This window comes from Rhodopseudomonas sp. BR0G17 (assembly GCF_010907025.1).
Classification (GTDB): domain Bacteria; phylum Pseudomonadota; class Alphaproteobacteria; order Rhizobiales; family Xanthobacteraceae; genus Rhodopseudomonas; species Rhodopseudomonas palustris_H.
Map to the genome: position 1 here is coordinate 112248 of NZ_QUML01000008.1, position 54267 is coordinate 166514.

The window sequence follows — 54267 nt, forward strand, 5'->3', positions numbered from 1 at the left end:
TGCTGCAATCGCCCAAGGGCTTCAAAGTGGCGGCCGAAGCCAGCAACGCCAAGGAAAGCACCACGGTGCTGGTGCCGGGCACCGAGAACATCGCCAGCGCCAGCACGCGGATCACGGCGCAGACGCTGTTCAAGCAGACCGACCAATCGCCCGAGGCGTTTCGCGAGGCGAGCCAGAAGAGAGCTGCGGCGGAGTGCCCCGGCGCGCGCTTCGAGCAGCTGCGGCACGGCAATGAAAACCTGTATCCGATGGTGATGTGGAGCGAGAGCTGCCCGCAGGCCAAGGAGGCCGGCAAGCCGGCGCTGACCTGGTGGAAGGCGGTGCAGGGGCGCGAGAACTTCTATGCGCTGCAGATGACCGCGGCCGCCGAGCCGGATGCCAAGCAGCGCAAGTTGTGGACTCGGTTCTTCGAAGTGACGCGGGTCTGCGACAGCCGCGTTCCCGGCCAGCGCTGTACGACCAAATAATCGGGCGGGCGGCCGGCCGATCGGTGCCGGCTTTGATGCCGGACATGGCGGGGTCATCATCGGCGGCCTATAAGGTCGTCACCGGGGCAAGGACGCGTGCATCGACATGACTGTACCGTGGCATCTCGTTGCGCTGGCTTTCGCCGTCTGCCTCGTCGTTGCGGCACCCGGGTTCCGGCGCGTCTATTACTTCGTCAGCCTGTGCTATGCCGGCGCGATCGCGGCGCAGAGCGTGGTGTTCGCGCTGCTATTCGCCACCACCATCTCCGGCTGGGTGATGCTGCAGCTGTTGCTGCTGCTGGTGTACGGCGTCCGGCTCGGCGCGTTCCTGGCGGTGCGCGAGCGCAATCCCGCTTATGCGGCCGAACTCTCCCGCGCCGAGCGCCGCACCGCCGAGCTGAAGCTGTGGCATCAGATCGCGATCTGGCTCGGCGTCAGCCTGCTGTTCACGCTGCTGTTCCTGCCCGCGTTGCTGACGCTGTCGCTGCAGGCGCAGGGCGTGTGGCCGGTGTCGACGCCGCTCGGCGTGATGATCATGGCGGTGGGGCTGTGGGTCGAGAGCCTCGCCGACTGGCAGAAGTATCGCTACAAGGCCGAGCATCCGGCGCATTATTGCGACACCGGGCTGTACCGCGTGGTGCGTTGCCCGAACTATCTCGGCGAGATGGTGTTCTGGTTCGGCGTCTGGTTCTCCGGCCTGTCGGCCTATGGCTCCGGCGCGGCCTGGGCGCTGTCGCTACTCGGGATGCTGTACATTCTGGCGCTGATGACGGCCGCATCCGCTGGGCTCGAGCGCAAGCAGGACGAACGCTACGGCGATCGGCCGGACTATCAGGAGTACGTTCAGACCGTGCCGATCCTGTTTCCGTGGGTGCCGCTCTACACCTTGCGCAAGCTGCTGATCCGGTTTCGCTGAACTTGGCCGGACGCACAAAAAAGCCCCGCGCGAGCGGGGCTTTTCGTGAGCGATGCGAGGCCGATCAGAACCGGCGGAAGCAGCGGCCGTGACGCCAGGCGTAGCCGGGAGGGCAGGCGCGGGGCGCGACGACGCGCGGCGGCACCACGACCGGACGGCCATAGCCGGGACGCGCATACATCGGACGGCAGCGGCCCATCGGACCACGCGCCCAGCCCGGACCGCAACCCTGCGCGACCTGGATCACGTCGCCGGACGCGGGCGAGCCCAGCGGCGCCAGCGGCATCGCATTGGCTGCGCCGGCTCCCACCAGCGTCGCGGCGAACAAGGCTGCGGCAAAGATCTTCTTCATTTGTCAGTTCTTCCCTTCACTGGCCGATCAGCGGCTCTGTGACCCTCGCGGCCGCTTCGATCCGAAGGCGGCCCGCGTGTTATTCGTCCCCAGATTTCGTTTAGCCGATTCGGTCTGAACACGGCATGAATGCAGCCGCACCCGTCTGCACGCTGGCGGACACAGCGATGCGGCGAACGGTTGTCGTCGTTCGCCGCATCTGCTCACGGTGAAGTCGCGAGCGAGCTGTTAGTTGGCGTTGCCGCTGCTCGGAGCGGCGCGGGGAGCGGGGGCTGCGCCGGTGGTGACGCCGTTCTGCGCGTTCGGATCGGCGCCGCGAGGCGTCACGTCGCGGACGCCGGGCGGCACCGGCGGCGCGTTGTGCGCATCGGTCTGGCCCGGGGGCGGTGGTGAGGCCTGGGTCGCGACCGAGGGATTGTTCGGATCGGTCGATGGTCCGCTCATGCCATAGAACACGGCGGCGAACACCAGCACGATCGCGACGGCGAACAGCGCGAGCCGGCCGGACGTCACCGGGCCTTCGCGCATCTCCGGGTCGGCCTGCAACTGCGCATCGAGCTGCGACGGCGTGCGGGGATCGTCGGGCGCCGTCTCGCGCCGGTAGGGATCGTCAGGATTGCGTTGCGCCATGGAGTCCTCCTTTCGGCTTCCTCCACCAATCCATCGCCTAACCTTCCGTTCCCGCGCCGCCCTTGGTTCCCCGGCCGAATCACGATCACCACGGATGGAACGTGTTGCGGTGCACCGGACATGATCGTTCGCCGAGCCACGACGTGGCGGCACTTCATGCAAGCGGGATGCGGCTTTTGAGACATCAAAATGCGAACAGGCGGAATGCCTTGAACGCGCGGCTTTTTGTGGTGCGCGAGGCGGAAAAACCAGCTTAGACTGTTTCGAAACAGAGACCGCTTCAGCGGCCGAATGGCCCTTGCGGTCCAATGCCTTTCGCGAGGGCCGGATGGGAATCGACCAGGGACCGATCAGTCTCGATCAGAAATACACGCAGCACTCAGGACACGTCTTCCTCACCGGCATCCAGGCGCTGGTGCGGCTGCCGATGGCGCAGGTCCGGCGCGACCGCGCGGCCGGCCTCAACACCGCCGGCTTCGTCACCGGCTATCGTGGCTCGCCGCTCGGCGGCTACGATCAGCAGCTCGTCGCCGCGCGCCATCATCTCGAACAGTACAACGTCAAATTCCAGCCGGGCGTGAATGAAGACCTCGCCGCGACCGCGATCTGGGGCACGCAGCAGCTCAATTTGTCGCCGGGCGCGAAGTACGATGGCGTCACCGGCATCTGGTACGGCAAGGGCCCGGGCGTTGATCGCTGCGGCGACGTGTTCCGCCACGCCAACGCCGCTGGCTCGGCCAAGCACGGCGGCGTGCTGTGTCTCGCCGGCGACGATCATGGCGCCAAGTCTTCGACCGTGCCGCATCAGTCCGACCACGCCTTCATCGCCGCCTTGATGCCGTATCTGTATCCGTCGTCGATCCACGAGATGATCGAGATGGGTCTGCTCGGCATCGCGATGTCGCGCTACTCCGGTTGCTGGGTCGGCATGAAGGTGATCACCGAGACGGTAGAGACCACCGCGGAGATCAATCTCGCCGACGAGATGAAGCCGTTCGTGATTCCGACCGACTTCGAGATGCCGCCGGGCGGACTCAATCTGCGCTGGCCGGACGATCGTTATGACCAGGACCGCCGGCTGCAGGACTACAAGGGCTTCGCCGCGATCGCGTTCGCCCGCGCCAACAAGGTCAACCGCATCACCATGGATTCGCCGAACGCGCGGTTCGGCATCATGGCGTCGGGCAAGAGCTATGAGGACGTGCGCCAGGCGCTGCGCGAGCTCGGTGTCGACGAGCAGGTCGCCGCCCGGATCGGCCTGCGGCTGTACAAGATCGGGATGCCGTGGCCGCTGGAGCCGGAAGGCGTGCAGGAATTCGCGCGCGGGCTCGAAGAGATCTTCGTCGTCGAAGAGCGGCGCGAGATCGTCGAGAACCAGGTCAAGCAGCTGCTGTTCGGGATGCGCGAGCGGCCGCGCGTGATCGGCAAGATGGACGACCGCAACCATCGCTTCCTGCCGTTTGCCGAGGAGCTGAGCGTCGCCAAGGTGGCGACCTCGATGGTCGACCGGCTGCTGGCGATGGAGATCGATCCGACGATCGCCGAGATGCTGCGCGCCAAGGCCGACTGGTTCCATGGCCGCGACGCCTCGCAGGTGCAGGCGGTGGTGCCGATCGCGCGCACGCCGTATTTCTGCTCGGGCTGTCCGCACAACACCTCGACCAAGGTGCCGGAAGGCAGCCGCGCGCTCGCCGGCATCGGCTGTCACTTCATGTCGCTGTGGATGGATCGCTCGACCGAGACCTTCACTCATATGGGCGGTGAGGGCGTGCCGTGGGTCGGCATCGCGCCGTTCACCGACGAGAAGCACATCTTCGCCAATATCGGCGACGGCACCTACTTCCATTCCGGCAGCCTCGCGATCCGGCAGTCGATCGCATCGAAGGCGAACATCACCTACAAGATCCTCTACAACGATGCGGTGGCGATGACCGGCGGTCAGCGTCACGACGGCGATCTGTCGCCGCAGCAGATCACCTACCAGCTGCATTCCGAAGGCATCCGCGAGATCTATCTGGTCTCAGAAAATCCCGAGGCCTATCCGGCCGACAGCATCGCGCCGGGCGTGCATCTGCGCCACCGCGACGAGCTCGACGCGGTGATGAAGGAGTGCCGCGAGATCAAGGGCGCGTCCGCGATCGTGTTCGTGCAGACCTGCGCGGCCGAGAAGCGCCGCCGCCGCAAGCGCGGCCTGATGGAAGATCCGGCGCGCCGGGTGATGATCAACGCCGCGGTATGCGAAGGCTGCGGCGATTGCTCGGTGCAGTCGAACTGCATCTCGGTCGAGCCGCTCGAGACCGAACTCGGCCGCAAGCGCGCCATCAACCAGTCGACCTGCAACAAGGACTATTCCTGCCTCAAGGGGTTCTGCCCGTCCTTCATCACCATCGACGGCGGCAAGCTGCGCAAGCGCGCGGCGGTCGATCTTGGCGACCTGGGCGCGTTGCCTGAGCCGGCGACCCGGCCGGGGCTGGATAAGCCGTATAACCTCGCGGTCGGCGGCGTCGGCGGCACCGGCGTGCTGACGATCGGCGCGCTGCTCGGCATGGCGGCGCATATCGAAGGCAAGGCGTCGATGATCCTCGACATGTCGGGCCTGGCGCAGAAGGGCGGCGCGGTGCTCAGCCACGTCCGGCTGTCGGACAAGCCGGAGGACGTCACCTGTTCGCGGATCGTCACCGGCACCGCGGACGTGCTGATCGTCGCCGACGAGGTGATGGCGATCTCCAAGGAGACGCTGTCGCTGTGCGAAGCCGGCCGCACCCACGGCGTCGTCAACACCCATCTGATCCCGATCGCCGATTTCATCCGTAACCGCGACTTCGATTTCCAGACCCGCAAGGTCAACAGCGTGCTCGAAGCGGCGCTGCGCAAGGACTCGGCGTTCCTGGATTTCACCAAGGCGGCCGAGACGCTGCTCGGCGACTCGATCGCCACCAACATGATGATGATGGGTTTTGCCTATCAGCAGGGTCTGCTGCCGCTGTCGGCGACTGCGATCGAGCAGGCGATCGAACTCAACGGCGTGTCGATCAAGATGAACACCCAGGCATTCCGGCTCGGCCGGCTCGCCGCCGCCGATCCGGCACGGCTGGCCTCGCTGCTGCACGGCGCCGATCATGCCACGGCCGGCAAGACTCAGGGCGAGATGTCGCTGGACGAGATCATCGCGCATCGCAGCGCGCTGCTCACCTCGTATCAGGGCAAGCGGCTCGCCAAGCGCTACGCCGATCTGGTGGCCAAGGTGCGCAGCGCTGCGGAGGCCGGCGGCTACGGCGAGGCGCTGCCGCGTGCGGTGGCGCTGAACTACGCCAAGCTGCTCGCCTACAAGGACGAGTACGAAGTGGCGCGGCTGCTGACCGAGTCGGGCTTCGAACAGCAGATCCGCGACCAGTTCGAAGGCGACTACAAGATCAGCTTCAACCTCGCGCCGCCGATCCTGCCCGGCATCGATCTCACCGGCCGGCCGAAGAAGCGGCAGTTCGGCGAGGCGATGCGCCCGGTGTTCCGGACGATGGCGAAATTCAGCTTCCTGCGCGGCACGCCGCTCGATCCGTTCGGCTATCATCCCGAGCGCAAGCTGGAGCGAAAACTGATCGCCGACTACGAGGCGGATGTCGCCAGCGTGCTGCAGCATCTGTCGCCGGCGACGATCGACACCGCGGTCGAGCTGCTCGCGATGCCGGACCGGATTCGCGGCTACGGCCCGATCAAGCAGAAGTCGGTGGACGACACCGCGCCGCGGTTCGCCGAACTCCGCGCCAATCTGCGCGACCCGCAACCCGCGCCGCCGCGGCAGATGGCGGCGGAGTAGGTCGTTCGCAGTTTATCCGCGTCATTGCGAGGAGCGCAGCGACGAAGCAATCCAGCAGCCCAGTTCATGGAGCCCCTGGATTGCTTCGCTTCGCTCGCAATGACGGAGAGGTCTTTCCCTCTGGCTCATTGTGACGACGTGATCTCAAGACATTCCGCGACGTGGTAATTGTCCCCGCGCGCGAACACGCTTGCCAAGGTCGCTTGGAGCGGTCACAAAAACCGTCCGACCAAACGCCAGCGGAGAACTGCGTTGACAATAAGAGGCAAGGCTTACATTGCCGGCATCTACGAACATCCCACGCGCCACGCGCCCGATAAATCCATCGCCCAGCTCCACGCCGAAGTCGCCAAAGGTGCGCTCGACGACGCCGGCCTGACCAAGGCCGACATCGACGGCTACTTCTGCGCCGGCGACGCGCCCGGCGGCGTGATGGCGATGGTCGATTATCTCGGCCTCAAGGTTCGCCATTTCGATTCGACCGACACCGGCGGCTGCTCCTATCTGGTGCATCTCGGCCATGCCGCGGAAGCGATCGCCGCCGGCCGCTGCTCGGTCGCGCTGATCACGCTGGCCGGCAAGCCGCGGACCGGCGCGCTGCCGCCGCGCCCGGTCGGCGCCGAAGGTGACTTCGAACTGGCCTATGGCGCCACCACGCACAACGTCTATGCGATGTGCGCCGCGCGTCACATGCATCAGTACGGCACCACGTCCGAACAGCTCGCCTGGATCAAAGTCGCGGCCTCGCATCATGCGCAGTACAACGAGCACGCGATGCTCCGCGACGTCGTCACCGTCGAGGACGTGCTGAACTCGCCGCTGATCGCAGATCCGCTGCACCGGATGGATTGCTGCGTCGTCACCGACGGCGGCGGTGCGCTGATCGTCACCACCGAGGAGATCGCGCGCAGTCTGAAGAAGCCACTGGTGCGGATGATCGGCGCCGGCGAGGCGATCAAGGGGCCGCGCGGTGGCCACAACCTCGATCTGACCTATTCGGCCGGCGTGTGGTCCGCGCCGCCGGCGTTCGAGATGGCCGGCGTCACGCCGAAGGACATCAAGTACGCTTCGATCTACGACAGCTTCACCATCACGGTGCTGATGCAGCTCGAAGACCTCGGCTTCTGCGAAAAGGGGCAGGGCGGCAAGTTCGTCGCCGACGGCAACCTGATCTCGGGCGTTGGCAAGCTGCCGTTCAATACCGATGGCGGTGGTCTGTGCAGCAACCACCCGGTCAATCGCGGCGGCATGACCAAGCTGCTCGAAGCGGTGCGGCAGCTCCGCGGTGAGGCGCATCCCAAGGTGCAGGTGCCGAACTGCGACCTCGCGATCGCTCATGGCACCGGCGGCATGCTCGGCATCCGCCACGCCGCCTCGACCTGCATTCTGGAGCGCGTGTGATGAACAGCCCCGTGAAATATCCCGCGCCTCAGGGCAACGCCGAAACCAAGCCGTTCTGGGATGCGGCGACCGAAGGCAAGCTGCTGATCAAGCGGTGCACCGCTTGCGGCGAAGCGCATTACTTCCCGCGCGCGCTGTGCCCGTTCTGCTTCTCCGACCAGACGGTGTGGGAAGAGAGCAAGGGCGAGGGTGAGATCTACAGCTACAGCCTGATGCGCAAATCGCCGACCGGTCCTTACGCGATCGGCTACGTCACGCTGAAGGAAGGTCCGTCGGTGCTGACCAACTTCGTCGACTGCGATTTCGCATCGTTGAAGATCGGCACCAAGGTCAAAGTGGTGTTCAAGCCCAGCGACGGCGGCGCATCGCTGCCGTTCTTTACGGTGGCCTAGCCGCGTCATTGCGAGCGAAGCGAAGCAATCCAGCGCCGCGTATGGCGCATGTGGATTGCTTCGTCGCTTCGCTCCTCGCAATGACGGGGGAGGCCGGGTTTTTCGTCAAAGAGATAAAACAAAGGAGAAGCCGATGTCGGCCCGCTATGACGAACTGATGGCGCTGAAGAGTGTCGGCCAGAAATACGCCTACACCGACCGCGACGTGATGCTGTACGCCTATGGCATCGGCATGGGCGCCGATCCGATGGACGAGAAGGAACTCGCCTTCGTCAACGAGGCGACCTACACCGAACGTCCGTTGAAGGTTGTGCCGACATTTGCGTCGGTCGCGGCCTGGGGCGCAGGGCCGGGCGAGATGAATCTCAACCGGCTGCTGGTGGTCGACGGCGAGCGCGACATCACCTTCCACCGGCCGATGCCGGTGGCGGCCAACATCACCGCCGATTCCAGCGTCGTCGAAGTGTACGACAAGGGCAAGGACAAGGGCGTGGTGATCCGTCACCAGACCATCCTGCGCGACGAGACCGGCGAGGCCCTGGCGACGCTGCTGGCGTCGCGCTTCGCCCGCGGCGACGGCGGCTTCGGCGGCCCGGCGCTGGAGCAGCCCGAGCCGCACAAGATGCCGGACCGTGCGCCCGATCGCAGCGTCGACATCTCGACCCGGCCGGACCAGGCGCTGATCTACCGGCTGTGCGGCGACCGCAATCCGCTGCATTCCGATCCCGAGTTTGCGCAGAAGGCCGGTTTCCCGCGCCCGATCCTGCACGGCATGTGCACCTACGGCCTGACCTGCCGCGGCGTGCTGCAGACCTACGCCGATTACGACGCGTCGGCGTTCCGGCAGCATGCGGTGCGGTTCTCCTCGCCGGTGTATCCGGGCGAGACCGTCACCATGGACATGTGGAAGGATGGCAACGTGATCTCGTTCGAAGCGCGGGTGAAGGCGCGCAACGTCACGGTGATCAAGAGCGGCCGGACGGTGCTGGGCTGAGTGGAGAACGACGCTTATTTCGAGTGATGCGTCATGCCCGGACTTGATCCGGGCATCCATCGCTTCGAACAAGATGGATTGCCGGGTCGAGCCCGGCAATGACGACAACAGACGCGGTCAGCGCGCAGGCAACAACGGGAGGACGCGATGGGATTGCTCGACGGCAAGGTGGCGTTGATCACCGGGGCGGGCGGCGGGCTGGGTGAGGCCTACGCCAAGCTGTTTGCGCGCGAAGGCGCCGCGGTGGTGGTCAACGATCTCGGCGGACCGCGCGACGGCTCAGGCTCCGACGCCGGCATGGCGCAGCAGGTGGTCGATGCCATCAAGGCTGCGGGCGGCCGCGCCGTCGCCAACACCGCCGACATCTCGACGATGGCCGGCGGGCAATCGGTGTTCGACGACGCCATCAAGCATTTCGGCCGCGCCGACATCCTGGTCAACAACGCCGGCATCCTGCTCGACCAGACCTTCGCCAAGGTCTCGGAGGCGAACTGGGACAAGGTGATGAAGGTGCACCTCAAGGGCACGTTCTGCGTCACCCAGCCGGTGTTCAAATGGATGAAGGACAATGGCGGCGGCGTCATCGTCAACACCTCGTCGACCTCGGGCCTGCTCGGCAATTTCGGCCAGAGCAACTATGGCGCCGCGAAGGGCGGCATCTGGGGCCTCTCCAACGTGCTGGCGATCGAGGGCCGCAAATACAACATCCGGATCTGGACGCTGGCGCCGGGCGCGTTGACCCGGATGACAGAGGACCTGCCGCGCTATCGCGAGAACCCGGGCGCGGCGCTGACGCCGGAAGGGATCGCTCCGGCGGTGCTGTACATGGTCTCCGGCCTGTCCGGCGACCAGACCGGCAAGGTGCTCGGCGTCTCCGGCCCGCGCGGGGTGCGCGAGATGAAGCTGATGGAGATGGAAGGCTGGAAGCCGCCGCACGACGCCTGGTCGGCGGAGGACATTGTGACCCACGCCGGCGAGATTTTCTTTTCGGAAGAGGCTATCAAGGCGGCCGGGCGCCCGCGCTGAACGGGCGCCGTGCGGCGCCGCCCGGGGAACACCCGGCGGCGAGCGCCGGTGCTGGGCAGCTCGACTTGCCGGCATCGGTGAAACCCATCGAAAGGCCCACTTCATGAAGCTCACCCCGGAAGCCGCAGGCACCTTCGCCATCGCGCCGACCCCGTTCCACGACGATGGCAAGATCGACGACGTTTCGATCGACCGTCTGACCGATTTCTACGCGGAGGTCGGCTGTGAGGGCGTCACCGTGCTCGGCATTCTTGGTGAGGCGCCGAAGCTCGATGCGGCCGAGGCCGAGGCGGTGGCGACCCGCTTCATCAAGCGCGCCAAGTCGATGCAGACGATCGTCGGCGTCTCGGCGCCGGGCTTCGCCGCGATGCGCCGGCTGGCGCGGCTGTCGATGGATGCGGGCGCGGCCGGCGTCATGATCGCGCCGCCGCCGTCGCTGCGCACCGACGAGCAGATCACCACCTATTTCCGCCAGGCCACCGAGGCGATCGGCGATGACGTGCCCTGGGTGCTGCAGGATTATCCGCTGACGCTGTCGGTGGTGATGACCCCCAAGGTGATCCGGCAGATCGTGATGGACAGCGCGTCCTGCGTGATGCTGAAGCACGAGGACTGGCCGGGGCTCGAGAAGATCACCACGCTGCGCGGCTTCCAGAAGGACGGATCGCTGCGCCCGCTGTCGATCCTGTGCGGCAATGGCGGCCTGTTCCTGGATTTCGAGATGGAACGCGGCGCCGACGGCGCGATGACCGGCTACTGCTTCCCGGACATGCTGGTGGACGTCGTCAAGCTGTCGAAGGCCGGGCAGCGCGATCTCGCTCATAACCTGTTCGACGCGCATCTGCCGCTGATCCGCTACGAGCATCAGCAGGGCGTCGGCCTGTCGGTTCGCAAATACGTGCTGAAGAAGCGCGGGCTGTTGTCGTCGAGCGCGCAGCGCAAGCCGGGCGCGAGCCTGACCGACACGGCACGCGAAGAAGTCGATTATCTGCTGTCGCGGCTGGCGCGGGTCGACAAACGCGCCGATCTCGAACCGCGCAGCAAAGCTGCGGAGTAACACCATGACCACCGAAGCTGCCGCGCGTCCCGCATCGACCATCGTGCTGTTGCGTCAGGCCGCGGCCGGCTTCGACGTGTTCATGATGGTCCGGAATTATCAGGTCGAGTTTGCCTCCGGGGCACTGGTGTTCCCCGGCGGCAGCGTCGATGCCGGCGACCGCGACATCGTCGGGCGGCCGGAGCTGTATGCCGGCGTCGACGGATCGGTCGGCCCGGCGCTGGAATTCCGGATCGCAGCGATCCGCGAGACCTTTGAGGAAAGCGGCATCCTGCTGGCGCGGCCGCGCGGCAGCGACGCGCTGGTCGCCGCCAGCCGCGCCGCCGAGATCGAGGCGGCGCATCGCAAGGCGCTGTGTGACGGCAGCATCGCGTTTGCGCAGATCATCGCCGACAACGAGCTGGTGCTGGCGCTCGATCTGCTGGTGCCTTACGCGCACTGGATCACGCCGGAGAAGCTGCCGAAGCGGTTCGACACCTGGTTCTTCCTCGCCGAGGCGCCGCCCGAACAGCTCGGTATGCACGACGGCGGGGAGACCACCGATTCGATCTGGCTGTCGCCGCGCGAGGCGCTGGACGGTGGCGACAGCGGCCGCTTCACGCTGCCGTTTCCGACCACCCGCAATCTGATCCGGCTCGGCCAGCAGCAGAGCGTCGCCGCAGCGCTCGATCACGCACGTGCACAGAGCATCGTGACCGTGCTGCCGATCATGACCAAGGACGGCGACAAGCGTTTGCTGCGGATTCCGGCCGAAGCCGGTTACGACGGCGAGCTGTTCGAATTCTCCGGCGCGTAGTTCGCAGCCGCGGCATCGCAATGCAGCGCGTCGCGCATTGCATTGCGAGATAATAACTGCGTCTGCATCTCGTCCGCATTCTGGTTGACGCTCTCTCGACTGCGCGCAACACTTCCGCCCGGCCCGGCAAGAGGCCGTGTAGGGAGCGAATGCATGAGGAAGCCTGCTGACGCGGTGCGGACTGCGCACCGACCTGTCCAACATCCAGCGATACGATTAGCTGCGAAGCGTCTCGGCGCCGCGGCGCTGATGGCCGCGCTGCTGTCGCCGGCAATCGCCGTCGCGCAAGACGCCAAAGGCTCCGCCGCGCATATCCGCGCGGTGACAGGTGCAGTCGACAGCGCGGCGATCGTCGCCAACGCCAAGGCCACCAAGGACTGGCCGAGCTACGGTCTCGACTACGCCGAGACCCGCTTCAGCAAGCTCGACCAGATCAACGCCGACAACGTCAAACAACTCGGCCTGCAATGGAGCTACAGCCTCGGCTCCGAGCGCGGCGTCGAAGCGACGCCGGTGGTGGTCGACGGCATCATGTACGTCACGGCGTCGTGGAGCGTCGTGCATGCGATCGACACCCGCACCGGCAAGAAGCTTTGGACCTTCGACCCCAAGGTCGATCACTCCAAGGGCTATCGCGGCTGCTGCGACGTCGTGAACCGCGGTGTCGCGCTGTACAAGGGCAAGGTGTTCGTCGGTGCCTATGACGGCCGGCTGATCGCGCTCGATGCCGCGACCGGCAACAAGGCGTGGGAGATCGACACGCTGATCGACCACGAGCATTCCTACACCATCACCGGCGCGCCGCGGGTGTTCAACGGCAAGGTGGTGATCGGCAATGGCGGCGCCGAATACGGCGCGCGCGGTTACGTCACCGCCTATGATGCCGAGACCGGCAAGCAGGCGTGGCGCTGGTTCACGGTGCCGGGCGATCCGAGCAAGCCGTTCGAAGACGAATCGATGGAGAAGGCCGCCAAGACCTGGGACCCGGCCGGGAAATGGTGGGAGAATGGCGGCGGCGGTACGGCGTGGGACACCATCACGTTCGATCCCGATCTCAACCTGATCTATGTCGGCACCGGCAACGGCTCGCCGTGGAATCGCAACCTGCGCAGCCCGGCCGGCGGCGACAATCTGTATCTGGCGTCGATCGTCGCGCTGAATGCCGACACCGGCAAATACGTCTGGCACTATCAGGAGACGCCCGGCGACAACTGGGACTACACCTCGACCCAGCCGATGATCCTCGCGGACATTCCGATCGACGGCAAGCCGCGCAAGGTGATCCTGCACGCGCCGAAGAATGGCTTCTTCTTCGTGATCGACCGCACCAACGGTCAGTTCATCTCGGCGAAGAACTTCGTCGATGTGAATTGGGCGACCGGCTACGATTCCAATGGCCGTCCGATCGAAGTGCCGGAAGCGCGTTCGGCGGACAAATCGTTCGACGCGATCCCGGGGCCATATGGCGCGCACAACTGGCACCCGATGTCGTTCAATCCGCAAACCGGTCTGGTGTACCTGCCGGCGCAGGGCGTGCCGGTCAATCTCACCGGCGAGAAGGCGCTGACCCAGAACAAGATGGAGCCGTTCAAGTTCGGCTCGACCACGGGTTGGAATGTCGGCTTCACGCTGAACGCGGTGCCGCCGAAGAACCTGCCGTTCGGCCGGCTGGTGGCGTGGGATCCGGTGCAGCAGAAGGAAGCCTGGCGCGCCGAGTACGTCTCGCCGTGGAATGGCGGCACGCTGACCACAGCGGGCAACCTCGTATTCCAGGGCACGGCTGACGGCCGCTTCGTGGCCTACAACGCCAGGACCGGCGAGAAGCTGTGGGAGAGCCCGCTCGGCACCGGCGCAGTGGCGGCGCCTGCGACCTACATGGTCGACGGCGTGCAATACGTCTCGATCGCGGTCGGCTGGGGCGGCGTGTTCGGCATCAGCGCCCGTGCCACCGAGACCGAAGCGCCGGGCACGGTGTACACCTTCGCGGTCGGCGGCAAGGCCAAGATGCCGGAATTCGCCAAGTATCAGATGGGCAATCTGCTCACCGGCATCGAGTACGATCCGAAGGACGTCGCGGAGGGGACGGCGATCTATGTCGCCGCTTGCGCGACCTGCCATGGCGTGCCCGGCGTCGACCGCGGCGGCAACGTCAAGAACCTCGGCTATTCAACGACCGAGCGGATCTCTCACCTCAAGGACATCGTGTTCAAGGGGCCGTTCCGCGACAAGGGCATGCCGGACTTCACCGGCAAGCTGACCGAAGCCGACGTGGTGAAGATCCAGGCCTTCATCCAAGGCACCGCGGACGCGATCCGGCCGAAGAAATAGCCGTCGACACATTGCTGCCGCCCGGCTGATCCCGGGCGGCGATCGCTTCCACCACAACCTAAAAGACCCCGGCAGCCCAGCGCTGCCCGGGGCTGCTTCGGCGATTGTTGACGGCGCACCGACGCTGTACTGTCGGCGGCGCAAGTGCGGGAGGAGGACGCCCGCACAGGGAGCGCCGGTCTCGTCAGCATGCCAAACGCTGTTTCATCGTTCATCCAGAGCGTGAGGACACGCACGCTCTCGATCGGACAGATGACGTTCGGCAGCTTCCTGTTGCTGCTGACGATCATCGCGGCCACCTCGATTGGCAGCGTGGTGGCGATCCGGCATATCGACCGCACCTTCGGCGAGTTGCAGCGGCTGCAGAGCGTCGGCGATCTCGCCGAAGAGATCGAGCGGCGGATGAGCGATCTGCGCTTCGCCGCGCGCCAGGCGGTGACCGAACCCGGGGCGCAGCCGGCCAGCAAGGTGTTCACCGCCGCATCGGCACTCACCGAACTTCTGAAGAAGACCCGCCTGGAGTTGGCGCCGGATCAGCAGGAGATGCTCGACGGCGTCACCGAGCGGCTGACCAATTATCGTGACGGGCTGCAGCGCATCACCGAGCTGATGCAGCGCCGCGGCGAGCTGGTGGGGAAGATCCCGGCGCTGCGCGAGGCGTTCGAGGCGACGATCGCCGGCCTGTCCGATCGCAAGCTCGCCGGCGAACTGCATTCGGCCCAGATCAAGGTCGGGGCCGCGCTGCTGTCGCGCGACCTGATGGGTGCCAGCGACGCGGCCCGGCGGATGCGCGCGCTGCCGATCGGCGATGCGACGGCGGCCCGTTCGGTGCGCGACTACGCCGAACTGATCGCGGCGACCGCGGCGGTGGAGCAGGAGATCGCCGATCTCGACCGCGACGTGCTCGGCACCGAGGGCCGGCTGATCGGCAAGGTCACCGAACTGCTGCGCGATGCCGCCGCGCGTCGCGGACGGGTGCTGTCGCGCGATCTCGCCCGCACGCTGGCCGAAGATAAATGGCAGAGCATCGTGCTCGGCATCGCCGGCGTGCTGCTCGGCTGGATGGCGGCGGCCTTCGTGGTCCGCCGCACCGTCGGACCGCTGACCGCGATCACCCGGGCGATCCGTTCGCTGGCGGCGGGACAGCAATTCACCGCGATCCCGGCGACCGACGTGAAGAACGAAATCGGCGACATCGCCCGCGCCGCCGAAGTGTTCCGTCGCACCCTGGTCGAGGCCGACAACGCCCGCGAAGCCGCGGTGCGGGCGCTCGCCGAGCAGCGGCTCGCCGAAGAGAGCTATCGCAAGCTGTTCGAAGGCTCGATCGACGGCATCTATGTGACGACGCCCGACGGTGCGCTGCTCAACGCCAATCCGGCGTTGGCGCGGATGATGGGCTATGACAGCCCGGCCGAACTGATCCGCGCCACCGCCGACGTCACCACCACGATCTACATCGATCCGGCCAAGCGCGAGCAATATCGCGAGCTGATGCAGCGCGATGGCATGGTGCGCGAATTCGAGTATCAGGCACGCAAACGCAACGGCGACGAGCTGTGGCTGTCGGACAGCGCCGGTGCGGTTCGGGACGAGGCCGGCAACGTCATCCGCTATGAAGGCGCGGTGCGCGATATCACCGATCAGAAGCGCGCCGAGCAGGCGGTCGCCGAAAGCCGGCTGCTGCTGCAGCAGGTCATCGACACCGTTCCGGCGGTGATCAACGTCAAGGATACCGAGCTGCGCTACGTGCTGATGAACCGCTATATGGCGGGTGTGTTCGGCATCCACCCGCGCGACGCGATCGGCCACACCACCGCGGAGCTGATGTCACGGTTCGGCTCGCACAAGACCGACGCCAACGATAAGCGCGTGCTGGAGACCGGCGAGGGGCTCGGCTTTTACGAGGAGGAGTATCGCGACGCCACCGGCGCGGTGCGGCAATGGCTGGTCAACAAGATGCCGCTGAAGGACGCCGAAGGTCAGATCGAGCGGATCGTCACGGTGGCGCTGGATATCGGCGAGCGCAAGCGCGGCGAACTTGAAATGCGCCAGGCCAAGGATGCGGCCGAGGCGGCGCTGCGCAACCTGCGCGAGACCCAGCAGTCGCTGATCGAAGCCGAAAAGCTCGCCGCGCTCGGCCGGCTGGTCGCCGGCGTCGCGCACGAGGTCAACAATCCGGTCGGCATCAGCCTGACGGTGGCCTCGGCACTGGAGCGCAAGGCCGCGGTGTTCGCCACCGAGGTGGCGCGCGGCGAGCTGAAGCGGTCGCGCCTCAACGAGTTTCTGGAGACGACGCGCGATGCCTCGTCGCAGCTGGTCGCCAATCTCAACCGCGCCGCCGAGCTGATCCAGTCGTTCAAGCAGGTCGCGGCCGACCGCAACTATTCGGACCAGCGCCTGTTCGATCTCGGCGATCTCACCGAGCAGGTGGTGATGAGCCTGCGGCCGGGGCTGCGCAAACACAATCTGACGCTGAACGTCGAGTGCCAGCCCGGGCTGATGATGAATTCCTATCCGGGCCCTTATGGCCAGGTGCTGACCAACCTGTTCCTGAATTCGGTGGCGCACGCGTTTCCAAACGGTCGTGCCGGCACGGTCGAGATCCAGGTGCGGGCGGCGGGCAACGATCACGTCGTGGTGGCGTATTCCGACGACGGCTGCGGCATGAGCCTCGATGTCCGCCGCCGCGCGTTCGATCCGTTCTTCACCACGCGGCGCGACCAGGGCGGCACCGGCCTCGGCCTGCACATCGTCTACAACATCATCACCAACCGGCTCGGCGGCCGGCTCGAACTCGACTCCGAGCCGGGCAACGGCACCCGCATCCTGATGACGCTGCCGCGGACCGCGCCGCAGGAGCGCGCCGAGCTGTCGGCGGCGTCGGCCTCATAGGGAAGGGCGCGGACGACCGCCGCGGCGGCGTCAGTCGGCGGGCGCGAGCCAGCGCAGCGTGGCGCGAAACAGCTGGCTGGATTTGCCGACCAGCGCGGTGCCGGTCATCACCGCGGATTTTCCGTCCGACGTGCCGGTGACGCCGACGCCGACCGGCTCCTTCTGGCCGCCGAACAGCGGATTGGCGTCGGGGCTCGGGGTGTGCTGGGTGACGGTGACCTCACCCTTGAAGCTGTCGCCCGAGACCACGTAGCTGCCGACGTAATACAGATAAGCGTCGCCGCCGAGGATCTTGCCGTCGCGAAACAGCGCCACGCCGCTGCCCTTGCCGGAGCGGCCGTCGAGCAGATCAACGTGGAGCGAATACAGCCCGTTTTTCATCACGTTCCCCGCTGCGCCCACAACTGATCGGACGCACCGTCCCGTTATGCCAAAGCGGGTGAACGGGCGTCAACGTGACAGGATATCCGGGGCCCGCCGGCGCCGCCGGCGAGCCTCCTCGCGGATGGAGCCCTCGGCTCGGGGCGCCGAGGGCAGGGGCGATGATCAGGCCGCCCGGACGGTGTTGAGGAACTTGGAGACTTCGGTCTTCAGCCGGTTGCTGTCGGCGGACAGCGACTGGGCCGCGGTCAGCACCTGCGACGAGGCCGAGCCGGTCTCGCTGGCACCGCGCTGCACGTCGGTGATGTTCGATGACACCTGGTGCGTCCCTTGCGCCGCCTGCTGGACGTTGCGGGAAATCTCCAGGGTGGCTGCGCCTTGCTCTTCCACCGCCGAGGCGATGGTGGAGGAGATTTCAGACAGCTTCTCGATGGTCGCGCTGATGTCCCTGATCGCGTTCACCGACTCGTTGGTGGCGCCCTGGATGCTGGAGATCTGCTGACTGATATCGCCGGTGGCCTTTGCGGTCTGCTCGGCCAGGGCTTTGACTTCCGACGCCACCACGGCGAAGCCGCGTCCGGCCTCGCCGGCACGCGCCGCTTCGATCGTGGCGTTGAGCGCGAGCAGGTTGGTCTGGCCGGCGATGGTGTTGATCAGTTCGACGACGTCGCCGATCCGCGCGGCCGCCTTCGACAGTTCGCTGACGCGGTCGTTGGTGAGGTGCGCCTGGCTGACGGCGTCGTTGGCGATCCGCGCCGAGTCCTGCACCTGGCGGCTGATCTCGTTGACCGAGGACGACAGCTCCTCGGTGGCGGAGGCCACCGACTGCACATTGGTCGAGGCTTCTTCCGAGGCCGCGGCCACCATCGTGGTGAGCTCCTGGGCGCGCTCGGCGGTGCTCGTCAGCGTCGTTGCGGACGCTTCGAGTTCGGTCGAGGCCGACGACACGGTATCGACGATTTCGCCGACCGCGGATTCGAATCCGTCGGCGAGCTGGATCATCTCCTGCTTGCGCCGCTGCGCCGCGATCTGCTCTTGCCGGGCCTGGGATTCGGCTTCCTCGCGCGCCTTTTGTTCGGCATTCTTGCTGATCACCACCACGGTCTTGGCGATGTCGCCGACTTCGTCGCCGCGAGTCGCGCCGGGAATCTCGGTATTGAGCTGGCCGTCGGCAATGCGGCCGAGCGCGCCATTCAGCCGGGTCAGCGGGCGGGCGACGCCGACGAAGGTGAAGATCACCGAGCCGATCAGCGCCAGCATCACGATGATCGCGACCGCGAAGCTGACCCGGTTCGCCTGCACCAGCACCGCATCGGCCTCTTCCTTGGCGGTGCGATAATTCTTGCTGGATTCGTCCACCGCCGCCCGCATCAGTTCAGCCGACCGGTTGGCGATCCCGAGCGCTGCGGCGGCGATCTCGAGCTTGCCGGATTCTAATTTCAGAGCGCTCGCCGTCAGTTCGTTGAACGATTTGCCCGCGTCGGCGAGCTGATCGATCTCGTCGCTCAGTGATTTGTCGGTGACGACGCTGCGCAGCCGGCCCAGCGTATCGTTCAGCTCGTTGCCCCGCGTATCGATCGCCTTTTTTTGGCTGTCCTCGCCGGTGACGCTGAAGCGCCAGGTCGCTGCGCGGATCGCGTTGAAGTGCGAATCCGCTTCGTAGAGGATCCGTTCGGCTTCGAGGCGATTGGCGACGGTCGCGGGCGCGGTCCGGATCGCATCGAGCGCGGTACGCCATTCGCCGCCCAGCGCGTTGCGCTTGCCCGTAATGTCGAAGATCTGTCTGATCGTCTTGACCAGCTCCGTTCCCTGCTTCTCGTAGTCCTTGTTGAGCGCGGCGATCTGCAGCAGGCGATCCTTGTTCTCCTGCTTCACCGTGCGCTGGGCGGCGTTGTCGATTTCCTTCGCCATCCGTGCCGTCATGTCCGTCAGCGACGCGATCGGCTTGTCGAGATCGCCCGGAGCCTTCGCCAGCCGGATATCGCGGACGGCGAGCTGCATGCGGCGCAGCGCGATATTGGCTTCGAGGGTGTGCTCGTTGATGTATTGCTGCCCGTCGGCAAGCGCATTGGCAGCCTCGATCTTGCGCTCGGCGACGAACTGATTAGCGAGCATGCCGCCGGCGAGGATGACGCCGAGAAGGCCTGCAGCACCGAGCTTGTTACCAATGCGATCGAACTTCATCGTGACACTACCTAATTCGTGGTTGCGTCCGCAAACTGATCGCGGGGCGATTATCAAATGGTGAAAATAGGTTCCAGTAGAACTACCAACGTCGATCTGGAGCGTGATGCCATGCGGCGGCGCGCGATGCGGCGATGAGTTGAACGCCACCGTTTCCTGCTCGCTCCGCGAACATCGCGTACGCCTTGTGGATGAAGGGCATAGCGTTGCTTGGGGGGAGAGGCACGGCCGGGCTGATCCCGTCGGTTTTCGCTCATACCAAGGTCGCGTCGCGGGAAGGCGCCAGGGTGTAGCGCGCAAAATCGAATGGCAGCGCGCGCAAGATCAAGTGGCATCGGTTTTGGGATATGAGAACCCGCGGACGTAGCCGGGAGCGTCTTCCTGACGGGCCGGGTAATACCGCGTGGGGCGACAGCCGCACCGGTCGCATCGCATCTTCGCCCCGATCTGGTCGACGGTCATGGAGTCCAGGCCGCGCACCGTCTTCCGCAGCAGGTTGAAGGGCAGCCAGACATAGCCCTTGCAACACTCTCCGCAGATGTGGTGGTAGCCCTCGGCTTCGAGCTGGGTGACGGTTCTGGAATCGGCGGCCATGGCCCCGATCCAAGCCGGGCCGGCTCGGATTGTCCATAGCCGCCGTCGCTGTTCCAAGCCGCTTCACGGGCTCTTCAAAGCCTCTTCCAGCCGCCCGCAGGCGATCTCGAAATAAGCCTCGTCGACCTCGATCCCGACGTACGGCAGACCCCGCTGCAGGCAGGCGACGCCGACCGTGCCGGAGCCCATGAACGGGTCGAGGATTGGCCCCTCCATTACGCCCATCAACCCCAGCATCAGGTCGACCGGTTTGCCGGCGACGTGGTGCTTGATCCTCGGCACCGACATCCGGAAGACGCCGGGCGCGACCGGACCGACCGGTGGCCGGGCGCCGTTGGTGCCCCAGAGCGCGTACTCGGCCTGCACCCTGTAGCGGCCCTTCTGCGGCCGTGAGCCCTCCGTCTTGTCCCAGGGCACAAACCCCCGCCACACCCAGCCGGCGCACTGCACGGCGTCGCTGGTGACGGGAAGCTGCCTCCAATCCGAGAAGCAGACCAGCATCGCCCCCGGCCTGGTCAAGGCACGTGCCCGGCCCATCCAGAGGGTCGACCAAGCCAGGAACGAGCGCTGATCGCGCGTGTCTCCCTGAAACTCCGGGTATTTGGCCGGACCGGTCAGGTACTTCTCATTGGTGGACTTGGCGAGGTCCCTGACGTTCCCGCCGCTCGAATACGGCGGATCTGTCAGAACGTCTCCGACCGGCCCGAGGGTCGGCATGATTTCGAGGGCGTCTCCGAGATAGACGGTTGCCGGGCCGATCCGGCGTAGCTTGACGAACATTCGGCCTCTCCTGAGGTCGGACGCTCGCGGCGCTCTGGTGGGGGCTCTGTCGGCCTCAGAATGTTGATGCTGCCGCAGCGGCGGCACTTGATCTCGACGGGCGCGGCGATTGCTCCGCCGGCCGCGCGGAATAGCAGCGCCCGGCATTGGGCGCAGCGAATGGGCTCCATCTTCCGTTAATCCGAATCGTGCCACGTCGCCGCCGCTCGCCAGAGCTGGGGCGGGGTGGCGGCAATTCGCTAGCGTCGCTCCGCGGGACAGGTCGCCAAACTCGACCCGCGGCCGGGTAATTCCGGACCCCGTCATCCTTTCACCCAGCCACCTGACACCCGATCCGCCCGACACCGCGGCTTGCCAAGCCGATCGCACGGGCCGCGCCTTCCGAGAGGTCGAGCACGCGGCCTCGGATGAACGGCCCCCGGTCGTTGATGGTCACCACCACGTTCCGGCCGCCATAGGTCACGCGCAGGCGGGTGCCGAACGGCAGACAGCGATGGGCCGCCGTCATGGCGTGTCGATTGAAGCGCTGGCCGGATGCGGTGCGCGATCCAGACTCGCTGCCGTACCAGGACGCGAGGCCGTCACAGCGTCGATCGCATGCAGCGGCCGGCGCTGGGGTGATCAGCAGCCAGCCGGCCGCCAGAAACAGCCCGGCCGCGATGGCCCAAAGCACCGTCGCGCCGCCCAAGATCAGATTGCCGACACGGCACCGCCCCATGATTTCCCCCGTTACCCGACGTTGCCCGTTGACGGCACGCCGGCTTCGCCGCCGGAGCTGCCGCTCGATCCGCTGCCGCCGCCGCCGGAGCTGCTCTCCTTGCCCTCAGCAGGCGCCTTGACGGTGATGGTCGACAGCACCGGCTGGCCCTTCGCCCAGGTCGTGGCGATCGACTCCGACAGCCACGTGCCATCGATGCCGTCGCCGAAATCGCTGGCGATCACCTTGGCGCCGGCCGACCAGGTCGGGTCGTAAGGCCAAATGAAATGGCCGCCGCCGGTCAGCATGTTGAGCTTGCGGCTGTGCGCCTCCGCGGCGCGCTTGGCTTCGTCCTCGCTGGCCCTCGGATGCAGCAGCGTGTGGGTCGGGCCTTTGGACCCCGTCGAGTAGCGGATCGACTTCCGCTTGCCGCTCTTCGGGTCGTGGTACGACGCCTCGACCTTGCCATGGCGAGGTCGCGGCTCACCCTTGATGCGCCAGCCCGAGCAGCCGATCCGCATGATCTTGATCGGCGGCAGCTCGCCGCCGTCAGCGCCCTTGCCGGAGCCGCGCTTGGTCACCGCCAGCTTCTGCCCGCCGGGCTTGGCGATGCCGCCGGCCTCGGCCGCGATGCGGTTGGCGAAGTCGATCGGGCTCGCCTCCCAGCGCAGCGCATAGGGCAGCTTCACCTTCGCCAACTCGGGGTCGATCACCAGGGAAAGCTTGGCGGCCTTGGCGGTATCTTCGAGGATCTGGCCGAGGGTGGAATCGTGCCAGTGCTTCATGCCGCCCGCTTTGAACTCGCCCGACATGCTCGCCGCCCGCGCGGTGATCTTGATCGTCTCCGGCCCTTGCTCGCAGCCGGTTTCCCACCCGTTGACCTTGAAGGCGCCGATCATCGGGATGCCGGTTTCCTTGTAACCGGCGAAGACGATCAGCAGATCGTCCTCCTCAGGAATCGGGATCTGGCGCCAGCTGTCGTCCAGCTCGATCTCGAACTCGTCGTCCTCGTCGCCCGCATTGTCGGTGTAGGTCGCGCTGATGAAGTAAGGAAGCATCCCCTCCATCAGATTGACCGAGCCTTTCATGATCTTCAGGACGGGCGTCACGACTCGCCCCAGATGCGTTTGACCACCGGCCGCTTGGACTCGTTGGAGGGCCGCGGCGGCAGCTTGATCTTGGTTCCGAGCGGCAGCGTTATGCCAAGCGCCGCCAGCCCAGGATTGAGATTTAGTACGCTCTCCACGGCGCCGCCGCGCTCGGTCCCGAGCTCTGCCTTGCAGATCTTGTCCAGTCGCTCGCCATCTCGCCGGACCGTGTAGGTTCGATCGACCGAGGTCATGAATAGCCCTTCAAATCGATCGTAAAGGCGATCTTCTTTCCGCCGTAGCTTTCGAGGTCGCTGATCCGCTCGATGGTCACGGCACCGAGGAAAAAACCGATGAAGCCGCGGCCCATCCGCAGCATCGGCAGCGGGCGGCCCAGCCGTTGGCTGACCCGCATCGCCTCGTAGTCCGGCAGACCGCCGAGCTGATCTGGGAAGAGCACGCCGCGGATGGTCATCTCCGGCCGCGCAAAGCCCTGCATCTGCGCGCCGTCGACCATGCCGAACCTCGGCACGTCGACCCAGGTCGCCTCGGTCGCCGTGTCGATCTCCTGACCGTTGAACCCGACCGCCTGAAACACGTGGGGACCGACCGCCATCAACGCGCTCATGATCACACCGTGTCGAACAGGGACGAGGAACTATTGCCGAGCTTGGCCAGCTCGCGGGCGATCTCCGAGCCAATCTGGCGGCCGTTCTTGCCGGCGCCGTTGACCGTGACGGCGACGTTGAACGAGCCACCGAGCCCCGCGCGCTTGCCACTCGGCGCTGCCGGCGCCGGGGCCGGCGATGCGCCACCGCTGCCGGCGCCTGCGCCGCCGGACGAACCTCCGCCAGCTGCGCCGCCAAACCGAGGCGTGATCTGCGGCGACACCGAGAAATTCCAGATCGCCCGAACTTGCTCGGCGGCCGACCGCGACGCCTCGACCGCCTTACTGCCTCCGGTCGTGACCGCTTGCGTGATCCGGCGCATCGTCGTCTCGGCCTGATCGGCTGCCGCCGGTGGAACGGGCGTGTAGTTGCGCGCGGTCGGCCGCGGCAACGGCAGCGGAACGCCGGAACGATGGCTACCCGGCACCGGCGTATAGTTCGGCACCTCCGGTAAAGGCGTCATCGGGCCTCGCGCAGGCCGCATCGCGCGCTGCTCGGCCTCGTATTTGGCCTTCGCGCGCTTGTAGTCCTCCATCTGGTTGCGGCCCGAGAAGTCCGAAAGCTTCGGCGCTCTGGCTCGCAACGCTTCACGCGTCGCCCGGGCGTGCTCGTAGCTCTGCATGCGGCCGGGAAAGCGAGACTTCGGACCAGCCGGCTCGTCGGCGCGCGGCAGCTCCGGTCCTGGCTTCTTCCCATCCGCGCCAGGCCCTTTGCCGATCCACCTCTCGAACATCGACAGCAGTGATTCCGAGGCGGCATTGAACCCCTTGGAAGCGCCAGTCGCACGGTCGATCTGGTTGGCGACCTCGGAGGCCGCCGCCTTGATCCGCTCCCAATGGTTGGCGGTGGTGGAGAGCTGAATGTCGAGGTTCGACTGGAGCGAACCCTGCCAGTTCTTCGGATCGTGGACGAAGGCGGCCTGTTTCCTGATCTCAGCGATGGCCTGCGCGGCGCGCGCTGTCTCATCCTGCCAGCCCTGGCCGAAGATCTTCGACAGCACGTCGATCTTCTTGGTCTGTTCGAGCTTGTTGATCGCCTCGAACACGCGAAGGATGGTGCCGAGGGCATCTTTCTTCATGCCCTGCGCGAGGGCCTTGGTGTCGAAGCCCAGCTTCTTCCAGGCCTCCTTCACCTTGTCGCCCTTGGAGTCCGCGCCGGCCAGATCGAACGCAAACGCATTAAACCAGCGCGAGGCAACTTCCTCCTGCATGCCGGTCGACCGGATCGCCGTCAGGATCGCAAGCGTGTCGTCGTACTGCACGCCGGCCGCCTTCGCTGCAGCGCCCGAGCGGTGGAACATCTCGACGATGTCTCGCTCCTTAGCGGCTGAGTTGTCGCCGAGCGCATTGATCTTGTTGGCGAGCTGGTCGATCTCGTCGAGCGTCATGCCGGTGCCGGCCTTGATCTCGGCGATCCGCTGCGCGGTCTCTCGCGCTGTCGTGTCCCAGCCGACCGATGCTCTCGTCGTGAGCTCGACGAATTTGACCAAATCCGCCTTGTCGATGCCCGACGCGCCCGCCTCAGCCGACTGTTCGAACACCTCGGCAATCGATAGGCCGTACTTGCGCGCGACGGCTCTCAGCTTGACTTGGATTTCGGCCAACTCGCTGGCGCTCGCGTTGACCTTTTTTCGAACCTCCGCCCACGCCTTGTCCTGGTCGACGACGGTGCGCACGCTGTTAGCTGCAGTCCGGTAGGCCAGATATCCGGCGCCGACGACGCCGAGCATGCGAGCGCCTCCGGCGACCAGTGCGCCCGACATGCCGCCGCCGCTCGCGGTCGGCCGCTTCAGCCCGCCGCCGGAGCCATCCCCGCCGACACCATGCCCCTCTGTCCGCACACGGCGCAGGCTGCGCGCGAGGCTCTCGGCCGCGGTGTTGGCGCGCCGCAGCGATGCGACCAGGCGCTCGGCACGGGTGCCGTCGAGCTGCCGCAGCGCATTGACCACTTGTCTCAGTGCGCGCTCGCTGCCGAGCGCCTCGGTCTTGCTCTTGCCGAGACCACGCGCCAATCGATCGGCTTTTGCAGGATCGAGCTTCTTGGCGCCGGCCGCGGTCTTTTCCAGCGCAGCGCCGGCTGCGGTCGCCTCGGTCTTGGTTTTGGCGATGTCGCGGGCGAGCTTGTCGGCCTTGGCGCCGTCGAGCTTTTTCGCCGCAGCGCCGACGCCTTCCAGCTCGCGCTTGGCTTCCTTGGCCGGGCCGCCGAGCTGATTGATCAGCCGGAGCCGGAGAGCGACGTCGAGGTTGCTCATCGGTCGCCCCTCAGCACGCCCCAGGTCTGGCTGTCGATGTCATTGGCTTCACACCACCACAACAGGACTTCATCCCAGGTCATCGCCATCACGGCGGGCAGCGGCGTCGACAGCACCGAGGCGACACGCGCGGCAAAGCCGCGCCAGTCCCGCATGCCTACGGCAAGTCGAACGCCTCGCTGATTGTACGGGGCAAAAAATCCTTGCCCTCCGCGATGATCCGATCTCCGTCGTCGCAGTCCATTCCGCGGAGCACCGGCGCAGGAAGCCCCGTCATTTCGGAGAACACCTCGTAGAGATCATCGTGCCGCCGATCGGTCACGAGATTGTCGACCTGCATCATGGTCAGGCGCCTCACCGTGACTTCGGAGACCTCAAGACCATCGAAGGTGAACGGGTGCGCCAGCGTGACGGACTTGGTGCGATCGGCCCGAAAGCCGAGCACCGCCACCAGCGGATGCTTCGCCTTCAAGGCTGCTTCCACGCTCGAAACCTCGGCCGAAGCACCGCCGGCCTCGGCTCCAGCTTTGCGCATTGCGTCGGGCGAGCCCGGCGGCGGCACCACAGGCTTCAACGAGGGCGCCCCCTCGATCGGGGGCGGCAGTTCATCGCGCATTGAACGCTCCTTTGAAGGGTCTTGAAAACCGATCTACGGCGGTCGCGAGCTAGCCCGAAATCCGCAGGATGCGGTTGTCGGTGGCCGATCCGATGTTGCTGCCGTAGCCCTGCCAGTAGTTGGTGCCGAAGTTGAACCGGGCGAGGATGCCGTAACCTTCGATCACGTCTTCGTAGTCGGTGATCGACTTGATCTTGTAGCCGTAGCCGTGCACGCCACGACCCTTCATCTCGTCGGGATCGGCTTCCTGGAAGAGGCCGCGCATGCTGATCGTGCGCTCGCGCTTGACGCCCGTCAGCTCGTCCTGGATCAGCTCGTAGATGGTGTAGAGCTTGCGCTCTCCCAGCGACATGCCGAACTGGCCGAGCACCGAAGGTGGCACACCCTTCAGGTTGAACTGCAGCTCCAGCGGCTCGATCGCGCCGATCGGCACGTCCAGCTCCATGATGCCTCCACCCGGCAGATGCGCCTCGGTTTTCACCTTCGGCTGCGGCAGCTTGTAGGAGGCGAGCGACAGCCAAAGGTTGATGCCCTCGGCGTACATGTTTCCGGCTTTGCGGACGAATTCCATGGGGCAGCTCCTTAGGCGGCGATCGGGGTGAGATTGCCCAGCGCCTGCTGAATGTCGGCTGCCAGCACGTCGAACGCCGGGAGATAGGACCGCATACCGATCTGGATGTCGGAGATGGGCGGAGTGTTCTCGTGCGGCAGCTCGATCCGCAGAATGCCCTGGCGCATGTTGGCATTCGGATTGAGGGCGCGATCGAAGTAGCGCGTGTAGCCGACCACCACTCCGAGGGCCACCATCTCTTCGAGGAAGTACTCGATCGTTTTGACGATCATCAGCGCGTTGTGGGCGGTGAAATTCTCGCCGCGCCATTTTCGCAAGACAGCCGGCAGCGCCGCGCGGATCGCGTTCTCGGTCCGCACCTTGTTGATGAAGCGCCAGTTGCCGTCGTTCGACAGGGTCTCCGAGCCGTACAGCTCTTTGCCTTCGATGAAGGTGTTGACGCCGTTGGTGACCAGAAAATTCGCTTCGTGGTCCACCTCGCCGTCATAGTAGGAGACCGGCCGCGCCGTGCCGACGATCGCCGAAGAGGTCTGGTTTTCCGGCGACCAGTAAGGGCCGCCGCGCTCCCGGTCGCGCTTGGCGAACAGCGCCGCCACAGTCGTCGATGCCGGCCGGGTCAGGATGGTGTCGTCGGTGCCGTCCAGCACCGCGAACCGGCGGAGCGCCGGGTCGATCGCGTAGAGATAGCGACCGTTATCGCGCCGCAGCCGCTCGGCCCACAGGGCCGCCTCGGTCCGGCTCAGGTTGGGACCGTCGATCACAGCGATGCCGAGCACCTTCTTGGCGACCGCCGAGAGGCCGAGCGCTACCGGATTGGCCACCGGCCCGACCGACACGGTACCCTCGGCACCGGTGCCGTCTCCGGTAATCGTCATCGTGCAGGTGTTCGGGATGCCGAAACCGGCATCGTCGATGACGACACTGACCTTTCCGCCCGCGATCACGCAGTGCCCCTTAGGCACAACCACCGCGCCGGGCGCGGAGAAAGTGACCTCAGCGGTGGTGTAGTCCTGCCCCTGGTCGGTCATGGTGGCGACGGTCGCGCCGATCGGCGACTCGTTGCAGAAGCCGGGCGCGATGATGATGCCGGGACGGACGGCTGTCTGCGCCCGCGCGTCCAGCAAACCCCAGAGGCCGGTGCGGTCGGACGGGTCACCGATGATGGCGCCGAGTTGCTCGTTGCGCGTCGTCTTCTTCTCGACGCGCCGAATGATCATGCTGGCGTTGATCCCCTCGGCCAGGATGTCGTCGATCGCCATCGACAGTTCACCGGCATCGCCCAGCGTCGCGATCTTGTCGGCCTCATCGCCGAACAGATGCACATTGGTGTTGAGCGGGAAGATCGACGGATTAGCATCGGCCGCCGGGGCCACGATGGCGATCGTCGAAAAATCAGGCACCTGAACGGTGCGTGCCTCCTCGGGCGCGTCGATGAAGCGGACGCCGTGGTTTTTCGTCAGCGCAGCCATTTGAGCTAGAGCCTCTTGACCTGATCGTCGATCAGGCGGACCCTAGTGACGCACGCTGCATCTTGGGCCGCTGACAAGTGACAGCGGCTTTGTGTATGAGGCAGCCATGGCCGGAACGACAACGCCGCGAGAGCGCGCGGCTCGATCGCTCTGCCGCAGAGCCGGCAACCCAGAGAACACTCGGTTCGAGGGGCGGCCGATGTGGCGCAGCTATCTAGACGATGTCGACGCCGTGCTGCGGGCGGCGCTTCCGGCCGACGAATGGGAGCGCATCAGAGCGCTCGACAAAGACTAAGCCAGCCCGGCGAAAGCAGCATCAACCTCTGCAGCGGTGGTGATGCTCCCGGCCGCGATCTCATCCTTGATTGCGCGAGCGCCAAAGATCAACGCGCTCTTGCGGGATGCGGCGGCCCGAGCGAAGGCAACCGTCGTCTGGGCGTCCATCGGCACTACCGAATTATCGAGCGCGATCCATCCGAATTCCTGATCCGGCAAATCCGGATTCCAGCGCAGGTCGCCGACCTGGGCGCCGTCGATGATGGCCATCAGCGCGAGCGTCGCGGCGCCCTGAATGTTCTCACGATCGGTCGGGCGGGTCTGGTACTCGACCCCGAGGAAGGTGAACCCGCCATCGATCAGTTCGTCGCGCTTCGTCATAACGTAAACGATCAATTCCGGAGCGGTCGGATCCGGCGCCGGCGGCTCATCAGCAACCAGCCCCTTTGCGGCCGGATCACCGAGAAATTCGATCACGACAGGCGCGCCGTGCGCCGAGAACCACGTCTCGCCTCGGTGGTCGGGGACGATCGTCCATTCGCCGTCGAAAACGACAGCGGTACGCTCCGGCAGCGCTGTCGGCGGCTCGGCCGACGTCGCGCATGCCGGGATGATCCATTCCACCCCAGGGAACGGGCTCGGGTCCGCAACGCCTTCCCCAGTGAGTTCGCCTGTCTTCTGGTCGTAGTGCCAAATCCGCATGACGATCCTCAATACCTAATGCAAGCGAGCTTAGTGATGTTGCGCGGGCGGGTCTCGGAACCGCCTGCGCTTGCCGTGTAAATGCCAGATAGGTTGTAAGCCGAACCCGTTGAGCTTCGGTTCGACCCGCCCGCTTGGTTGATCTCAGTTCCGACTTGCTGCTGGTGTTGATGGCTTTTGAAGTCATCCGCTTGCCAGCCCCCGAGAGACCGCCCTGCATCCACACCACGCCCGTCATCGAGTGCGCGAACAAACTCGCCGCGACTGTCCGGGATGCGAAACGTCGTCGCGAGATCTCCGGACGAGAACGCTCCGCTATTGCCGGAAGCCCATTGCGCCTCCGTAACGACGCGCCCCGAAGCCTGGGCGTAGGCCCAAAGCGCTGGCGCCGCAGAACGAAGGATCAGCGCCCCGTTCTCCTTGAGGAAGCCGCTCGGCGCTACGGTGCCGTTGACCCAGATCGTCGTTCCGACTGGCACTGTACCGTCCACCGCCGGCAGCCGGCCGGATGCGTCGAGCTGGACGACATTGTTCGCGCCGGTGCCCGCAGCGAGGAGCGCCGCCGTGCCGAGTCCGAGGAAGGCCCGCATCGCGGTCTCGTCGGCCGATGCAAGCAGCGCCCGGCCTTTCGCGGTCACGGTCATCAGCGCCAGCGCACCGGCCGCTGTGAAGTATGCCGCTTTGTCTGCGGCCCCCGTAAGGCCCGCCATGGCCGTCAGATTGCCGACGCTGGCAAGATCTGACAGCGCCGTCAGATTGGCGCTCGCCGCCTGCTTGCCGGCGATGGCGCTGGTCAGCGTCGTCGCAAGGTTCGGATCATTGCCCAGCGCTGCGGCGATCTCGGCCAGTGTGTCGAGCGTTGCCGGCGCCGCACCGATCAGGGCCCCGATCGCAGCCTCGACGGCCGGGTCTATTGCGGCGAGCGCGGCGGCGATGTCAGCATCGATCATGCTGATCGCAGTCCGAAGACGCAAAGCGTCCTCGGCCGCGCTGTTGTCGGGGTGCGGCAGCGGCAGCCCCCGGTTGCTCGTTACGTCGGTCATTTACCCCCCGATCAGGTAACAGGCGTCACGACCGCACGAAGATTGCGGACGAACGGCCGCGCGGACGGGCCGCCGGCGAGCTCAAGCTTGACGCGCGTCTCGGCGATGTTGAGCGGCGACAGGACGTATTCGTTCTCGACCCATCCATCGCCCAGCGGCGTCGCGTTGCTGATCGTCATCGCCGACCACACCGGCGCTCCGCTGGCGACGCCGGTCTGCGCCTTGACGCTGAGCGTCGCCGCGCCGGGCAGATAGACGTCCGCGATGACGACGATTCGCGCGTCAGTGCCGGCGCTGAAGGCGCGCGACACGTAGTCGCCGGGGGATTTCAGCTCGCCGGCGACGATCTGCATCACCGGCGCCAGGAGCGGCGACAGCTTCGCGGTCCCGGACAGCTTGATCCGCGGCGTCACATTGCCGGTGATCGAGGCCGGCAGCTCCACGCCGCTATTCGCGCCGGTCCGATAGACGAAGCCATCGGGGCCGACCAGCTCCAGCTCGATCGTCGTGCCTTCCGGCTGATCAGACAGCAGCAGCGGCAGCAGATCGGTTGCGTTGGTCACCGGCACCGCCGGCAGCGCGACCGTCTTGGCGGTCGGCGCATACTTGGCGCCGCGCATCCGGAAGCACAGCGACCGCGCAGGGTGCTCCTGCCACGATCGCGCATCGACCGACGACAGCAGCGTCCCGCCCATGAAAGCGTGCTGGGTGATCCAGCCGCCGACCTGATCGAAGCCGCCAAGGTCCGCCACGGCCACAGCGTGGTTCGGGTCGTCGGTCATCAGGACGATCGCGTAGGCCTGATTTGCCGCCAGGGTGACAGGGCGTGCGAAGTTGAACTTCGTCCATTGCGCCTCGGTGCGCGCCCCGGAAAGCGGATCGACGATCGCGACGCCGTGCATGTCGACGGACGCCTCGGCAACGACCTCGGCCGTCGGGATGCCGAGCTCGACGCGCCGGATTTGCAGCACTGACCGATGCGCCGGGTTGCCGACCGCAGTGAACTTGACATCCACGCCGACCACCTGCCGCGCCTCGTTCAAGATGAACGTTTGCGCCAGGGGATCGAAGTTGACCCAAATGTACTGCAGGTTCGAGACGGTCAGCCGCTCTTTCTGCAGGAAGGTTCGCCAGCCGTAGGCGGTGTATTGCGAGAAGCCGCGGCTGCCGCCGGAGCCGAAATACTCGACCCGGCGGACGCCCGTCGGCACGCCGTCGGGGATCATGAACGAGCCGGTCAGGTGCCCGTTCACGTTCGCTTGCAGATTTGCCATTGGTCAGTCCTCAGACGTGCGGGGTGACGTCGATCCCGTCAAACGTCACTTTGGTCAGATACTCGTTCGGGCCGAAGCCATCGATCGTGAACGCGATCGACCGCGGGCGGATCGTCTCGATCTCCTCGGTCCGCGACGACAGAACGCGCTCCTCGACGGTCGTCCATCGCGAGCTAATCCAGTTGCCCCAGCCGAAGATGCGGGTCGTCGCCGCGGTCGTCCACGTCTCGACCGTCTCCGACCACAGGTCGATCCCCGGGGCGATCGGGACCTGCAACATCGGAACGTCGAAGGCCTGGTACGGGTTGATCTTCATCGACCCGGTGATGCGGCCCTGCTCGATCACCACCTCGTCGGTGTAGTCGAGCCACATGTCGGCAACCGGCACGACGTTGATCGTCGCATCAACCGGCAGCATCAGCATTCCGCCGACGATCGCGCCGGCCTGCTCGATGCCCTGGTCGCGCATGTCGTCGTCGAGGAAGGGATCGACGAAGACGCCGCGCTTCGCGGTCGGCTCGCGGCTGGAAACGTCCCGCTGCAAGCGCTCCTCGGAGACCAGCGCGTAGAGATCGCCGACCATCTTCTCAAGATCACGGATGTCGGAGAACGGCATCCGCACGGTGCCGACCTGCTTGACGATCGGGGTGTGCCCCCAAACGTTCGTCACGTCGGCAAGCTTGAGGACTTCCGACGCAATCCGCAGCGGCTGCGGCGAATACAGCGACGGGATGCCCTTCCGATACGAGATCACGCCGTCGCGATCGACCACGATAGCGTCGATCCGCGACAGCTTCATCGTATAGGTGACATAGGCCACCGTGCCGTCAGCCGCGCCGGTGATCTGGAACGTGTTCTCGGTGACGTTCGAGGGCGCGACAGTGTCGATGTACCGATACTTGACGGTGTACGTCGATCCCGGCGCGGGCTCCCCGCCGGCCGGCGACCAGTCGACGGCTGATCCCGACAGGATGTAGCTCGTCGTGGCCGCATAGGTGGTCGCGCCCTGCTTGACCTCGACGATCCGGATCGCGGTCGCATCCGGCAGCGCATCGACCGCGCCCGAATACGCGCCGTGCGTCAGCGTCACGGTCTTCTCGCGCTCGACCATGATCTCGCCGATCGCGGCGATCGGGCCAAACCGAACGGTGATCGTCTGCGTGCCGCTGCCGACCGCGTGCGGCTCGTTCTCGATCGTGTGGAGATCCGGTTCCTCCACGACTTGCAGGCGGTACGCCGCGGTGCGGGTGTTCTTGTGGCCGTAGACGTTGACCACGCCCTCGCCGACGGAGAACTGCTGCTTGCCGCTGATCGCATCGAGCCCAATCGCGCGGACCTGATAGCCCTCGACGATGTAATGGGCGTGAGCGTCGCGATCGTAGCGCCGCAGCAGTTCGAGCCATGCGTCGTTGATCGGCTCGGGCGGATCGGTAACGAGGACGCCGTCAACGATCGTGTAGATCGGGAAGAAATCGCCTTCCTCGCCGTCGCCGTCCCAGCCCCATTTCGCCGACATGACCAGCGCCGACGCGCCGGGCTCGCCTTCCGCGCGGGTGGCTGGCGCCAGGCCCTGCAAGGTCGCGTCGTCCGGATAGCTGACGGTGAAGGTCCGCAGGCGGATGCCGACGACCACCGTCCCCACGGCGGGGATCAGCAGCGTCCGCGCCGCGACGTCGTGCACAGCGCCGCGGATGTAGACCGAAGCGGCCTCAAGCCGCACTTCGACGTGACCATCCGCCGGCGTGCCCAGGACGATCGCGCCGCCGGCGACGAGCGAGCCGTCCTTCAAGATCACGTTGGCGATGCGCCGAAGGCGTTCGCGTTCGATGTCTTGCAGCACGTTCAGTTCGTGCGAGCCGAGGAAGCGATCGTAATGGAACGCGAGCGCCTGCACACCCTTCGTCGCATCGAAGGGGTTGATGTAGGCCGTGAGGTTGTTTCGCGGATCGGTGCTCATTGCCTGCCCTTACAAAGCGATGACGAAAGAAAAGCCCTGCCGCGTCACCGGATCGCGGATCAGAGGCTTCCGGCGATGGGCGATCAGCTGCAGCCCGGGTGATTGGATCTCCGCCGGCAGAAGATGCGGCTGCGCGGTCGGGATGCCAGCCTTGCGCACGGTGTCGACGAAGACACCGACCTCGCGGATGACCTGATCAGCCGCCTCGGCGAAATCGAACAGCACCGAGAGGTACAGGAACCGCGTCGGCGTGGCCGACGCCGTCCAGTAGTTGCCGTCCGATGTGCTCAGCGGGCCGTCGGGATCGGGCACGACGGTTATAACGGTGCTCGCGACCCGCCGGCCGACTTCATCGATCAGCGCGGTCAGGCTCGACGCCGGATCGGGCCGCCCGTACTTGCCGGCGATCTTCACCGTCGCGCCGCTGGGGATGGCGCCGGTGATCACTCGCGTGATCCGCCCCGAGGCGGCATCCCACACGAAATCGTCGTTCTCGACGAAGGGCTCGCCGCCGGCCGCCGGCGAGACGACGACCTCCGCCACCGGCGCGTGCGGCAGCACGATCGCTTGCGGCGTCCCCGCGAAAGCTGCGGTGATGTCGATATCCGCGTTCCACCACGTCTCACCCCGCCCCCAGGCAAAGTGAATGTCGCGGGATTTGAGCGCTACGGCCAAGGCCGCTTTACCGCTCGTGACCATCGTAGCCATTTAGTCGGCTCCCCCATAAACGAAGTAATCGAGTTGTGACCACGGCACGCCCGGCCACGCCGATCGCGGCCAAGGCGCCGCCCCGGCGGCAGTGACTTGTGTTGACGTGTCGGCGATGAACCCAGGCTCGACAGTCGCGAACGACAGGTCGAGGACTTCGTCGTCCAGGCGCGAGCGGTCCAGAACGAACCCGCCATCGAAGCGGCAGAGGATGGCCGTATCCGTGAAGGCCGACGCAATCGGGTCGGCGATCGCAGCGTCGATCAGGCAGCCGTCGAAGCGGCCGAAGGACAGCCGCGGCGATCCGATCTCGGGCAGCACAACGCCCGACCAGTTGTCGAGCATCGCGTCGTCAAGCCGGCCGCCGTCCAAGCGCAGCGCGCGGACGTCGTAGCCGCCGTAAATGCGGCCGCAGACCGTCCCGGCGTTGCGCGACAGATCATCGGCGCCGATCAGCCGCTTGACGACCGGAAGCGTCTCGGGCGCCTCGGCGAGCGCGATCTGGTACAGCCACCATTTGACGTCCTCGATCCGCTCCTCCTCGATCGGCCCGGCGCCGCCGCAGCCGTCGGGGACGTCGAGGCCAACAAGTCCCAGCCAGTCGAGGACGAAGCCCTCAGTCGCCGCCGGCGTGCCGCGGACACGCTGCCAGGAGCGACCTTCAAGAATCGTCTTCAGCAAGTCGCCGACATAGGGGGCGATGCGGTCCAGTCCGTGGTGGATCACCAGCCACGGCAGCCAATCATCCGGAAAGTCGACAGTCCCGATTTCGCCCAAGCGCGGCACTTGGTCGGACAGCGGCGCGCGCGCATCGAGCACCTCCGCCATTGCGCGAAGAAAGGGCGATGCGTTCGAAGGCAGGGCCGTTGCGACGGTGTCCGTCATCACCAGCCTCGCCCCACCTGGAGGATCTCACACTCACCCAGCGGCGCGATCTCGTGAGGCGCGACAATGATGTCCGCGGCCGGCTCCTCGAGCTCGACAGATTTGACGCCCGGCGGGGACAGCTGAGCGATGATCCATGATCGGGTGATGTCGCGGCCGAGCCGCACATGCTTGGCGTAGGTCTCGGCAAAGCCATCGCGTAACGTCTCGAACACCGGATCAATCGCATCATCGTCCAGCGTCACGCGCGCCTTGACCGTCAGCAGCTTTGGCACCGCTGGAGACACTGTCACGCGGATGCAGCGCGGCCGAACAGAGCGCGCAGTCAGTACCGCGCGCACCTTTGCGAGCAGCGCTTCGTCGGGAACGCCGTTGCCGAGCTTCGAGCGCACCGCGACATCAACCCATCCTCCGCCTTCAGCCACGTTGACCTCGGCAACATCGGGTGCGGCAGCTTGCGCGTGCCAAAGGTACCAGTCGTCCGGCCCTGCTGCGGAGGAACCTCGGCGGCGCGTGATCACGCGCGCTTCCAACTCAGGATCCAGTTCGTCTTGACGACGCTGCAGATCGACCTCCGCAGCATGCAATTCGAGGTCTTTTCCGCGCGCGAAAGATACGAGCCGTACAACGCGGGCTGCATCGTTGAGTTCTGCAGTGAACAGGGTGTCGGCGAACGCCGCTGCTTCGAGAAGGATTGAAGACGGGTCGGTTTCCAGCAGCAGCACGTCGATCGGCGGCAGGTCGGGATACTTCGCCCGAAGCAACTCCCACAGCTCGCCGAACTGAGCCCGCCGATCGGCGAGACGCGTCTCGAAATCCAACTCGCGTACGACGACAGGGAGCGGCAGGCGATACTTTGCGAGTTCGAGCGGCGACGCACTCATGACACCGCTCCCGATCCCCGCGCCAGCACCGTCACCGGCACCCGCAGATCAGCGTCTTCCACCACGGAGTAATCACCGAGGTGACCGTAGGGATAGAACACGTAGGCAATGATGAACGCGATTGCGCCGTTGCGGCCATCGACCAACTCGGGCTGGATCGTCATGAAACGCACCGCCGGCTCCTGTTCATGCACGGCCGTGACGATCTCGGCGTAGGCACGAAGCACGTTCACGGCGGTGAGGTTCTCTCCGCGCAGCGCTCGGAGATCAGAGCCGAAATCGAGGCGCATCACGCGGGTCAGCTTGCGTGTGGCAAGGATGCAAAACACGCTCTGCTCGGCGTGCGCCCGGCCGCGGAGAATGCGGCCCGTGCGCGCGTCGATGCCGGTCCTGGTGGTGCGCTCCGCCATGGATCAGCGACGGCCCTTCTTGGCGGCCGGCGGTTCGGTCGTTTCGGACTGATCCGGATTGTCGATCGCGGCGAGCCGCTGCTCAACCTCGGGATCGCTTTTCGAAGCCGCCGGTTCGGCCTCGATCAGCTCCAGGCCGCCCCAGCCGACTTCGGACTGATACTCGCGATCCGTCAGCGCGACAGTCTCGCCGGGCTTGCGCATGCGCCCGCCGATCGGCCGCGCTGCGGTGATGCGATAGCTCTTCGTTTCGTCTGCCATGGTCACCCTGCCTTTGCTTTGACCCACTTCGCCGGACCGTCTTCGGTCGAGGACTTCGGCGTCGCCTTCTGGTCCTTTTCTTCGACGCCGAGGTGCCAGAACTTCGAGCCCTTCGAGACGAGGAAGCCATCTCCGCCCTCGATCACAAAGTTCACGGCGTCCGCCTTCAGCTCGATCTCGTTGCTGCCGACCTTCATGCAGATCCGGCCGTCCTCGATCGTGAGCTTGGCGTTGCCGCGTTCGAGCACGAGATCCTCATCGCCCTTCGGCGCAGGATGATCGTCGTCGAACGGAGCACGTGTCGCCCAGGACCCGGTGCCGATCACTCCGGAGGGTGACAGCAGCGTGAAGCGCTCCCCCTCCGCCGGTTTGACCTTGATCTTGATGGCGCCGGCCGCGACCGGCTGAACAGCGACCCAGGGCGATTCCACCGGCTTGTCGTCAGCGTCGCGGCCGAGTTCGAGCCGCACCTGCCAGTCGTCGCCTTGCTTGCGGACGCCGCCCTTGATCACCTTGCCGTGCATCAGCACGCGCGCGACGCGCTGGTCGACCTCGACGATCTGCTTTTCGAGGCCGCGGAGATAACGGCGGAACTGGGCGACGTCCGGATCAATGGTGGTCATACCGGCGCCCCATCGCTGTCGTCGACCGGCTCGCCGTTGGAGTCGGAGATCTGCGGCTCGCTGATCTCCGGCCGGTCGAGCGGGCTGGCGCCGAGGGTGTAGAGCTCCTGTGCCCAGGTGACGACGTAGTAGGCTGCGCCCTTGGCGTACGTCTGGCTCGTGAACAGCGGCCGGGCCTCGACCTTCTGTGGCGAGCTGATCCCGCACTGGAGGCCCCAACGGTGTCCGTCGATATCGCCGAGGATCTGCAGCACGCCTAGTGACAGCGCGTACGCAACCTGCTGCCGGGGGACCGCCTTGGTGCCCACCACTGTCTCTGCCGTGATGACATACACGGCGGGCTCGACGTCGAGGTTCCAGGAACCGTCGAGATCCCCCTCGAACTTCCAACGTACGGCAGCGACCGCCAGCATTGGCGGATTGAAGATGTCCTTTTCGATGATGTCTGAGACGTCGATGCGGCCGGGATGCTGCCGCACCGTCACATCTGGAAAAAGCACCTTTAAACGCGCTTCGACGGCGTTGAGAAAGATCACCAGGGCGGCACGCTCCAGCCGCTGCGCGATGGTGGCGGGTTCGATCATTGGCCACCTCCGAGCTTGCCCTCGACGAACTTGATGGCAAGCCGGTCAATCTTCGCTTCGTCCTCGGCCGAGATGCCGACGAACGGCCTCGCCGGGATGGTGACGCTTTTCTTGCTGACGTGCCGGCCACCGACCACGAACGACAGAAACTTCGCGTTCTTGGCGTTGATCACCGCGCCATTCTGGTGAACGTGCGCGAACTCCCAGGACGCACCGACTTCGGTCTCGGTCGCCGACGCCGTCCAGGCGATCGAGCCCAGCAGATGCTGACCGCTCTGCATCAGGGTCGAGGTGCCGGCGAGGTTCGGTGCCCACGGCGTGCCGTCCGGCGCGGTCTTGGTCGAGAGGATTCGCTCGCGTGTCGAGAATTCCAGCCGCGCGCCGATGTCGGACATCAGCGGCTCGGTGTCGACGTTGTCGAGCCCGCCCAGCCGCGCCAGCGCCGAGGTCAGATCGGTGATGTCGACTTCGATCAGGACGCCCGCGGCCATCACCACCCCCGCAGCCGGTCGCGGGTCAACACCCGCTCATTGGCGACGACGATGGCCTCGTTCGGCGAGACGCTGCCGGGCGGCTGGCCGCCGGCAGAGCCGGTGCCGCCGCCGCCGGGCCCGTCGAAGGTGAGCGCAGCCGTGCCTTTGCCGATCGCATTGAGCCGCGCGATGGCGACGTCGTAGCGTTCCTTGACGCGCTCGCTGGAGCGACCGAACGACAGCGCCACCCGATAGAGCGCGATGTCGATGGTGTAGATGCGCAGGATGCCGCGGCTGTCGTCGTCGATCCGCTCCAGCTCGTCGCGGGTGTAGCGCGCCGCCAGGATCGCCCGCACTTCGGCGGTCGCGTCGGTCAGCGACGCTTCGATCCGGCTGTCGTCCCGCTCGCGCGTGGTCTCATCCGCCGCGAGCACAGTCGCCTCGGCGGGATAGCGCGCCAGAACGTCAGCAAGGGCGGCGAAGGTGGTCATCGGCTAGGTCGTAATGTGCTTGACGGCCCACATCACCGCCTCTTCGATCTTGGTCTTGGCGATCGACAGTTCGCGGCTCTGCCCGAGCCGATCGAGGTAGGCGATCAGCTCGGCGCCGTCGTCCTTCACCTTCAACATCGCGGCCTTTTCGCTGTCGTCCAGGACGCGGTACTGATGACGCACCGTGTTGTTGGCGGTGCGGGCGTCGCTCTCGGAATTGACGGTGTTCATTACTGCGCCTCCGATTGGTTGGTCCGCATCGGCATCAGCACGGCGCCGACGCTGTGCAGCTCGGCGCGGGTGACCGGCTTGCGAGCAGCCGCCAGCTCACGGACCTGTTCCAGCAGGCCATCGGCGAAACCGATCGCGAAGCTGGCGATGTCGACGTAGGCCTTGGGGCCTTTCATGGCGGACATGGTCTCCAGCGCGTAGCGGATGCTATTGCCGTCGGCGCACGCGCCCTTGCCGCACTGGTAGAGGGACTCGTTGAACTCGAACTCTGCCGGGCCGCCCATCTGCATCACCGCTGTTGATTGAGGGGTGTTGCCGGGGGCGCTTACGCCCCCGGCGAGGCGGACGGTGTCCGCGGGATGGTGCGCGCGTGACGGCCTGCGCGCACGAACTCAGTCGAGCCAGGGGCCCTCGACGGCGCCGACAGCGAAGAGCTGGGCGTGTTGCGCACGAGTGACGGCGATATCTTCACCGGCACTCACCAGATCGCCGTCGTGCAGAACATTGCGGGTGACAACGTGAACCTGCAGCTCGCTCTTCGCCGCTCGCGCTGCTGCCTTGTCAGCCTTGGCTTCAGCTTCAGTCTTGCGGGTTGGTTCCGCCTTGCCCTTGACCTTGTCGGCCTTCGCCTGGTCGGCTTCGTTCGCCATGCCAACCTCCCTTTACGCGACCGCGTTTTCGATGAAGTAGCCGACCTCTTTGGCGATGATCAGCTCCTTGACCTTCTCGCCGACGCGGGTGCGCTCGCCGCCTTCGAGGCCGATATCCGGATCGGCGATCGAGCCCGCGATGCGGGTGCCGACCTGCGCGGTGAACCCGAAGGTGACGCCGTCAGTGTTGGTCGCCGCAGGATCGAGATAGAGCGCCGAGATGTGGTTACCCCAGACGCGCGCGAGCGAAGGGTCTTGCCCCTTCTTGGCGCTGTCGAGATAGGAGGCACCGACCAGCACCTCCTTGATTTCGAGCAGCCGAGCCAGCTCCTCGCGGGTGATGATGCCCTTGTTCGTCAGGTTGCCGCGGATCGCGTTCACCAGAACGGGATGACTGGACAGCTTCGACCACACCGACTGACCCATCACCAAGGTGTTGGCTCGGAAGATCAGCGTGCCGTCGATCGCGGCCTTGAGCACCTCGATCGGATCGGAATTGGTGTAGTCCGAGAACTGCGACGTCCCAGAAAGAACGACCTTCCGGCCAGGGGCGTAGGATGCGGAATTGTGCACCAATCCAGCCACGCGGATCTCGCGAGCCAGCAGCAACTTGTTGGTCAGCACAGCCGCCAGCCGCGCCCGCGGATCGTAGTTCGACAGTCCGGCTTCCCGCTGACGCCGCGCCTCGTTGATGTCACCGATCGGCGTCTCACCGTCGAAGCCATAGTCGTTGGTGGAGTCGTCCTTCTCGGACGCACCGACCTCGATCTTGTTCGGCCGGCCCTTGCGACCGACCAGCGCGTCCGGAACGCTGAAGCCGTCGGACAGCGAATATTCCTGCCACTTGAACGATTCGGAGCCGACCGGGACGCGTGGCAACACTTGGTCGGCGATCAGGGTGTTCGCCGGGTTGCTGTAGCCGATCGCGATCGCGGTCAGCGCGGGATTGACGGGAAATGGACGAGTGACGGCCATGGGTGAAGTACCTCGGTTTGCTGTGCGACACCCGCGGCGCGGGCCAGTTTGGTTGCGGGGAGCGGATTTGAACCGCTGACCTCCTGGTTATGAGCCAGGCGAGCGACCGGGCTGCTCTTCCCCGCCGGATTGCGACTAACTCGACGCCGGCACGTAGACCGCGCCAGGAGCCAGGACGATCGGCACGATGTCGCCTTCGACACCGCTCGCTTGAACCTGACCGATGGTGCGGACCGTCTTGGCCGCGACCGCCGGGGCGGGCACCACCACCGCGCGCCCCTGATCATCGGAGGTGACCAACGCGCCGCGACCGACGTTGCCGCCGAGCGTGACCTCGCCGAGACCGGACTGGATGATATCGACGACGCCGGCCGCCTTGGCGCCCGTCGAGGTCGAGACGCCGATCAGCGCGGCGGTGTTCGAAGCGCCTTCGATCGCGGCCTGCTTGGAAGCGTGGAAGGCACAGATGCGATAGCCGCGGATCGCAGCATCGGCGACGAAGCTCTTGATCAGTTCAGCAGACATCAGGCGATCCCTTGGTTGACCATGACGACGGCATCGGGAAGCGAAAGAACGATGCCGACCTTCTGAGCCTTCTCGATCTCGGCATGCGCCTTCGCGAGCACATCGACAGGCTGCGCGACATCGCCGGTGTCGGCAGCGCGCTCATCGAGGCCGGAGCTCTGCAGTGCCGCCGGCGTGACATCGAGCAGCGCCTGCACCTCCGCCAGCCCGGCGGGGGTGGCGCAGAGGGACGCGTACTTGTCGCGCTGTGCCGGCACGATCTTCTTGGCCGTCAGCGCGGCATCGAGTAGCGCCGCGACCTTCGCCTCGTGATCGGCCTTATCGCGGGTGGCAATCTGAGCTTCCAGCTCGGCGACGCGGGTGGTGGCGGCGGAAAGGTTCGCCAGCGCCTGGTCATGCACCGCCTTGGCGACCGTTCCGGCCGTCAGCGTGGTGATCGCCGAAAGGCACGCGGCCTCGTCAGCGGTTTCCGCGAGGCCGAGCGCCGTCGCGATCTTGTTCGGCATGGAATGCTCCTGGGGGGGTGAGAGAGAGGCAGAGGCGATTGCCGGCATCGCCAGCGCGGGGGCGGCAACGAGCGCAATCGAGTGCAGCCAAGTCGCTAGACCGGCTTCGGTGTACGAAAACGTCGGTGAGACGTAGCGGTGCGTCTTCGCGGCGAGCGCCGCCTTGCCGGCAGCCAGCATGTCGATGAATGCCCAGGTGCCGTCCGCGCGCGCTTCGAGCTTCTTGATCCAGCCGACCGCATCGGCTTGTTCGCCGCGCTTCGCCTTCAGTGAGATCGAATGATCGATATCGGACGGGACTTCGATGCCATCCGCGGCAAAGCGAGCAACAAGCCGTTCCGGCTCGAAGATGAAACGGCGACCATCACGCACAACCACTTCGCCGCGCGGCGTCACCTGCACCCAGCGCGGCCACTCGCCATCGGTGGCGAGCGCATCGGCACTGAGCGTCGCAACACCGAAGGCGATGCCGGGCTGTTCGATCTGGGGGCTTGCGGAGCGGTGCGTCATGGGTGCATGTCTAGCCGTGCACCCCGGCCACTCGGGCCGCTGACAGGTGTCAGCTACCCCACTTCAGGGCCGATCCGGCCCGCAGCCGCACAATCCCCCGACCATTTCCAGATAGCAGCCGCGTTAAAGCGGTTATCTAACGATCTGGTGAGTTTTTTCCGGGACCACGCCCGAACGCGGGTGCTCTCCGCGAAAACGCATGTGCGGGCTTCCTAGCGGCTTGTGAGTTTTTCGACGGCGACCGCGCCATCGTCACCTTTCCGCAAGGTGAGCGTCCAGCTCTTGCCGTCGATCAGCGCGCGGACTCGAGAGAGCCCATTGCGGGCGCCGGAGATCAGCCGGCCGGCGTCGATGATCCGTTGCACGATCGCGTAGCGGCCCGCGTCCGCGACCTTGCCGGCGGCGATGTCGGCCGCGACCAGATCATTGGCCACGGTGACGATCTCGGTATCGACGCCCAGGGCCTCGGCGACGCGCGGCGACGCCGCGACCGGAAGCTGCACGGTCTCGTCGAGCTTCGCCATCGCCTTCGGCCAGTTGCCTTGCCACAGCTTGGCGATGGTCGGCTTCGCGCGGAGGCCGCCGGCCTCGGCCAGCGTCTCGGTGAGCTGCGTCACCAGTGTCTGCGCCCGGGCAAGACCGGGATTGGTTTGCCAACCGGGATCGATGCCGCGCGGCACCTTGGTCACTTCGCCGGTGCGCCGATTGACGTAGTCGACCTCGCCGAAGTCCGGCGCGTCTTCCGAATAGCCGTCCTGCGCCAGATAGGCGTCGCGATCTTCCTGGTCGAGCTGCTGCACGCTGCATTTGCAGCCCCAGCCGTTCGGCGGATAGTGCGTGCGCCACCAGGAATCGTCGACCGGCTTGATGGTGCCGACCCAGGCGAGATGTTCGGGCCGCTTCCGCTCGGCGATCGAACGGACGTAAACCAGATAGGGCCGCGACTCCTTCGTGCGCTGAATGCGATTCCACTGGCCGGCGGCGCGCGCGGTGCGGACGTTGGACCAGAACGTGGTCTCCAGCCGGCCGGGCTTGGAGAAATCGACCGTCTTGTCTTTCCACTTGCCGGTCGGGTCGGAAACCACCTTCGGTCCCCACCATCCACGCGGCGTTAAACGGGCCTGCATGTCGGCTTTAAAAGCCTCGAAACCGGTGCCGGCGGTCAGCGCCTTGTCGATCGCTTCCTTGAATTCCGACAGCACGCGGGTCTCGGTGACGCCTGCGACCGTGAAGGCGTGCGCGTGCTCTTCGCCCCACACGTCGAGCCAGGAAAAGCCCGGCTTGAGGTTCTTGTCGCGGAAGTAGTCGAGGATCTCGGGCGGCGTCTGAAAGCCGCGCTTCACGGCGGCGAGCTGCGCGAGCATCGCCAACGTCTGCCGCCTCGTGAGCCGCATAGCTAGTCCTTCACGTCGCCGAGGCCGCGGGCCTTGGTGGTGAGCAGCGCCAGCGCCTCGGCCAGCTTGCTCCCGTCGACCTCGGCGGCCAGCTCCGGCATCATCGCCAGCAGCTCGTCGAAGCTCGATGCCCGCGCCACCGCCTGGCGCAGAGGCGCCAGGAGCGGATCGACCAGGACCTCCCAATCGGCCATCGCGTCGGCGACGAGCTCGTCCAGTTCGTCCGCCTCGGCGATCGGCTCGGCCGCGAGCGAAGCGGTGCGCGTGCCGCCGCAAGACGGGCATCGGCAATCACCGGCCGATAGCCGCGCGGCTTTCTTCGGATCGTTCGCCGCGACGATCTCGTGCTGGGGCGCGACCTGCCGAGGAGTTAGCAGCTCGTCGGCTTCACCGGGCTCGCTGAGCCCGAACTTGCTGCGCATCTCCGCCTGGGACACGCGGAAGCCGAACGGCACCAGCTTGGCAACACCGTCCGCCAGCGCCTTCGTGTCCTCGGGTTCTGCGACCGGATATTCCGCTGTCGGATAGACATCCTGCGGGCCGAAATTCATCGCGACCGCCCAAACGATATGTTGGCGGTTGACGGTGTTTCCGAGCTGGCGGCCGTCCGCACGCTGGATGTCGAGCCGGACCTCGTTATGCACCTTGGCCTGCGCCATCGACGCGCCGTTGTCGGCCGTCATGGTCTGGCCGACCACGAGCTTCGAGACGCCCTTGTCGAGATAATCGAGCAACGACCCGTACACCGCTTCGCCGCGCTGCCCCTTGGTCTCGATGAACTCCAGCTCCATGCCAGTCGGAATGATCGCCGCTGCGTCGGAGGCGATCGAGCGCACCGCCTGCAGCAGCGCCTTCTTGTCGCCCTCGCTGGCGCCAGGATGGTAGCGGCCGAGCCGCAGCGGGATGCCGTAGATCTCCGCGAACGCGCTCCAGTCCTTCAGTGCGAACGACTGCAGCATGAAAGCCCACGCCGCAGCGCGCGCGAAACCGCGGCGAATCGGAATGCCGGCCTTCGACCGCGGCGCATGCACGATGAAGGTCGGCTTGGCGAGCGGCTCGCCTTCCGGGCTGCCGTCGACAGCCAGGCGCAGCTCAGTCTGCGAGACCGGGTCAAACTGGAAGAACCGCTGATCGCGCCATTTGTAGGCGACCGGCCGCAGCGCCTTGCGTTCATACTCCCAGACCGGCTCGATCACCGCGTAGCCTTTGGCGATGCCGTCCGTCATGAGCCCGGTGGCTTCCTGAAAGTCGGGCGCGTTGACCAGCTCGTGCACGAAGTCGACGATCTTGGTCGGCACTCCCTTCGGCGCCTTCACGCTTGGCGCGACGCCTTCGATCGCCAGCCGGCGGGTCTGTACTTGGCTCGCGTAGTGCAGATAGCGCTCCTCCATTTCCTCGGCGAGCGTCAGGTAATCGCGCGCGGAGCCCAGCGCCGCCTGATGGAGCACATAGGCCAGACGCTCCGGCGTCAGCCCGGTGGCGACGCGTTCATGGTGAACAGCGCGCACGCCGATCGTGGTCGGCGTGGCGACTTCCTTCGACAGCATCGAAGTGTCGACCGGATTGCCGTCAGGCCCCAGAATGCTCACCACAGCGCACGCCCTCCGGAATTGGTTTCGAACAGTTGAGAGCCGCCGGCCGCGGCCTCGGCCGTCGCCGCCTGATAGGCGTATTCAGGCAGGTTGGCGCGGGAGGCCGCGAAGCCGAGGGCGCCGGCGATCGCCGTGTCGCCGTGGCGGTTGAAACCGTCCGCGCCCTTGCTTGAGTGATCGTCGGGCACCTTGATGATGGTGCCGACATATTGCAGGCCCTGGTGATCGCGCAGCACGTCTTCGTCGGCCGGAAGGACGATGGTGCCGTCGTTGAAGGCCTCGACATAGGCCGGCATGTTGAGCTTGTACCACTCGACCGACAGCTTCACCTCGACGATCATCGCGCCAAATTTCTGCGCGGTGGCCTCCGCCAGATAGGCGCCGTTGCCGGTGGCGTCGAGCATGCCGCCCGACATCCGCGGCAGCCGCTCCACCACATAGAACAGCACAATGCGCTGCACGTCGAAGGGAGCGTTGCGCAGCTCGAGCACGAACACCGCGCGCCTAACGAGGTCGGTACCGATCTCCAGCGGAATGATCGCCGTGAGGTCTCCGGTGCGCGCGAAGTCCTCGCCGAAGACGTGCTGCCGGCGCCGGTCGAGCTTGTCCAGGATCGGTTGCAGCTCGCGCTCGCAGAAGTCGAGGGCGGTCCGCTTGCGGACATCCTCCGGCGCGTTCTTCAACTCATCCTCGCAGGTCCAGCGGACGATCGGGATGCCCTGCCGCATGCAGGCTTCGATCTGCACCCGCGTCAGCGCGGCGCCTTCCGACTCCGCCGGGATCGCGTCCAGCTCCTGTTTCATCGCGGCGGTGCGCGGCCCATAGGCGGCGCGGATCTTCGCCTCCCAGGCGGCCTCGGCCTCGGGCGTCCAGGTGTCGCCTCGCATAAGGCAAACGCGCTTGAACAGTCCGTTCTTCACCGCATCGCCGAACGGGATGTCGTGCACGCTGAATGGCGTCTTGCCGGCGCGCGCTTCGCGGACCAGATCGTTGAAGGCATTGAGCACGCCGTTGTGGGTGCTGATCACGCGGATCTTGCCACCCCAGATCAGCAGCGCGTTGACGGCGTCGAGCACGGCGCGGACGTCGGCATGGAACGCCGCCTCGTCGATGCAGACCACACCCTGCAAGCCGCGGATATTCTCCGGCCGGCTCGACAGCGCCTCGACGCGATGGCCGGACGCGAAGCGGATGCGGAACGCCGAGATCATGCTCGTCGTGCCGTCTTCCTTCTGATCCTCGAACAGGAACTCCTCGACGGAGACGAGTTCGCCCGCCACGATCTTGGCGAAGTGCGCGACGTAGCCGATGAACTCGCGGCCTTTGTCCTTGGTGTCGCCGATGTAGAAGCAGTTCTGCCCGCCCGCCGAGCGCTTGGCTGCGGCGATCAGCGTGTGGTCCAGCGCTTCGGCAAAGGTGATGCCGGTGCGTCGCCCTTTGACGCCGAGCTTCAGGTCGGACTCGTCTCCGATCCAGTCGGCCTGGTGCTTCATCAGCACGCCTTCGGCGAGCGGATCGAGATCCTCCGGGATTTCGCTCGGCAGGTCGTTCGGCAGCGGCGCGCTGGGGTCGCGGGTCAGAACCGGCGGGCCGGCGACCTCGTCAGGTCGCTCCATCGCGCGGCTCCTCCGGCTTCTGTCGGACGCCCAGGAAGTCGCGGCGAAGCTGCGAGATCACTTCATTCGAGAGACCGCCTTCCTTGACGACGCTCTTGATCGTTTCCTCGGCTTGCTTCAGCGCCTCCGCCTTCGCCTTTTTCGCCGCACGCTCTTCGATCGCCACGGTGCGGGCGACGTCATCCTTGCTGGCCTTGCCGAGATGATCCAGCGCCTTCGCCAGCAGCATCACCTGCATCGGATCGAAGGTAACAGGCTCGCCGTCTTCGCCCTCGGTCTGGGTCGCCAGCTCGAACAGGATGTTGTGCATCAGTTCGATGTTCATCCGGGTGGTCTTGTCCGGATCGCTTTCGCCCAGCCGGCGCACGATGACGTCCGCCACGGCCCGCGACTTGCGGATGCGCTCGGCGACTTCCTCGGCTTTCTTCAGATGCCGACCGAGCGCCGACCTGGACGGCACCGCGTCCTTGTCCAGCTCGCGCAGCTTGGTGATGATCTCGTCGATCGTGCAGCCCTGATCGCGCAGGCGCCCGATCCAATCGCGCACTTCCTGCGGCAGCCGGTCGATCGACGATGGCCGGTTCGCCATGGCTCAGTCCTTCGGGCTCGGCCGGGCCACCATCGGATGCGGGCGACCGCAAGCGACATCGCGGCCGAGCTTGGTGAGCGTCGCGATGGTCAGCTTCTTGCCGCCGACCTCCAGCTCCTCCCGCTTGACCAGGCCGTGCTGATCCAGCAGCAAGATGTCCGCCTCGACGATGTCGGGATAGACGCGGTGGCGGAGCTGTGTGGCAGCCGAGGTGATCAGCGGCGCGGACAGCGAGTAATTGTCCTGTTCGGACAACAGCCGCAGGATCACGAGGCGGCGATCCTTGGCGAAGGTCTCTGCAAGGGATTCGGTCACGACTACTTCTCCTTGGCAGCGTCGAGCATGTGGTCGAGGATCATCCCCAGCGTGTGGTCGATCTTCGACGTGGTCTTATCGACGCCCTTAATGGTCTCGACGGATGCGGCGACCTGCACCTCGACACGGCTGATCCGGTCGGAGAGGTTTTCGAGCTCAGGCCGTCCGGGAAGCTGCTGCACGTCGCCTTCGAGCTTCACCATCCGCTCGGACATCTCGCGCTCGCTCTTGCCGAGGCGCTCGACGGTCTTCTTCTCGTTGTCGTCGATCTTCTTCGACAGATCGCCGATCGAGGCGGTGACCGCCTCGATCTTGGCGTCGAACGTGGACTTTGTCGGGAACTGACCGCGCAGGTAGTACATCCCGGCGAGGCCGATCGCCGCGACCGGCACCGACAAAACCCACCAGATGTCCTTCGCCAGCGAAACCGCCTCCGCCCAGCTCATTCCCATTACCGCCCCCTGTGCGAGCGGCTCCACCGCTCGCGACTATCCTGACATTCGATGCACCTGATCGCCGAGGGCATCGCCTTGCGGCGGGCTTCGTCGATCGGCTCGCCGCACGCCGCGCAATGCGTGGCGCCGTGGCCTTTGATCAGCCCGGCCGCGCGGGCAATGCAGTCGTCGCGCTCGCGCTCTTCCAGCGCCTGCGCCTCGTCGAGCTGATCGGTCACTGCTGCGGCTCGATCGCCTCGACGGCCGCGGCGCGGCGGCCTTCGCATGTCCTCAGCGCCGATCGGTCGCGGCCCCAGGCGCTCGCGGTCTCGCCCTCGGTGAGATCGCGATCGGGCAGCGGCACCGGGTCGTCGCATTTCTGCTTCGCGGTTTCGGGCACAGTCGGCCGAGTCATCGACAGCAGCACGGTCGGCTCGTCAGCGGGTTTTGTTGAGCAGCCGGACACGAGCGCGGCCGAGGCACCGACGATCGCCACCACTAAGAGCCGCATTCTGTTTCTCCAGGTCTTTCAACGCGTCTTCACGGCCCTTTTCGGCGGCCTTGATGCTGGTTTCCGCAGCCATCGCGGCGCGAGCCTGTTCGGCTTCGGCGCGCGCGACCTTGACGTTGGCCTCCGCGATCTCGGCGCGCCAATGTGCGTCGCGCTCCGCTTTGGCAGTGGCGGCGGCTTCGTCGACCATGGTGCTGATCGTGGCGGCGGCGCGCCACGCACCGAGGCCACCGATCGCCACCAGGGCGGCGACGCCCAAAGCAATCAGCGCGGCCTTACCGATCGGCCGCGCGGCGAATCCTGCGAGGGCTGCGAGCGAGATCACGGCGTCCCGGCTCCGATCAGGATCAGCACGATGGCGATCGCCGCAGCCACCCACAGCTCGGGTGTCATCACCGCATCGACCTTGTCGACGATGCCGAAGTCCGGCCCGTAGGTGTCGCGCACCCAGCGGACCCGGATGGCGAGGATGATCGCCGTGATCACCGCAATGATGATCCCGACGAACGCCGTGATCAGAGGAATCACATCCATCGCGGCCTCCCGTTAGGTCAGCCGGCCGGCGCGATAGGCGTCGACCGTGTCGGCCTCGGCCTTGCGCGCGGACCACCAGATGCCCACGGCGATGCCGACGATCAGCAGCGCCCACACCCATCCGGGTACGGCCTGGAGCCAACCCATGATCGGCGCGAGCTGGCTCATCACGCTGGAAACGTTGGAGGCGATGCCCTGCAGCACAGCGAGCGCAGCCGAGGGCAAGCCGAGCAGCCACGCCAGCAGCTTCGACCGGCCGACCTGCCGCACAGCCGGCACAGTGTCGCGCAGATCCTTCGGCGTGGCGCGGGCGCGGGCATCGCTCACTTCGCGCGGGCTCGCATCGGCCAATGCCCGCAACGTGGCGTCGTCGACATCCGTCGTCGCCGGCAGGCCGTTGTGGCGCTTGAAGGTCACCAGCGCGTCTTCGGTGCGGCCGGCGAAATCGCCGTCGATGTTGCCGACCTCGTAGTAGCCGGCCGCGCGCAGCCGCTGCTGCACGAACTCGACCAGCGGTTTCGGCAGCGCGGGCTGATCGGCGGGCTCGTCCTTCAGGAACGGATCGGCGTAGAGGCCGTCGGTGTTGCCGTCGTCGGCGGCGGTCGACACCGGCCAGTCCGGCTTCAACTCCGAGCCGGGACGCGGCGGAAGCTGGCTCGGCGGCAGGACGCTCGTCTCGCTCGATGAACCGGGCTGCAGCTCATCACCGTACAACTGCTCCAGCGACACACCGCTCTCGGCAATCGCGTCGCGGGTCTCGTCGTCGAGATCGGCGAAGCGCGCGACCTTCGCCGGTGCAACGAGGCGCGCCGGCCAAACCCGCCGTCGCACCTCATCGAGCGGAAACAGCGGATTGGTGTCGACCTTGCGGGTCGGCGCGATCATCCAGTGCGTGACGATCTCGGTGATGGTCGGATACGCCGCCACCAGCGCGCGGCACAGCTCGACCACGGCGTCGATCTGCTCCGGCGAGTGCTCCAGCCAGTACCCCGCAGTCGCCGGCACCGCCTTGCCGTCGGGCGTCAAGGGCGGAAACACTCCGGTTCGCACCTTCAGGGAGGGAGCAGCTCGGCGAAGCTGGAGACATCGTCGAAGGTGTGGCCGCGGAAGCGGCTGATCCGATCGGACAGCTCCTGCGCGTAGCCGATGACCTTGCGCACCGTCTGATCTTCCAGGAGGTGCTGCGGCTTCACGTGTTCGATCGGCACCAGCCGGCCAGCGCCGTCGTGCATGAACTTCTTGCCGCCGACGTCGATCGTGCCGTCGCTGACGGTGGCGGGAGTGGTAACAGCTTCAGACATGGGCTTCTCCTTGCGAAAGGGGGATGGTCTTGTTCGCACCGGCATCGATCGCCTCGCCACAGAACGGGCAGTAAGACGGGGTGACGGTGAGCGGCCGGCCCTTGCCGCGCGAGTTGATCTTTTCAGTCGCGACGATCAGCCTGCCGACGAGGCGGTTCTCGACCCGCGAAAACGCGATCGAGAGACGGGTATTGTGTGCGGACAGATGCTGATTGACCTCGGTCTCGCAGTCACACATTGGGGACTCCCTGCTGCGGTTGCGCATCGCGGTAGCCAAGTTCGGCGAGCGTTTCGGTGATGGCGGCGATGCGACTCCTGATCTCGCCGCGAAGCTCGTCGGTCGCGGCATCGCGCGGCAGATCGGCAAGCCGGTCGACATCGGCGAGTAGTTGAAAAGCGTCGCCAGCAAGCTCTTCGAGGGACAACACGCGGGAAGCCAGCGCGATCAGCTCCCAGGACGACACGTTGCGGTTCGGTCGCTCGCAGACCGCCTCTGCAATCTTGGTGGTGTCGACGTCGCGAAGCCGTTCCGCCAGCTCGGTTTTGGCGACCGAGAGAACCGCGTTTTTCGCGCCTTCAAAGCGGACGCGGAAATCTTCGTCCGTCTCCCAGAGCTGGGATGCCTTGATGATTGCCCGGCGCACGCCGCCGCGGTCGCGGCAGCCGACTAAGTGGCCGATCTGGGGACGGCTCTGCTGTGTGAACTGCTCCGCCAGGAGGCACGCCGCGTACCTCGCTCGTGTCTCCCGAAGCCCTCTGCAGGCCGCCTGGACGTTGAGCGCCACGACGTCGAAAGCTTCAGCAGCCGCATAGACGATCATCCGCACAGAGACGAAGCGCTGAAGTGCAGCTCTTCCGGTCATGGCTTGGCGCTCCCGATGCGAGAGTTCTGGCAACCGGCCCGGCAGGCGCGGTAGATGCGAGCGCGGACCGATGACGAGGTCGAGAAGCCGCACTTCTGTTCGTCGAGGCAGCGATCCCGCGTGATGTCGCCCAGCACGGGGCAATTGACGGTCTCGCCCATCAGCGCGCCGCGCACGCGGGCTTCGACGTTGTCGAGCCGGCCTTTGTACTTGTTGGCGAGCACGCTCGACACGACGGCGCCCGAGTAGCCGATCCGATCCGCCGCGGCCTCGCCCGATGTCGCGCTTGCTTCATTTGCGAGGGCTTCGACCCAATCCGGAAGATCGCTCTTCCAGGCTTCTTGCGCGACCTGCAGAGGATCGCGCTTGGCGACTCCAGCCATCAGACCGCCTCCGCGTTATCAGCAAGGGACGGATCGCCGACCACCACCTTGCGGTTCGGGTCGAACACGAAGTGCGTGCGAAGGATCTGCGGTGCCAGCGGGCCCGAGTTCATTTTCCGGTTGAGGCGATAGATCGCGAGGCCGCCTGAATTCTTCGCCGGCTGGAGCAACTGCAAGTAACCGGCGTCCGACAGGCGCTGCACGTAGGTCTTGGCTGTTACTTCGCCGATTTTCAGATCGTCGGTCGTCGCGATGCGGGCCAGATCACGATAGGTGAACTGCTGCAGCGATCGCATCGCCCGCCACATCTGCTGCTGGGCAGACGGCGGCGCCGGAGTGCCATCGCGGCGGACGCGCGGCGCCTCGCTGGTCTTGACCTTCACCCGGTAGAGGTTGGCCTTCATCAAGGTGCGGCCCGGCACGGGCTTCGTGCCGACCACCTCAATGAACCCGCCGCGCTCCAGCCGCGCGACGTACTCGCTGATCGTGGTGATCACCGACTTGACCGTGGAGCTGTCGATGTCCGCGACCGCCCAAGGCCCGCGCTTGTCGAGGTCCCGGATGATCTGCCAGATGGCCTCTTGCCCGGTCGAGATCGGGACCGAGAGCGGCAAAGTGATGATTGTCGAGGGCACCGGCATATCAGGCGCTCCGGCGCTGGCCGGCGGCCAGATAACGAGCGCCCGGCGGCTTTGACGTGTAGTACTTCGTGCCGCCCCAGGCCGCGAGGTCGACGGTCTTGATGCCCTTGTTGCGGGCGATCTTCATCGCTTCGTCGAGGTTGGTGCAGATGCGCCGCGCGCGGCCATCGGACTGACGGCAAATCTCGGCCTGCAGATCAGGCGCGATCGTCACGCCCTGGCACAGCGCGGCGGCCAGAGCCGCGACGTCGTCCTGGTCGCACGGTTCGGCACCGGTCCAATCGAGCACGCGGTTGTGGAACCGCTCGTGCACGGCGAGCTTCTCCGGCAGCATCTCTTCGCCGATCAGGATCACCGGGCAGCCGGCCACATCGCCGATCTCGCGCACGATTTCGAGCAGGCCATTCTTGCGGATCAGCTTGTCGGCTTCGTCGATGATCAGCGGCCGGCGCGGATCGTCCCCGAGCGCCCCCTTCGCAAGGTCAGCAAGGTCTGCGATCGTGCCCTTCGGCTGGATGCGCAGTTCGAACAGCAGTTCCTGAAGAAACTTCTTCTGAGACCACGTCTCGCCGACCTCGACCCGCACCGCGTTCGTCTTGTTCTGCGCGTAGATGCTCGCCTCGGTCTTGCCGAAGCCACTCGGGCCGTAGAACACGCCGAAGCCCGGCAAGTGCGGAGCACGGCTTTGCAGGCGCAGCGTCAGCGTCATGAACGACGCGACGTTCTTCAGAGGAACTTGCCCACCCTTGACGACGTTGTTAGTTGCGGTCATGTTGTTCTCCTTCACAGTGATTGCAGACCCGTCGCGTCGGTCCAGGACGCGGCGGGTTTTTCTGTTTCCATCGGGTCGCCGTGCATCAGCGCGCGGGCCTGATACTCAGGGCCGGCGCGATAGCCGCCCAGCCACATCGCCTCGTCGGCGCTGACGGGCTCGCCACCCCGCATGCGAGCGATGACATCGAGCGCGCGCTGCCAACGTTGATGCGGGGTTTCTTCGGAGCGCAGCGGCACGACAGTTTCGTCGGCGATCAGCTTCGCCTGCATCGCGAGCACGTCGGACGAAGGCGCAGGCGCTTCCTTCGGCACCATGGCGTCGAGCGCAGCAGCAATCGCTGGGGTCGAATGCGTCTCTTCGCGCTTGGGCAGCGCGATCACGTTCGGCATGTCGCGACGTGCGACCTCGAGCATGCGGTCGATCAGCGCCGGACCGGTGGTGAGCTTCTTGATCTCGCGACGCACATCGCGGGTGCGCTCGGCCAGACGTGCGGCGGTGAATTCCTTCTTGGCGCGCAGCAGCTCGGCGGGATCGACGCCGGCCAGCTCCGGGCAGATGCCGTCGCCGACGTAAGCGCCGCTATCGGCGTCGAACGCGATGATCCGGCCGGCGTCGTTCGGGTCCTGGCGGACCAACACGCGGTCGCCGGGGAACGCTTCGTTGATGACGTAGTGGAAGCGAGCGACCCGGATGCCGAACTTGGTGACCGTGCGGATGCCGGCGACCGGCATCAGCAGCAGATCGAGCGCGTGGGGATCAACCGTGCGGATCGGTGAGCGGGAGGCAGCGGCGGCCAGCATCGGCGAGGCGCCCAGCGCCGAGTGCGTCCGCTGCTCGTAGATGGTGTCGGTCCACTGATCGACATAGACCTGGAGCTGCGCACCGGTGAGCGACACACCGAAGGTTTCGGCGGTGTCCTCGCCGAGGCGCTCGGCGAAGCTCTTGCGGTCCTCGATCCGCTTCCGATCAGCGACGTTGTGGCCGATG

The 54267-nt window shown here is 66.1% G+C and carries 64 protein-coding genes and 1 tRNA gene (2 of these 65 running past the window's edge); 11 read left to right on the forward strand and 54 right to left on the reverse strand.

The genetic code is table 11. The annotated features are described in order from the left end of the window. Both DY467_RS08825 and DY467_RS08830 read left to right on the forward strand, forming a co-directional pair. On the forward strand, nt 1-467 hold the 3' portion of the coding sequence (locus DY467_RS08825; protein WP_164635358.1) for a hypothetical protein. It extends 82 nt beyond the left edge of the window; the window shows 467 of its 549 coding nt (coding positions 83-549); the start codon falls outside the window, past its left edge; it ends in the stop codon at nt 465-467. Between the two features lie 106 nt (nt 468-573). Next, nucleotides 574-1383 carry a DUF1295 domain-containing protein gene (locus tag DY467_RS08830; RefSeq protein ID WP_164635359.1) on the forward strand — a complete coding sequence of 270 codons (810 nt, stop codon included), beginning with the start codon at nt 574-576 and terminating at the stop codon, nt 1381-1383. A gap of 64 nt (nt 1384-1447) precedes the next feature. Here DY467_RS08830 and DY467_RS08835 read toward each other — a convergent pair whose 3' ends face one another. Together DY467_RS08835 and DY467_RS08840 are read right to left on the reverse strand one after the other, a co-directional pair. Beyond that, nucleotides 1448-1735 carry a GCG_CRPN prefix-to-repeats domain-containing protein gene (locus tag DY467_RS08835; protein WP_107345043.1) on the reverse strand — a complete coding sequence of 96 codons (288 nt, stop codon included), beginning with the start codon at nt 1733-1735 and terminating at the stop codon, nt 1448-1450. Nucleotides 1736-1963: 228 nt separating this feature from the next. After that, nucleotides 1964-2365: a hypothetical protein gene (locus tag DY467_RS08840; RefSeq protein WP_164635361.1), complete on the reverse strand. Its 402-nt coding sequence runs from the start codon at nt 2363-2365 to the stop codon at nt 1964-1966. Between the two features lie 328 nt (nt 2366-2693). On the opposite strand from DY467_RS08840, the gene DY467_RS08845 reads away from it, so the two are divergent. The 9 genes from DY467_RS08845 to DY467_RS08885 all read left to right on the forward strand — a co-directional run bounded on the left by DY467_RS08845 (nt 2694) and on the right by DY467_RS08885 (nt 17065). Further along, nucleotides 2694-6179: an indolepyruvate ferredoxin oxidoreductase family protein gene (locus DY467_RS08845; protein WP_164635362.1), complete on the forward strand. Its 3486-nt coding sequence runs from the start codon at nt 2694-2696 to the stop codon at nt 6177-6179. A gap of 252 nt (nt 6180-6431) precedes the next feature. Continuing rightward, a complete protein-coding gene (locus tag DY467_RS08850; RefSeq protein WP_011158739.1) occupies nt 6432-7580 on the forward strand; it encodes a thiolase family protein in 1149 nt (382 codons plus the stop codon). Next, entirely contained in the window at nt 7580-7972 is a 393-nt protein-coding gene (locus DY467_RS08855; protein WP_164635364.1) for a Zn-ribbon domain-containing OB-fold protein, read from the forward strand. The genes DY467_RS08850 and DY467_RS08855 overlap by 1 nt, the downstream gene beginning before the upstream one ends. A gap of 133 nt (nt 7973-8105) precedes the next feature. Then, the gene (locus DY467_RS08860; RefSeq protein WP_164635366.1) at nt 8106-8966 is read left to right on the forward strand and encodes a MaoC family dehydratase; all 861 of its coding nucleotides are present in this window, start codon (nt 8106-8108) and stop codon (nt 8964-8966) included. A 147-nt stretch (nt 8967-9113) separates the two neighbouring features. Next, on the forward strand, nt 9114-9992 hold the full coding sequence (locus DY467_RS08865) for an SDR family oxidoreductase (RefSeq protein ID WP_164635368.1): 879 nt from the start codon (nt 9114-9116) through the stop codon (nt 9990-9992). A 103-nt stretch (nt 9993-10095) separates the two neighbouring features. Then, nucleotides 10096-11049: a dihydrodipicolinate synthase family protein gene (locus DY467_RS08870; RefSeq protein WP_107345037.1), complete on the forward strand. Its 954-nt coding sequence runs from the start codon at nt 10096-10098 to the stop codon at nt 11047-11049. A gap of 4 nt (nt 11050-11053) precedes the next feature. After that, nucleotides 11054-11845, forward strand: a complete 792-nt coding sequence (locus DY467_RS08875; RefSeq protein ID WP_164635370.1) for an NUDIX hydrolase — start codon at nt 11054-11056, stop codon at nt 11843-11845. A 153-nt stretch (nt 11846-11998) separates the two neighbouring features. Then, nucleotides 11999-14173 (forward strand): PQQ-dependent dehydrogenase, methanol/ethanol family, encoded by a 2175-nt coding sequence (locus DY467_RS08880; RefSeq protein WP_164635372.1) that lies wholly within the window; start codon nt 11999-12001, stop codon nt 14171-14173. A 189-nt stretch (nt 14174-14362) separates the two neighbouring features. After that, nucleotides 14363-17065, forward strand: a complete 2703-nt coding sequence (locus tag DY467_RS08885; protein ID WP_164635374.1) for a PAS domain S-box protein — start codon at nt 14363-14365, stop codon at nt 17063-17065. A 30-nt stretch (nt 17066-17095) separates the two neighbouring features. Here the strand turns inward: DY467_RS08885 and DY467_RS08890 are convergent, their stop codons facing one another. From DY467_RS08890 to DY467_RS09140, 52 genes are all read right to left on the reverse strand, one after another. Then, on the reverse strand, nt 17096-17446 hold the full coding sequence (locus DY467_RS08890; RefSeq protein ID WP_107345033.1) for a GrlR family regulatory protein: 351 nt from the start codon (nt 17444-17446) through the stop codon (nt 17096-17098). Nucleotides 17447-17611: 165 nt separating this feature from the next. Beyond that, the gene (locus tag DY467_RS08895) at nt 17612-19630 is read right to left on the reverse strand and encodes a methyl-accepting chemotaxis protein (protein ID WP_164635376.1); all 2019 of its coding nucleotides are present in this window, start codon (nt 19628-19630) and stop codon (nt 17612-17614) included. Nucleotides 19631-19954: 324 nt separating this feature from the next. Continuing rightward, a complete protein-coding gene (locus DY467_RS08900; protein WP_164635379.1) occupies nt 19955-20224 on the reverse strand; it encodes a hypothetical protein in 270 nt (89 codons plus the stop codon). Between the two features lie 63 nt (nt 20225-20287). Continuing rightward, nucleotides 20288-21004, reverse strand: a complete 717-nt coding sequence (locus tag DY467_RS08905; protein ID WP_205502186.1) for a DNA-methyltransferase — start codon at nt 21002-21004, stop codon at nt 20288-20290. Further along, on the reverse strand, nt 20908-21174 hold the full coding sequence (locus DY467_RS26865; protein ID WP_164635381.1) for a Com family DNA-binding transcriptional regulator: 267 nt from the start codon (nt 21172-21174) through the stop codon (nt 20908-20910). The genes DY467_RS08905 and DY467_RS26865 overlap by 97 nt, the downstream gene beginning before the upstream one ends. Nucleotides 21175-21314: 140 nt before the next feature. Continuing rightward, a complete protein-coding gene (locus DY467_RS08915) occupies nt 21315-21722 on the reverse strand; it encodes a septal ring lytic transglycosylase RlpA family protein (protein WP_164635383.1) in 408 nt (135 codons plus the stop codon). A gap of 11 nt (nt 21723-21733) precedes the next feature. Next, nucleotides 21734-22810, reverse strand: a complete 1077-nt coding sequence (locus DY467_RS08920) for a phage late control D family protein (protein WP_164635385.1) — start codon at nt 22808-22810, stop codon at nt 21734-21736. Then, on the reverse strand, nt 22807-23043 hold the full coding sequence (locus DY467_RS08925; protein ID WP_164635387.1) for a tail protein X: 237 nt from the start codon (nt 23041-23043) through the stop codon (nt 22807-22809). The genes DY467_RS08920 and DY467_RS08925 overlap by 4 nt, the downstream gene beginning before the upstream one ends. Next, entirely contained in the window at nt 23040-23417 is a 378-nt protein-coding gene (locus DY467_RS08930) for a phage tail protein (RefSeq protein ID WP_205502188.1), read from the reverse strand. The genes DY467_RS08925 and DY467_RS08930 overlap by 4 nt, the downstream gene beginning before the upstream one ends. Before the next feature lie 2 nt (nt 23418-23419). Continuing rightward, nucleotides 23420-25708: a phage tail tape measure protein gene (locus tag DY467_RS08935; protein WP_164635391.1), complete on the reverse strand. Its 2289-nt coding sequence runs from the start codon at nt 25706-25708 to the stop codon at nt 23420-23422. Further along, nucleotides 25705-25863, reverse strand: coding sequence for a hypothetical protein (locus tag DY467_RS26190; RefSeq protein WP_205502190.1), 159 nt, complete (start codon nt 25861-25863; stop codon nt 25705-25707). Before DY467_RS26190 ends, DY467_RS08935 begins: the two co-directional genes overlap by 4 nt. Before the next feature lie 2 nt (nt 25864-25865). Next, the gene (locus DY467_RS08940) at nt 25866-26324 is read right to left on the reverse strand and encodes a phage tail assembly protein (RefSeq protein WP_164635393.1); all 459 of its coding nucleotides are present in this window, start codon (nt 26322-26324) and stop codon (nt 25866-25868) included. Nucleotides 26325-26373: 49 nt separating this feature from the next. Beyond that, nucleotides 26374-26895: a phage major tail tube protein gene (locus DY467_RS08945; RefSeq protein WP_164635395.1), complete on the reverse strand. Its 522-nt coding sequence runs from the start codon at nt 26893-26895 to the stop codon at nt 26374-26376. 11 nt (nt 26896-26906) lie between these two features. Beyond that, entirely contained in the window at nt 26907-28364 is a 1458-nt protein-coding gene (locus DY467_RS08950; RefSeq protein ID WP_164635397.1) for a phage tail sheath protein, read from the reverse strand. 291 nt (nt 28365-28655) lie between these two features. Further along, on the reverse strand, nt 28656-29342 hold the full coding sequence (locus DY467_RS08955) for a DUF4376 domain-containing protein (protein ID WP_164635399.1): 687 nt from the start codon (nt 29340-29342) through the stop codon (nt 28656-28658). Between the two features lie 8 nt (nt 29343-29350). Then, entirely contained in the window at nt 29351-30385 is a 1035-nt protein-coding gene (locus tag DY467_RS08960; RefSeq protein ID WP_164635401.1) for a phage tail protein, read from the reverse strand. Nucleotides 30386-30396: 11 nt separating this feature from the next. Continuing rightward, nucleotides 30397-31659 carry a hypothetical protein gene (locus tag DY467_RS08965; RefSeq protein WP_164635403.1) on the reverse strand — a complete coding sequence of 421 codons (1263 nt, stop codon included), beginning with the start codon at nt 31657-31659 and terminating at the stop codon, nt 30397-30399. Nucleotides 31660-31669: 10 nt separating this feature from the next. Further along, complete coding sequence (locus DY467_RS08970; RefSeq protein ID WP_164635405.1) at nt 31670-33616, reverse strand: DUF4815 domain-containing protein; 1947 nt, start codon at nt 33614-33616, stop codon at nt 31670-31672. A 9-nt stretch (nt 33617-33625) separates the two neighbouring features. After that, nucleotides 33626-34324 carry a BW3TFN family phage tail fiber component gene (locus DY467_RS08975; protein WP_164635407.1) on the reverse strand — a complete coding sequence of 233 codons (699 nt, stop codon included), beginning with the start codon at nt 34322-34324 and terminating at the stop codon, nt 33626-33628. Further along, entirely contained in the window at nt 34325-35209 is an 885-nt protein-coding gene (locus DY467_RS08980) for a phage tail protein (protein ID WP_164635410.1), read from the reverse strand. Then, nucleotides 35209-36093, reverse strand: a complete 885-nt coding sequence (locus DY467_RS08985) for a baseplate J/gp47 family protein (RefSeq protein ID WP_164635412.1) — start codon at nt 36091-36093, stop codon at nt 35209-35211. The genes DY467_RS08980 and DY467_RS08985 overlap by 1 nt, the downstream gene beginning before the upstream one ends. Continuing rightward, nucleotides 36090-36503, reverse strand: a complete 414-nt coding sequence (locus tag DY467_RS08990) for a GPW/gp25 family protein (RefSeq protein WP_164635414.1) — start codon at nt 36501-36503, stop codon at nt 36090-36092. The genes DY467_RS08985 and DY467_RS08990 overlap by 4 nt, the downstream gene beginning before the upstream one ends. A gap of 3 nt (nt 36504-36506) precedes the next feature. Next, nucleotides 36507-36764 (reverse strand): hypothetical protein, encoded by a 258-nt coding sequence (locus DY467_RS08995; protein ID WP_164635416.1) that lies wholly within the window; start codon nt 36762-36764, stop codon nt 36507-36509. Nucleotides 36765-36766: 2 nt separating this feature from the next. After that, entirely contained in the window at nt 36767-37387 is a 621-nt protein-coding gene (locus tag DY467_RS09000) for a hypothetical protein (RefSeq protein WP_164635418.1), read from the reverse strand. Further along, complete coding sequence (locus DY467_RS09005; RefSeq protein ID WP_164635420.1) at nt 37384-37971, reverse strand: hypothetical protein; 588 nt, start codon at nt 37969-37971, stop codon at nt 37384-37386. The genes DY467_RS09000 and DY467_RS09005 overlap by 4 nt, the downstream gene beginning before the upstream one ends. Continuing rightward, complete coding sequence (locus DY467_RS09010) at nt 37968-38462, reverse strand: phage virion morphogenesis protein (protein WP_164635422.1); 495 nt, start codon at nt 38460-38462, stop codon at nt 37968-37970. The genes DY467_RS09005 and DY467_RS09010 overlap by 4 nt, the downstream gene beginning before the upstream one ends. After that, a complete protein-coding gene (locus DY467_RS09015) occupies nt 38462-38935 on the reverse strand; it encodes a phage protein Gp36 family protein (RefSeq protein ID WP_164635424.1) in 474 nt (157 codons plus the stop codon). The genes DY467_RS09010 and DY467_RS09015 overlap by 1 nt, the downstream gene beginning before the upstream one ends. A 3-nt stretch (nt 38936-38938) precedes the next feature. Then, nucleotides 38939-39166: an Acb2/Tad1 domain-containing protein gene (locus DY467_RS09020; RefSeq protein ID WP_164635426.1), complete on the reverse strand. Its 228-nt coding sequence runs from the start codon at nt 39164-39166 to the stop codon at nt 38939-38941. Further along, on the reverse strand, nt 39166-39456 hold the full coding sequence (locus DY467_RS09025; protein WP_164635428.1) for a hypothetical protein: 291 nt from the start codon (nt 39454-39456) through the stop codon (nt 39166-39168). The genes DY467_RS09020 and DY467_RS09025 overlap by 1 nt, the downstream gene beginning before the upstream one ends. 102 nt (nt 39457-39558) lie before the next feature. After that, nucleotides 39559-39816 (reverse strand): hypothetical protein, encoded by a 258-nt coding sequence (locus tag DY467_RS09030; protein WP_164635430.1) that lies wholly within the window; start codon nt 39814-39816, stop codon nt 39559-39561. Between the two features lie 12 nt (nt 39817-39828). Next, nucleotides 39829-40791 carry a capsid protein gene (locus tag DY467_RS09035; protein ID WP_164635432.1) on the reverse strand — a complete coding sequence of 321 codons (963 nt, stop codon included), beginning with the start codon at nt 40789-40791 and terminating at the stop codon, nt 39829-39831. Nucleotides 40792-40840: 49 nt separating this feature from the next. Further along, nucleotides 40841-40917, reverse strand: a tRNA-Met gene (locus DY467_RS09040). A 9-nt stretch (nt 40918-40926) separates the two neighbouring features. Next, nucleotides 40927-41316, reverse strand: a complete 390-nt coding sequence (locus DY467_RS09045; protein ID WP_164635434.1) for a DUF2190 domain-containing protein — start codon at nt 41314-41316, stop codon at nt 40927-40929. Continuing rightward, nucleotides 41316-42332, reverse strand: a complete 1017-nt coding sequence (locus DY467_RS09050) for a phage protease (RefSeq protein ID WP_164635435.1) — start codon at nt 42330-42332, stop codon at nt 41316-41318. Before DY467_RS09050 ends, DY467_RS09045 begins: the two co-directional genes overlap by 1 nt. A gap of 212 nt (nt 42333-42544) precedes the next feature. Then, nucleotides 42545-43726 carry a phage head morphogenesis protein gene (locus DY467_RS09055; RefSeq protein ID WP_164635437.1) on the reverse strand — a complete coding sequence of 394 codons (1182 nt, stop codon included), beginning with the start codon at nt 43724-43726 and terminating at the stop codon, nt 42545-42547. 2 nt (nt 43727-43728) lie between these two features. Beyond that, entirely contained in the window at nt 43729-45318 is a 1590-nt protein-coding gene (locus DY467_RS09060) for a DUF935 domain-containing protein (protein ID WP_164635439.1), read from the reverse strand. Continuing rightward, entirely contained in the window at nt 45312-46934 is a 1623-nt protein-coding gene (locus tag DY467_RS09065) for a hypothetical protein (protein ID WP_164635441.1), read from the reverse strand. Before DY467_RS09065 ends, DY467_RS09060 begins: the two co-directional genes overlap by 7 nt. Beyond that, nucleotides 46921-47523, reverse strand: a complete 603-nt coding sequence (locus tag DY467_RS09070) for a DUF3486 family protein (RefSeq protein WP_164635443.1) — start codon at nt 47521-47523, stop codon at nt 46921-46923. Before DY467_RS09070 ends, DY467_RS09065 begins: the two co-directional genes overlap by 14 nt. Nucleotides 47524-47526: 3 nt before the next feature. Next, entirely contained in the window at nt 47527-47838 is a 312-nt protein-coding gene (locus tag DY467_RS09075) for a VpaChn25_0724 family phage protein (protein WP_164635445.1), read from the reverse strand. Nucleotides 47839-47840: 2 nt separating this feature from the next. Then, nucleotides 47841-48290, reverse strand: a complete 450-nt coding sequence (locus tag DY467_RS09080; protein WP_164635447.1) for a hypothetical protein — start codon at nt 48288-48290, stop codon at nt 47841-47843. Further along, the gene (locus DY467_RS09085; protein ID WP_164635449.1) at nt 48290-48511 is read right to left on the reverse strand and encodes a TraR/DksA C4-type zinc finger protein; all 222 of its coding nucleotides are present in this window, start codon (nt 48509-48511) and stop codon (nt 48290-48292) included. The genes DY467_RS09080 and DY467_RS09085 overlap by 1 nt, the downstream gene beginning before the upstream one ends. Continuing rightward, nucleotides 48508-48783 (reverse strand): hypothetical protein, encoded by a 276-nt coding sequence (locus DY467_RS09090; protein ID WP_246701498.1) that lies wholly within the window; start codon nt 48781-48783, stop codon nt 48508-48510. Before DY467_RS09090 ends, DY467_RS09085 begins: the two co-directional genes overlap by 4 nt. Next, nucleotides 48710-49108, reverse strand: a complete 399-nt coding sequence (locus DY467_RS09095) for a hypothetical protein (protein WP_164635451.1) — start codon at nt 49106-49108, stop codon at nt 48710-48712. The genes DY467_RS09090 and DY467_RS09095 overlap by 74 nt, the downstream gene beginning before the upstream one ends. Next, a complete protein-coding gene (locus DY467_RS09100; RefSeq protein ID WP_164635453.1) occupies nt 49105-49317 on the reverse strand; it encodes a hypothetical protein in 213 nt (70 codons plus the stop codon). The genes DY467_RS09095 and DY467_RS09100 overlap by 4 nt, the downstream gene beginning before the upstream one ends. A gap of 12 nt (nt 49318-49329) precedes the next feature. Next, nucleotides 49330-50355: a peptidoglycan-binding protein gene (locus DY467_RS09105; protein ID WP_164635455.1), complete on the reverse strand. Its 1026-nt coding sequence runs from the start codon at nt 50353-50355 to the stop codon at nt 49330-49332. A gap of 14 nt (nt 50356-50369) precedes the next feature. Then, a complete protein-coding gene (locus DY467_RS09110) occupies nt 50370-50618 on the reverse strand; it encodes a DUF3164 family protein (protein WP_164635457.1) in 249 nt (82 codons plus the stop codon). After that, nucleotides 50611-50856 carry a hypothetical protein gene (locus tag DY467_RS09115; RefSeq protein WP_164635459.1) on the reverse strand — a complete coding sequence of 82 codons (246 nt, stop codon included), beginning with the start codon at nt 50854-50856 and terminating at the stop codon, nt 50611-50613. The genes DY467_RS09110 and DY467_RS09115 overlap by 8 nt, the downstream gene beginning before the upstream one ends. After that, a complete protein-coding gene (locus DY467_RS09120; protein ID WP_164635461.1) occupies nt 50849-51481 on the reverse strand; it encodes a hypothetical protein in 633 nt (210 codons plus the stop codon). The genes DY467_RS09115 and DY467_RS09120 overlap by 8 nt, the downstream gene beginning before the upstream one ends. After that, nucleotides 51478-51864 carry a transcriptional regulator gene (locus tag DY467_RS09125; protein ID WP_164635463.1) on the reverse strand — a complete coding sequence of 129 codons (387 nt, stop codon included), beginning with the start codon at nt 51862-51864 and terminating at the stop codon, nt 51478-51480. The genes DY467_RS09120 and DY467_RS09125 overlap by 4 nt, the downstream gene beginning before the upstream one ends. Further along, nucleotides 51864-52505, reverse strand: coding sequence for a hypothetical protein (locus DY467_RS09130; protein WP_164635465.1), 642 nt, complete (start codon nt 52503-52505; stop codon nt 51864-51866). Before DY467_RS09130 ends, DY467_RS09125 begins: the two co-directional genes overlap by 1 nt. 1 nt (nt 52506) lies before the next feature. Further along, nucleotides 52507-53277 carry an AAA family ATPase gene (locus DY467_RS09135; protein WP_164635467.1) on the reverse strand — a complete coding sequence of 257 codons (771 nt, stop codon included), beginning with the start codon at nt 53275-53277 and terminating at the stop codon, nt 52507-52509. 11 nt (nt 53278-53288) lie between these two features. Then, a protein-coding gene (locus DY467_RS09140) for a TnsB C-terminal domain-containing protein (RefSeq protein ID WP_164635469.1) crosses the window boundary here: on the reverse strand, nt 53289-54267 show its 3' end. It continues 1196 nt past the right edge of the window; 979 of the gene's 2175 nt are visible here — the last part of the coding sequence; its start codon lies beyond the right edge, outside the window — the gene reads right to left on this strand; its stop codon occupies nt 53289-53291.

What these genes read in the sequence shown, in the direction of transcription:
- DY467_RS08930 (WP_205502188.1), bottom strand. Translation starts at nt 23,417, where the DNA reads ATGAGCGCGTTGATGGCGGTCGGTCCCCACGTGTTTCAGGCGGTCGGG.
- DY467_RS09100 (WP_164635453.1), bottom strand. Translation starts at nt 49,317, where the DNA reads ATGGATGTGATTCCTCTGATCACGGCGTTCGTCGGGATCATCATTGCG.
- DY467_RS08945 (WP_164635395.1), bottom strand. Translation starts at nt 26,895, where the DNA reads ATGGAATTCGTCCGCAAAGCCGGAAACATGTACGCCGAGGGCATCAAC.
- DY467_RS09090 (WP_246701498.1), bottom strand. Translation starts at nt 48,783, where the DNA reads ATGCGGCTCTTAGTGGTGGCGATCGTCGGTGCCTCGGCCGCGCTCGTG.
- DY467_RS09010 (WP_164635422.1), bottom strand. Translation starts at nt 38,462, where the DNA reads ATGGCCGCGGGCGTCCTGATCGAAGTCGACATCACCGATCTGACCTCG.
- DY467_RS09020 (WP_164635426.1), bottom strand. Translation starts at nt 39,166, where the DNA reads ATGAACACCGTCAATTCCGAGAGCGACGCCCGCACCGCCAACAACACG.
- DY467_RS09135 (WP_164635467.1), bottom strand. Translation starts at nt 53,277, where the DNA reads ATGACCGCAACTAACAACGTCGTCAAGGGTGGGCAAGTTCCTCTGAAG.
- DY467_RS09125 (WP_164635463.1), bottom strand. Translation starts at nt 51,864, where the DNA reads ATGGCTGGAGTCGCCAAGCGCGATCCTCTGCAGGTCGCGCAAGAAGCC.
- DY467_RS08830 (WP_164635359.1), top strand. Translation starts at nt 574, where the DNA reads ATGACTGTACCGTGGCATCTCGTTGCGCTGGCTTTCGCCGTCTGCCTC.
- DY467_RS08915 (WP_164635383.1), bottom strand. Translation starts at nt 21,722, where the DNA reads ATGGGGCGGTGCCGTGTCGGCAATCTGATCTTGGGCGGCGCGACGGTG.
- DY467_RS09045 (WP_164635434.1), bottom strand. Translation starts at nt 41,316, where the DNA reads ATGTCTGCTGAACTGATCAAGAGCTTCGTCGCCGATGCTGCGATCCGC.
- DY467_RS08900 (WP_164635379.1), bottom strand. Translation starts at nt 20,224, where the DNA reads ATGGCCGCCGATTCCAGAACCGTCACCCAGCTCGAAGCCGAGGGCTAC.
- DY467_RS08875 (WP_164635370.1), top strand. Translation starts at nt 11,054, where the DNA reads ATGACCACCGAAGCTGCCGCGCGTCCCGCATCGACCATCGTGCTGTTG.
- DY467_RS08835 (WP_107345043.1), bottom strand. Translation starts at nt 1,735, where the DNA reads ATGAAGAAGATCTTTGCCGCAGCCTTGTTCGCCGCGACGCTGGTGGGA.
- DY467_RS09080 (WP_164635447.1), bottom strand. Translation starts at nt 48,290, where the DNA reads ATGGGAATGAGCTGGGCGGAGGCGGTTTCGCTGGCGAAGGACATCTGG.
- DY467_RS09025 (WP_164635428.1), bottom strand. Translation starts at nt 39,456, where the DNA reads ATGCAGATGGGCGGCCCGGCAGAGTTCGAGTTCAACGAGTCCCTCTAC.
- DY467_RS09055 (WP_164635437.1), bottom strand. Translation starts at nt 43,726, where the DNA reads ATGCGGCTCACGAGGCGGCAGACGTTGGCGATGCTCGCGCAGCTCGCC.
- DY467_RS09115 (WP_164635459.1), bottom strand. Translation starts at nt 50,856, where the DNA reads ATGTGTGACTGCGAGACCGAGGTCAATCAGCATCTGTCCGCACACAAT.
- DY467_RS09070 (WP_164635443.1), bottom strand. Translation starts at nt 47,523, where the DNA reads ATGGCGAACCGGCCATCGTCGATCGACCGGCTGCCGCAGGAAGTGCGC.
- DY467_RS08990 (WP_164635414.1), bottom strand. Translation starts at nt 36,503, where the DNA reads ATGGCGGAGCGCACCACCAGGACCGGCATCGACGCGCGCACGGGCCGC.
- DY467_RS08940 (WP_164635393.1), bottom strand. Translation starts at nt 26,324, where the DNA reads ATGCGCGATGAACTGCCGCCCCCGATCGAGGGGGCGCCCTCGTTGAAG.
- DY467_RS09050 (WP_164635435.1), bottom strand. Translation starts at nt 42,332, where the DNA reads ATGACGCACCGCTCCGCAAGCCCCCAGATCGAACAGCCCGGCATCGCC.
- DY467_RS09035 (WP_164635432.1), bottom strand. Translation starts at nt 40,791, where the DNA reads ATGGCCGTCACTCGTCCATTTCCCGTCAATCCCGCGCTGACCGCGATC.
- DY467_RS09005 (WP_164635420.1), bottom strand. Translation starts at nt 37,971, where the DNA reads ATGATCGAACCCGCCACCATCGCGCAGCGGCTGGAGCGTGCCGCCCTG.
- DY467_RS26190 (WP_205502190.1), bottom strand. Translation starts at nt 25,863, where the DNA reads ATGCGGGACTGGCGCGGCTTTGCCGCGCGTGTCGCCTCGGTGCTGTCG.
- DY467_RS08985 (WP_164635412.1), bottom strand. Translation starts at nt 36,093, where the DNA reads ATGAGTGCGTCGCCGCTCGAACTCGCAAAGTATCGCCTGCCGCTCCCT.
- DY467_RS08895 (WP_164635376.1), bottom strand. Translation starts at nt 19,630, where the DNA reads ATGAAGTTCGATCGCATTGGTAACAAGCTCGGTGCTGCAGGCCTTCTC.
- DY467_RS08885 (WP_164635374.1), top strand. Translation starts at nt 14,363, where the DNA reads ATGCCAAACGCTGTTTCATCGTTCATCCAGAGCGTGAGGACACGCACG.
- DY467_RS08840 (WP_164635361.1), bottom strand. Translation starts at nt 2,365, where the DNA reads ATGGCGCAACGCAATCCTGACGATCCCTACCGGCGCGAGACGGCGCCC.
- DY467_RS09120 (WP_164635461.1), bottom strand. Translation starts at nt 51,481, where the DNA reads ATGACCGGAAGAGCTGCACTTCAGCGCTTCGTCTCTGTGCGGATGATC.
- DY467_RS08905 (WP_205502186.1), bottom strand. Translation starts at nt 21,004, where the DNA reads ATGTTCGTCAAGCTACGCCGGATCGGCCCGGCAACCGTCTATCTCGGA.
- DY467_RS08970 (WP_164635405.1), bottom strand. Translation starts at nt 33,616, where the DNA reads ATGAGCACCGATCCGCGAAACAACCTCACGGCCTACATCAACCCCTTC.
- DY467_RS09030 (WP_164635430.1), bottom strand. Translation starts at nt 39,816, where the DNA reads ATGGCGAACGAAGCCGACCAGGCGAAGGCCGACAAGGTCAAGGGCAAG.
- DY467_RS08860 (WP_164635366.1), top strand. Translation starts at nt 8,106, where the DNA reads ATGTCGGCCCGCTATGACGAACTGATGGCGCTGAAGAGTGTCGGCCAG.
- DY467_RS08960 (WP_164635401.1), bottom strand. Translation starts at nt 30,385, where the DNA reads ATGACCGACGTAACGAGCAACCGGGGGCTGCCGCTGCCGCACCCCGAC.
- DY467_RS08925 (WP_164635387.1), bottom strand. Translation starts at nt 23,043, where the DNA reads ATGACCTCGGTCGATCGAACCTACACGGTCCGGCGAGATGGCGAGCGA.
- DY467_RS08890 (WP_107345033.1), bottom strand. Translation starts at nt 17,446, where the DNA reads ATGAAAAACGGGCTGTATTCGCTCCACGTTGATCTGCTCGACGGCCGC.
- DY467_RS08975 (WP_164635407.1), bottom strand. Translation starts at nt 34,324, where the DNA reads ATGGCTACGATGGTCACGAGCGGTAAAGCGGCCTTGGCCGTAGCGCTC.
- DY467_RS08935 (WP_164635391.1), bottom strand. Translation starts at nt 25,708, where the DNA reads ATGAGCAACCTCGACGTCGCTCTCCGGCTCCGGCTGATCAATCAGCTC.
- DY467_RS08865 (WP_164635368.1), top strand. Translation starts at nt 9,114, where the DNA reads ATGGGATTGCTCGACGGCAAGGTGGCGTTGATCACCGGGGCGGGCGGC.
- DY467_RS08880 (WP_164635372.1), top strand. Translation starts at nt 11,999, where the DNA reads ATGAGGAAGCCTGCTGACGCGGTGCGGACTGCGCACCGACCTGTCCAA.
- DY467_RS08950 (WP_164635397.1), bottom strand. Translation starts at nt 28,364, where the DNA reads ATGGCTGCGCTGACGAAAAACCACGGCGTCCGCTTCATCGACGCGCCC.
- DY467_RS08855 (WP_164635364.1), top strand. Translation starts at nt 7,580, where the DNA reads ATGAACAGCCCCGTGAAATATCCCGCGCCTCAGGGCAACGCCGAAACC.
- DY467_RS08955 (WP_164635399.1), bottom strand. Translation starts at nt 29,342, where the DNA reads ATGCGGATTTGGCACTACGACCAGAAGACAGGCGAACTCACTGGGGAA.
- DY467_RS08845 (WP_164635362.1), top strand. Translation starts at nt 2,694, where the DNA reads ATGGGAATCGACCAGGGACCGATCAGTCTCGATCAGAAATACACGCAG.
- DY467_RS26865 (WP_164635381.1), bottom strand. Translation starts at nt 21,174, where the DNA reads ATGGAGCCCATTCGCTGCGCCCAATGCCGGGCGCTGCTATTCCGCGCG.
- DY467_RS09015 (WP_164635424.1), bottom strand. Translation starts at nt 38,935, where the DNA reads ATGACCACCTTCGCCGCCCTTGCTGACGTTCTGGCGCGCTATCCCGCC.
- DY467_RS09065 (WP_164635441.1), bottom strand. Translation starts at nt 46,934, where the DNA reads ATGGAGCGACCTGACGAGGTCGCCGGCCCGCCGGTTCTGACCCGCGAC.
- DY467_RS08995 (WP_164635416.1), bottom strand. Translation starts at nt 36,764, where the DNA reads ATGGCAGACGAAACGAAGAGCTATCGCATCACCGCAGCGCGGCCGATC.
- DY467_RS09000 (WP_164635418.1), bottom strand. Translation starts at nt 37,387, where the DNA reads ATGACCACCATTGATCCGGACGTCGCCCAGTTCCGCCGTTATCTCCGC.
- DY467_RS09130 (WP_164635465.1), bottom strand. Translation starts at nt 52,505, where the DNA reads ATGCCGGTGCCCTCGACAATCATCACTTTGCCGCTCTCGGTCCCGATC.
- DY467_RS08980 (WP_164635410.1), bottom strand. Translation starts at nt 35,209, where the DNA reads ATGACGGACACCGTCGCAACGGCCCTGCCTTCGAACGCATCGCCCTTT.
- DY467_RS08965 (WP_164635403.1), bottom strand. Translation starts at nt 31,659, where the DNA reads ATGGCAAATCTGCAAGCGAACGTGAACGGGCACCTGACCGGCTCGTTC.
- DY467_RS08870 (WP_107345037.1), top strand. Translation starts at nt 10,096, where the DNA reads ATGAAGCTCACCCCGGAAGCCGCAGGCACCTTCGCCATCGCGCCGACC.
- DY467_RS09110 (WP_164635457.1), bottom strand. Translation starts at nt 50,618, where the DNA reads ATGTCTGAAGCTGTTACCACTCCCGCCACCGTCAGCGACGGCACGATC.